The organism is Roseococcus thiosulfatophilus (genome assembly GCF_017311575.1).
Lineage (GTDB): Bacteria > Pseudomonadota > Alphaproteobacteria > Acetobacterales > Acetobacteraceae > Roseococcus > Roseococcus thiosulfatophilus.
Map to the genome: position 1 here is coordinate 1 of NZ_JAFFQY010000008.1, position 55,140 is coordinate 55,140.

Genomic DNA, 55,140 nt, shown 5'->3' on the forward strand with positions numbered 1-55,140 from the left:
CAGCCACGTCATGTTCCAATGCTCGGGCAGCGAGGCCAATGACGCGGCCATCAAGGTCATCTGGTATTACAACAACCTGCGCGGCAAGCCGCAGAAGAAGAAGCTGATCGGACGCATCCGGGGCTATCACGGCAACACCGTTGCCACCGCATCGCTGTCCGGCCAGCCGCACATGCAGGCGGATTTCGACCTGCCGTATGGGGACAGGTTCCTGCACGTCTCCAACCCGCACTACTACCGCTTCCATGAGGCGGGCGAGACGGAGCGCGAGTTCTCGGCCCGCATGGCGGCGGAACTGGAAGCCCTGATCGAGCGCGAGGGCGCCGACACCATCGCCGCCTTCTTCGCCGAGCCGGTGCAGGGCGGTGGCGGCGCCATCACCCCGCCCGAGGGGTATTTCGACCTCATCCAGCCCATCCTGAAGAAGCATGACATCCTCTTCGTGGCCGATGAGGTGATCTGCGGCTTCGGCCGCACCGGCAACCTCTGGGGCTGCGAGACCTATGGCATCACGCCGGACATCCTGACCTGCGCGAAGCAGCTCACGGCCGCCTACCAGCCGCTTTCCGCCACGCTCATCAGCCGGCCCATCCAGGAGGCGCTGGTCGCGGGCTCCAAGAAGCATGGCAGCTTCGGCCATGGCTTCACCTATGGCGGGCACCCCGTGGCCTGCGCGGTGGGGCTGGAGACGCTGGCCATCTATGAGGAGCGCGACATGGTCGGCCATGTGCGCGCCGTCTCGCCCGCCTTCCTCGACGGGCTCGCCGCCTTCCGCGACCACCCGCTGGTGGGCGATGTCCGTGGCGTGGGGCTGATCGCCGGCGTGGAGCTCATGGCCGACAAGGCCACGCGCGCGCCCTTCGCCCCCTCGCGCAAGGTCGGCGTGCTGGTGCAGAACAAGTGCCATGAGGCCGGACTGATCGTCCGCGCCATCGGCGACCGCATCGCCTTCACGCCCCCGCTCATCATCACCAAGGCCGAGATCCAGGACATGTGCCGCCGCTTCGGCGAGGGCCTGGACGCCGCCTGGGCCGAGCTGGGACCAGAAGCCAGGGCCGCCGCGGAGTGATTCCACCAGAGGTTACAAGCCTCTGGCGCAGAGCAGCCCCGCGCGTTCAGGTATGCCTCGCAAAGCGGGACGATGGCCGCTAATATAGGCGCCATGGCCCCCACGAAGCCACTTCTTGAGACGCGGCGGAAGGCCGGGGCTCCTGCCCCGCGCCGCTCCACACGCCTCTACCCGACCGTGGCGGCCATCGTGATCCTGTGCCTGCTGGGCGTCTGGGGCATCGTCACCTACCGCGGCCACACCGAGGCGCAGCGCGAGGCGGAGCGCCTGACCGAGGCCGTCGCCGTCGCCCTGTCGGACCAGCTCACCCGCGCCATCCAGACCGTGGACCTCATGCTGCTGGACGTGGCCGAGCGCCCGCGGGAACGCGTGGCGGCGGCGCTGGCCGGCGAACGCTCCAGCCTGCTGGGAGACCTCACCCAGCTTCGCGCGCTGGGTGTCACGGACACGGGCGGCGTGGTCCTCCATGCCACGGCGGACCCGCTGGTGGGCGTGGACCTCGCAAACCGCGACTGGTTCCGCCTGCTGCGCTTCGGCGGGCAGCAACTGCGCCTGGGCCCGCCCGAGGCCGGGCGCTTCCTCTCCGGCACCAACCCGCGCGCCATCGCGGAGAGCGGGCTGTGGTCCATTCCCCTCGCCCGCGCCATCCGCACCCCCACGGGCGAGTTCGACGGCGCGGTCGTGGCGCTGCTGAACCCCGACTACCTGATCTCCATCTCGCAGCAATACGCCAGCGCCTTCGGCGTGACGGTGCGGCTGCACGCCTTCAACGGCGCGCTGCTGGTGCGCTCGGACGGGGCGCGCGAGGGCATCGGGACCATCCATCCGGGCGCCTGGCCCTTCCGCAACTTCCTCCCCCGGCGCGAAAGCGGCACCTTCACCGGCCCCGACCAGGATGGCCTCGACATCATCGGCAGCTTCGCCGTAACGCGGCAGGGTCTGTTCGTGGTGGAGGTGGTGCGCCGCCAGGACGACGCCTTCGACGGCACACGGGCGTTGAGCCTGCTGCTGCTGGTGGGTATCGGCGTGGCGGGGCTGGCCATCCTCGGCGCGCTGGCGCTGGTCATCCGCCAGGCGCAGGCGCTGGAGGCCCAGGGCCGCCGCCTCAAGGAAAGCGAACGCCAGGCCCGCGCCGCCTCCCGCGCCAAGGAGGATTTCCTGGCCAGCATGAGCCACGAGATCCGCACGCCCATGAATGGCGTGATCGGCATGACCGGCCTGCTGCTGGACACGCGCCTGGACCCCCTGCAGCGCCGCTATGGCGAGACCATCCAGAACTCGGCCGAGCACCTGCTGATGGTGCTGAACGACATTCTGGACCTGTCCAAGCTCGAGGCCGGCGCGGTGGAGCTGGAACGCGTGCCCTTCGACCTGGAGCGCGAAATCGGCACCATCGTCGAACTCTTCGCCCCCCGCGCCGCCACCAAGGATGTGGAGCTGGTGGTGGCACTGGACCCCTCCATGCCCGCCCAGGTGGTGGGCGACCCCGGGCGCTTCCGCCAGGTGCTGTTCAACCTGGTCGGCAATGCGGTGAAGTTCACCGAGCATGGCTGGATCGAGTTGGAGATCAGCGCCGAACGCCTGCGCGGCAAGCGCGAGTGGCTGCTGCGCTGCCACGTGCTGGACACCGGCATCGGGCTCGAGGCCCACCAGATCCCGCATCTGTTCGAACGCTTCACCCAGGCCGATGCCTCGATCAACCGCAAATATGGCGGCACGGGGCTGGGGCTCGCCATCTGCAAGCGCCTGGCGGAGGAGATGGGCGGCAACATCGAGGCCGCCCCGCGCGATGCGACCCTGCCGCGCGGTGGCGGCAGCCGCTTCACCTTCACGCTCCGCACCGGCGTCTCCGCCACGCCGACCGAGCCACCGCGCACCGATGGCCTCGTCGGGCTGCGCGTGCTGGTGGTGGATGACCTCGAGATCAACCGCGAGATCCTGGTGCGGCAGCTGACGGCCATGGGCGCGCTGGCCATCGCCGTGCCCGACGCGACGAGCGCCATGCAGACCATCCTCGCGGCGGCCGAGGCCAACCAGTCCGTACAGGCCATGGTGCTGGACGGGCAGCTGGGCGAGACCAACGGCCTCGACCTCGCGCGCCGCGTCCGCGCCACGCAGGGCATCCCGCGCATGGCCATCCTGCTGTGCAGTTCCGGCGCGGACCTCGCGCGCGAACAGCCGCATGAGGGGCTGGTGGACGCCATGCTGCTGAAGCCCACCCTGCCCGCCCGGCTGCGCGACGCCCTGCTGCACGCCACGCGCGCACCCGGCACGGCCGCGCCGGCCCCCGCCCCCGCGCCCGAACCCGCCGCCGAGATGCCGCGCCGCCATGTGCTGCTGGTCGAGGACAACCCGACCAACCAGATGGTCATGCGCGCGCTGCTCGGCAAAATGAACTGCGAGGTGGTGGTGGCGGGCGATGGCGACGAGGGCGTCACCATCGCCGAGGCCCATGCCTTCGACCTCGTCCTCATGGACCTGCAGATGCCGGTGGTGGACGGGCTGGAGGCGACCCGCCGCATCCGCGCCGGCGACGGGCCGAACAAGCGGGCCCCCATCATCGGCCTGACGGCGGCGGTGGGGCTGGTCTATGAACGGCAATGCCGCGCGGCCGGCATGGATGACTACCTGCCCAAACCCGTGCAGCGGGCCGCGCTGCTCGAACGCATCGCCGCCGCGCCGCATGGCGCCCTGGCTCCGGTGGGCTGATCAACCCTCCCAGACCACCTCGCAAGGCAGACCCGCGCGCAGCCAGAGCGTGGCGGGGCCTGGCCCCCGCGCGGCGGGCGCATGCGGCAGGCCCCAGCGCAGCGCGGCGCGCGGCAGGGGGCCGCGCAGGGCGCGCAGGCGCGGTTCCGTCAGCGCCTCCAGATGGGGCAGCGTGACCCAGGCGGCCTCGCCCGCCGCCAGGCGCAGCACCGGCCGCGCGCCGTCCGCCCCCAGCGCCACCACCGCGCCATGGCCCAGGATGCGCGCGGCCTGCCAGTGAGGCTCCGGCGGCGCGTCCCAGGCGCGCAGGGCGGGACGGCCGTGCTGGTCCAGCGAGAGGGCGATGGGCGCGCCCTCCGCCCGCAGCGCCACGAGGCCGGAGGCGGCGCATTCCACCCAGCCCGCGCGCAGCAGCGCCCCCGGCAGGCGGGCGGCGCCCACCCTCAGCACCGAAAGGGGCGCCGGGCGCGGCAAATGCAGCGCCAGCGTGCCAGCCTCCGGCGCCTCCAGGCGGAAGGGCGCCTCGCCCAGCCAGAACCGGGCGGGGCCGGGCGGGCGGTCCAGGATCAGGCGGCGCATCTGGCGGCCTCGGCCTCGATCAGGCGGGCGGTGAGGGCGATCATGCTTGCCTCGTCACAGGCCTCCGCCACCGCGCGCGCCGCGGCCACGCGGGCGGCGGTGCCCGCGCGGTCGGCCAGCAGGGCACGGAAGGCGGCGGCGATGGCCTCGGCCTCGCGCGGGATGATGCGCGCCACCGCCTCGGGCGCCGGCCAGGCTTCCAGCGCGGCGCGGGTGGCGAGGATGGGGCAGCCGGCCCGCGCCGCCTCCAGCAGCACCAGCGGCGCGCCCTCATGCCGCGAGGGCAGCACCAGGGCGTCGGCCGAGGCAAGCAGCGCCGGCACATCCGCCACCTGGCCCAGCAGCCGCACCCCGGCGGCGGCGAGGGCGGGGGCGAAGGGCCCCTCCCCCGCCAGGGCCAGCAGGCCGGGCGCCACCGCCCAGGAGAGGGCGGGGGCTAGGTGCGCGCCCTTGCGGTCATCGAGGCGCCCCACCTGCACCAGCAGCGGAACGCCCGAGGGCAGGTTGAAGCGGGCACGGTCCGCCACGGGGGCGGGCGCGGGTGGCAGCCCGTTGGGCACCACCGCCACCTGGCCATGCGGCAGGTCGAACAGCGCCTCCAGCCGCCGCGCGGCGGGTGCGGAGACGGCGGCCCAGCCCACGCGCAGCCCGGCCACCAGCGCGGCCTCGGCCTGGGTGGAGTTCCAGTCCACGCGGACCAGATGCGCCACGGCCAGGGTGGGAAGCGCGGCCTCCGACAGCGCCCGCAGCGCGCCCAGCGCGGCATTGGGCAGGGGGCAGCAGACCAGCGCGGCGTCCGCTCCGCGCAGGAAGGGGCGCAAAGCCTCGCCTTGCCGCGCCAGGGCGACGGCCAGCGGCGCGTCAGGATCCATGTGCAGCGCGGCGGGATGGGTGGCGCAGCCGGAAAGGGCCGCGCCCGCGGCGGCCAGCGTGGCGGGTTCGGCCACCACCAGCACCTCGACCCCCATGCGCGCCAGGCCGCGTGCCACCTGCAGGGTCTGCGCCTCCGCGCCGCCGAAGCCGGGCGAGGGCACCACGACCAGCAGGCGGCGCAGCGCGATCATCCGCCCAGGACCAGCAGCCGCGCCTTGCCATGGGCGCGTTCGGCCAGCACCGGGAAGCGGGTTTCGGGCGCCTCGTCCTTGGGGCCGAGCTCGGTGCAGATGATGGCCCCGGGCGCGAACCAGCCGGCCGCGTCCAGCGCGTCCAAGGCGGGCTTCAGCAGACCGGCGCCATAGGGCGGGTCGAGGAAGGCGAGCGTGCAGGGCGTGGCCGCGCGCGGCGGCTTCGTCGCATCCACCGCCAGCACCCGCGCCTTCGCCCCCGCGCAGGCCGCGATGTTGGCGCGCAGCGCGGACAGGGCCGCGCGGTCCTTCTCCAGGAAGGTGGCCTCCGCCGCCCCGCGCGACAGCGCCTCCAGCCCATAGGCCCCGGTGCCGGCGAAGGCGTCCAGCACCACGGCCCCCTCCACGAGTTCCCGCCCCGCCCAGGGGGCATGCCAGAGCATGTCGAACAGCGCCTGGCGCGCGCGGATGGCGGTGGGACGGGTGCCGAGGCCTTCGGGGGCCAGCAGCCGCCTGCCCTTCCAGGCGCCGGCAATGATCCGCATCAGCGCTTGCGGACCGGCGCCGCCAGCCCAAGCTGCTCGCGCACCACCTTCGGGTTCACCTCCTCCACCGCGCCACGCTCCATGGTGCCGAGCTGGAAGGGGCCATAGGCCACGCGGATGAGGCGCGAGACCTCGAGGCCCAGATAGGCCATGACGCGGCGGATCTCGCGGTTCTTGCCCTCATGCAGGGCCACGGTCAGCCAGGCGTTGTCGCCCTTCTTGGAATCGAGCCCCGCCTCGATGGGCGCGTAGCGGATGCCCTCGATGGTCACGCCCTGGGCCAGGGCCTCCAGCGCCTTCTCGTTCACCAGGCCGAAGACGCGCACGCGGTAGCGCCGCACCCAGCCATTGGAGGGCAGCTCCAGCCGCCGCGCCAAGGCGCCGTCATTGGTGAGCAGCAGCAGCCCCTCGCTGTTGTAGTCGAGCCGGCCGATGGAGATAAGGCGCGGCAAATCCTCCGGCAGCTTCTCGAAGACGGTGGGGCGGCCTTCCGGGTCCTTGTGGGTGGTCATCAGCCCGGCGGGCTTGTGGTAGCGGAAGAGGCGCGTGCGCTCCGGCTCGTTCACCGCCTTGCCGTCCACGGTGACGATGTCGCCGGGCTGGACGAAGGTGGCGGGCTGGGTGACCGGCTTGCCCTCCAGCGTCACGCGGCCCTCGGCGATGATCTTTTCCGCGTCGCGGCGTGAGGCGACGCCGGCGCGGGCCAGCCATTTGGCGATGCGTTCGCCGGCCGGGTTGGCGGATGTCTCCTCCGGCCGATTCAGCCCTCCGGGCTTCGTCCTCCGGCCATCGGACGGCGCTTCGCCCGGCGGACGGGGCTCTGGCTTGCGGCCGCGGGGAGCTGGCTTCTTTGCGTCAACCACGGCACGCCTCCACGAAGGCCTTGAGGATCAACGGGTCGGCCGGGTCCACCGCATATTCGGGGTGCCACTGCACGCCGAGCGCGAAGCGGTGCGCGGGGGCCTCGATGCCCTCGATCAGCCCATCCGGCGCGCGGGCGTTGACCACCAGCCCCTCGCCCACGCTCCGCACCGCCTGGTGGTGCGCGGAGTTCACCGCCATGCGCGCGCGGCCCGTGATGCGCGCCAGCAGCGTGCCGGGTGCCACCTCCACCTCATGCCCCGGCTCGGTGCGGGGGTTGGGTTGTTCATGGGCGATGTCGGAGGGCGCCTCGTCCGGGATGTGCTGGTGCAGGGTGGCGCCGAGCGCCACCGCCAGAAGCTGCTGCCCGCCGCAGATGCCCAGCACCGGCATGTCGCGCGCCAGGGCGGCGCGGGTCGCGGCCAGTTCGAAATCGGTCCGGCCGGGCTTCAGCACCACCTTGGGGTGGGGTTCGCCGCCGCCCCAAAGTGCGGGGTCCACGTCGAAGGCGCCGCCCGTCACCAGCAGCCCGTCCAGCGCGGCCAGGTAGTCCAGCGCCAGTTCGGGCGCATGGGGCAAGGCCACCGGCAGCCCGCCGGCCGCGATGACGGCGGAAAAATAGTTCTGGCGCAGCGCATACCAGGGCAGCTTCGACCAGCCGCCGGCCGCCTCGCTGTCCAGGGTCAGGCCGATGAGGGGGCGTTTCTCCATGCGCCCTTGTGACGCGGGGGCGGCGCCCGCCGCAAGTGGCGCGGCCGCGACTTCTGCGGCACAAGCGCCCCATGTCGCCCATGGAGATCGCGCTGGAAGAGGCCCGCGCCGCCGCCCTGCGGGGCGAGGTGCCGGTGGGCGCCGTCATCACCGACGCCAGCGGCGCGGTGCTGGCCCGCGCGGGCAATGAGGTGGAGGCGCGGCACGACCCCTCCGCCCATGCCGAAATCCTGGCCATGCGCGCCGCCGCGGCCCTGCGCGCCGACAAGCACCTGGAGGACGCGACGCTCTGGGTCACGCTGGAGCCCTGCGCCATGTGCGCCCAGGCGGCCAGCCTGTTCCGGGTGCGGCGCGTGGTCTTCGGCGCCTATGATCCGAAATCGGGCGGGGTGGAGCATGGCGCCCGCGTCTTCGTCCACCGCCAATGCCACCACGCGCCGGAGGTGGTGGGCGGCGTGCGCGAGGCCGAGGCGGCGGCGCTGTTGCGCGACTTCTTCGCGGCCCGGCGCTGACCCGCGCCGCCGCTCCGCCCGCGCTACGCCTCGTGGATGGCCACCACCGGCGCCGCCCCGGACCGCGCCACACCGCGATACATGCCCGCCGTGTTGAAGGGAAGCGCCGCGTTCCCCGCCGCATCCACCGCGATCAGCCCGCCCCGCCCGCCCGCCGCCGGCACATCGGTGCCGATCACCCGCGCGCAGGCCTGTTCCAGCGTCTCGCCCAGATGGCGCATGCGGGCGCTGATCTCATGCGCGGCGGCGGCGCGGATGAAGGCCTCGCCCGTGCCGGTGCAGGAAATGGCGACGGTGCCATCCGCCCAGGTGCCGGCGCCGAAGACCGGGCAATCGCCCACCCGCCCCGGCCGCTTGTTGGTCATGCCGCCCGTGGAGGTCGCGGCCGCCAGCCGCCCGGCGGCATCGCGCGCCACGGCGCCCACGGTCCCTGTCCGCGCGGGCACGTCGTGGTCCAGCGCCACCTGGTCCTGCGCGCGAGCGGCCTGGAGCTGCGCCAGGCGGTGGTCGGTGCGGAAATAGTCCGCGGGCGCCGCCTCCAGCCCGGCCGCCGCGGCGAAGGCATCGGCCGCCGTACCGGCCAGCAGCACATGCCGCCCCGTCTCCAGCACCGCCCGCGCCGCGCGGATGGGGTTGCGGGGGCGCGTCACGCCCGTCACGGCGCCGGCCTTGCCCTCGCCCAGCATCAGCGCCGCGTCCATCTCGATGGTGCCGTCCGAGGTGAAGGTGCTGCCGCGCCCGGCGTTGAACAGCGGGCAATCCTCCAGGGCGCGGACGGCCTCCACCACCGCATCCCCCGCCGTGCCGCCGGCGCGCAGCACGGCCGCACCCGCCTCCAGCGCCGCCATCAGCCCGGCGCGATACTCCGCCTCCTTGCCGCCGGTCAGCGCGGCGCGCGGAATGGTGCCCGCGCCCCCGTGAATGGCGAGCGTCCAGCCCGCCGCCTGCGTGTCCATCATCATATCCTCCTGCACGGCCAGCATTCGCCGCGCACGCCCGCGCCGCAAGCCGCTTGCCCAAGCCGCTTGCGGGGCGCCCCGGTTCCGCCTATCCGCGAAAACACCCGAGGGAAGGAAACCGCACATGAACCGCCGCGCCCTGCTGGCCGCAATCCCGGCCACCGCCGTCGCCTCCGCCGCGTCCGGCCAGACCTGGCCTGCCCAACCCGTCCGCGCCATCGTCCCCTTCGCCGCCGGCAGCGCCACCGACATCCTGGGCCGCCTTTTCGCGGAGCGCATGCGCGACAACCTCGGCCAGCCCGTGGTGGTGGAGAACCGCGCCGGCGCCTCGGGCATGATCGGCGCCGAGGCCGTGGCCCGCGCCGCCCCCGATGGCTACACGGTGCTGTTCGGCACCAACTCCACCCAGGCCGCCGCCAACGCCCTGTTCCGCCGCGTGCCCTATGACCAGGAGCGTGACTTCGCGCCGGTCTCGACGCTCGCTTCCATCCCGCTGCTGGTGGCGGTCGCCGCCAACTCGCCCTACCGCACGCTGCAGGACCTGATCACCGCCGCGCGCGAGCGGCCGGAGAGCATCAGCTTCGCCTCCGCCTCCTCCTCGCAGCAGGTGGCGGCCGAGATGCTGGCCGCCATGGCCGGCGTGAAGATGCTGAACGTGCCCTACCGCTCCTCGCCCAACGCGGTGCAGGATTTGATCGCGGGGCGGGTGAACCTGTTCGTCGCCGACCAGGCCGTGATCCTGCCTGGCGTGCAGGGCGGGCAGCTGCGGGTGCTGGGCATCACGACGCGCACCCGTTCCGCCCAGTTGCCGGACGTGGCGCCGGTGGCCGAGCAGGGCCTGCCGGACTACGAGCTCTTCGCCTGGTTCGCGCTGATGGTGCCCGCGGCCACCCCCGCCCCCGTCATCCAGCGGCTGAACGTGGCGGTGCGCCATGCGATGTCGGACAGCACCTTGCAGGAGCGCCTCAGCACCGGCTTCGGCATGGCGCTGCTGCCCTCGACGCCGGCCGAGGCCGCGGCCTTCATCCGCGCCGAAACCACCAAATGGACCAACGCCATCCGCGCCGCGGGGATCGAGCCGCAATAAACCGCGCCTCCGCCGGAGCCTTCGGGAAGCCGCGCGCCTGGCATGGGCGCGCGGCTTTTTCGTTGACTCGGGCGTGCCCTGCCGGATTGTATACAAATTCCGGCAGCAGGAGGCTCCCATGCCCGAACTGATGAACCCCGACGAGTTCCGCACGGCGCTCGAGAACGCCATCAAGGGCAAGGCGGCCACCGCCTCGCCCTTCTCCAAGGCCTGGGCCGAGGGGTCGCTGACCCGCGAGCACATGGCCCGCTGGGCCGAGAACCACTACAAATATGTCGGCCCCTTCGCGGACTACCTGGGCTATGTCTATGCCCGCATGCCCGAGCAGTACCGCGAGGCGAAGGACTTCCTGCTCGCCAACATGTACGAGGAGGAGATCGGCGGCGACCGCCACACCGACCTGCTGATCCGCTTCGCCGAATCCTGCGGCACCACGCGCGAGCGCGTGCTGGACCCCGATCTGTGCAGCCCCACCACCCGCGCGCTCCAGGCCTGGTGCTACTGCGTGGCGATGCGCGAGGACCCGATCGTGGCCGTGGCCGGGCTGGTGGTGGGCCTGGAATCCCAGGTGCCCAGCATCTACCGCCGCCAGACGCCCACCCTGCGCGAGAAGTATGGCTTCTCGGACCATGAGGTGGAGTTCTTCGACCTGCACATCGTCAGCGACGAGATCCATGGCGAGCGCGGCTACCAGATCGTGCTGGAACACGCGAACACGGTCGAACTCCAGCAGAAATGCCTGCGCATCTGCGAGATCGGCGCGGAGATGCGGCTGCTCTACACCAACGCGCTCTACCGCGACTATGTGGAGCCGACGCTGGGCGGCGGCATGGCGCGCGCGGCCTGAGTGCCCCAGGTCATCTTCGTCGCGGCCGGGGTGGCGCATGAGGGCGAGATTCCCGAGGACGGGAACCTCGTCGTCCGCGCCGGCATCCGGAAATTCCCCTGGCCGCACCTGAAGTACAAATGCGGCATGGGCAAGTGCGGCACCTGCGCCGCCCGCGTGCTGGCGGGCGGCGAGGCGCTGGGCGAGCCCAGCTGGAAAGAGCGTGAGCGGCTGGGAGAGCGGCTCGCGCAGGGGTGGCGGCTGATGTGCCAGGTCTGGCCCAAGGGTCCGCTCACCATCACGCAAGACCAAGACAGCGCCGGGCCGCCCGCCCGGACGGGCACGGAGTGACGCGCATGGCCTATGTGATCCTGACCACCAAGCCCGGGCAGTTCCGCACCGAGCCCGGCCCGGGCCTGACGCCCGTCGAGGCCTGGGACTACCTGTTCTGCGGCCGCAAGCGCGCCGGTTTCGTGATCGCGGAGCTGCAATCGCCCAGCCGCGTGCGGATCATTGACGAGACGGGGCCGGTGAACTCCGTCCCCACCAAGTTCCTGGAAGCCTTCGACAGCGTGGACGAGGCCCGGGCGGAACTTCGCACCCTCACCGCCTATCGCAACATGCCGGCCGAGCTGCGCCCGGCATGAGCGAGGCTGAGGAACCGCGCATCACGATCACCTTTGCGACCTCGGGTGTGACAGCCACCGCGCCCGCGGGGTCAAGCCTGCTGCGGACCTCCATCCGCGAAAAGGGCGGCATTCCCTGGAAATGCGGGGGCGGCATTTGCGGCACCTGCCGCTGCCGCATCGAGGCGGGGCTCGAACACACCGACGCGGTGAAGCCCAAGGAGCGCAAGCACCTGACCGAGGACGACTTCGCCGCGGGCTACCGCATGGCCTGCCAGACCTTCGTGAAGGGCGACGTCACCATCTCCTGGGCCGAGCGCCGCACGCGGCCCGACGGGACGCTGCTGCCCGCTACTTCTTGATGTCCGCCGCCACCAGCACCTGAAGCCCCTGCGGCGCCAGCAGCTCCGCCAGGGCCTGGAGGGCGGCCAGGCCGCATGCGGTGTCCTGCTCGCCATTGCCGCCGGAGAGGCCGACGCCGCCCACCACCTCGCCCTCCACCACCACGGGGAAACCGCCCACGAAGACGGCGAAGCGCCCCTCGAAGCTGTGCTGGATGCCGAAGGCCTCATTGCCCGGCAAAGCGGGCCCGTTGGGCGGGGTATTGAACAGATGCGTGCTGCGCTTGTGCCCGGCCGCGGTGAAGGCCTTGTTCCAGGCGATCTGCGGCCCCGTGACGCGCGCGCCGTCCATGCGCTCCAGCGCGATGGGAAAGCCGCCGGCATCGGTCACGCAGCAGGTCTGGGGAACGCCCAGTTCGGCGGCCTTGTCGAGGGCCGCGGCCACCATGGCCCGGGCCTCGGCGCGTTCGATCTGCCAGATGCGCTTCATCGCTATTCCTGCTTTTCCCGGGAGGGATTAGGAAGGGCCGCGCCATGGACGCGCAAGCCCCCAACACCCCGCCTGGCGTGAAGCCCCCTCTCGGCGCGCAAGTGCGCGCGCGGCTGGAGGGCGACATCCTGGCGGGCCACCTCAAGCCCGGCGAGCGGCTGATCGAGGAGGAACTGGCCCGGCGCTATGGCGTCTCCCGCTCGCCCATCCGCGAGGCGGTGCGGGGCCTGGCCAGCGAGGGGCTGATCGAGCTTTCCGCCCGGCGCGGCGCCGTGGTGGCGGCGCTGACGCCGCAGGAAGCCCGGGAATTCGTCGAGGTCCGCGCCCTGCTTGAGGGCTACACGGCCCGCCTCGCCGCGCGCTACCGCCGCCCCGCCGTGCTGGAGCGCGCGGAGGCCATCCTGCGCGCGGGGGCGAGCGGCCAGGGCGACCTGGCCGCACTCAACGCCGCGTTCCACGACACCCTGGCCGAGGCCGGCGGCAATGCCACGGTCCGCGCGCTGACCGAAAGCATCCGCAAGCGCAGCGCCCGCGTCTTTCACGCCGAGGGCGAGGCCGCCCAGCGCCGCACCTGGGAAGAACACCGTGGGATATTGGAAGCCATCCTGGCCGGTGACGAGGCGTTGGCCGCCAGCCGCGCCGAGGCCCATGTCCGCAGCGCCGGCGCCCCGCTGCTGGCGGGGGACTGACCTGCCGCGCGTGGACTTGCGCGCGGCCCACGGGTAATCAGGTAAGGACGGCCCACCCCTCGCGCGCCCCTCGGAGCCACGCCGCCTTGAGCCACTCTGTCTCGGACATCGACGCCCGCCTCTCCGGCAGCCTCGACGACAACCTGGCCGGGCGCCTGCCCGACGCGGCGACGGTCGCCGCCGCCGATGCCCGCGCCCGCCACTGGCACAGCCCCGAGCCTGGCCGGCTCCGCCCCGGCTCGCCCGAGCACAAGCGCGCCGTCTGCCGGATGTTCGAGGAGACCTTCAACCCCTACAAGCCGAGCGTCATTCCCTGGCCCAAGCTCGATGCGGAGGCGCTGAACCGCATCACCTCGCTCCCCATCTGGGACATCGCGGTGCAGACCGAGGGCAAGGCCCGGCTGCGCATGGCCGCCTATGCCGCCACCATCCAGGACCCCGAGATGCGCGAGACCATCGCGCGCAATGGCTGGGAAGAGAACCGCCACAAGGAGGTGCTGTCGCGCCTGGTGGCCGCCTATGACATCAAGCTGGCGCCGGAGCCGGAATACGTGCACCCGCGCGACGCGGAATGGGCCTATCTCGTCACCGGCTTCAGCGAATGCGTGGACAGTTTCTTCGCCTTCGGCCTGTTCGAGATGGCGCGGCGTTCCGGCTTCTTCCCCACCGAGCTGACGGACACCTTCGAGCCGGTGATCCAGGAGGAGTGCCGCCACATCCTGCTCTTCGCCAATTGGCTGGCCTGGCACCGGGCCAACATGCCGCTCTGGCGCCGCCCCTGGTTCGAGCTGCGGGTCTGGGCCGTCTGGGCCTTCCTGGGCTGGGAGCGGATCGGGCTGGCCAAGACCGTGGATGGCTCCGGGAAGGAGCAGAAGCAGGACAACAACTTCACCGTGACCGGCGCCAAGTCGGTCTCCGCCGAGGACTATACCCTGGCCGACATCATTGACCTCTGCCTTGCGGAGAATGACCGCCGCTTCGCGGGCTACGATGCCCGCCTGCTGCGCCCGACCACCATGCCAGCCCTGGCCCGCTTCGCGCGCTTCTTCCTGCGCGCGCCCAACCGCATGGCGCCCCCCGCCACGCCGGCGGCGGGCTGAGCGATGACGGAGGGTTGGTTCCTCTACGCGCTGGCCATGCTCGCGCGCAGCGCGGCACTCGGCAGCGCCGCCTTCCTGCTGGTCGCGGCCCCGCCCGCGGTGCGGCCGCTGGCGCGCTATGTCACCACCGTGGCCGCCGTGCTGGCGGTGCTGGTGGCGTTGCTGGTCCTGCCCTCCACCGCGGGTTGGGGCGGCTGGATCGGCGCGCTGATGGCCCTCGGCGGCGGCGCGGCGACGGCCGCGCTGGCCTGGAAGGACGGCCCGCCGGCGCCCATCGTGGGGGCCGCCACCGTGCTGCTTCTGGGCGGCATCCTGCAGGGCGGCGCCCATGCCGGCGCCCTGCCCGTGCTGGCCACCTTCCTGCGCGAATCGGGCGCGGCCATCTGGATGGGCAGCCTGCCGCTGCTCTGGTTCGCCCTGCGCGGCACCGGCGCCATGCGCAGCGCGCGCAACCACCGCACGCTGGCGCTGGGCGGCATGGCGCTGGCCCTGCCGGGCGTGCTGCTGCTCTGGGGGCAGGCGGGGGCAGGCTTCACCGCCCAGGGGGGGATGATCCTCGCCACGGCGGTGTTGATCCTGGGGCTGGTGAAGCTGACGCTGTGGCAGGCCTGGCTACTGCGCGGCGAGGTGCCGCCCGACCGGCTGCTGGCCCTGACCGAGGCCGCCATCCTCATCGCCACCGCCCTTTGCGGCCCCATCGCCGCGCTGTTCATGGGGGTGCCGGTGCCGGGGCTCTGGGCCGTGCTGCCGGTCTTCCTGGTGGCGGCGGCGCTGGCGCTGAGCGTGTGGTTCACCTCGCTGCCGGGCGGGATCCTCGCCCTGCTGCTGGTGGCGGCCGGCACCGTGGCGCTGGGCGCGGGTGCGGCGCTGGTCGGCCTGCTGGCCGTCATGGCGGGCTGCCTGCGCTGGCTCGCCCGGCGCCAGCCCGAGACCTGTGAGGGCAGCACCAGCCAGGCATTCTGGCCTGGCGTGGCGCTGGCGGCCCTGGTGGCGGCGCTGCTGGTGCATGCGGTTTAGGCCATGAATGCCCCCCCGCAGCCTTCCCCCCCGGGGGCGCTGCTGGGGCGGCTGGTGGTCGCGCTGGTGGGGCGCTCGGTGCGCTGGCCCATCGCCACCCTGCTGCTCTGCGCGGTGGTCACGGTCTTTGCCGCCTGGCTGACGGTCACGCGCTTCACCCTCGATTCCGACGTTTCCAAGCTGTTCCCCGATGACCTCGGCTGGCGGGTGTCCGAGCGCACCCTGGCCGAGGCCTTTCCCCAGCGCACCGACCTCGTCGTGGCCGTGCTCGACGGGCCCGATGCCGGGCGCCTCGACCGCGCGGCGGAGGCGCTGGCCGAAAGGCTGCGCGCCCAGCCCCAGCTCTTCCGCTCCGTCCAACGCCCCGATGCGGGGGAGTTCTGGGACCGCCACGGCCTCCTCTTCCTGACGGAGGCCGAGGTCGCGGCCGTCGCCGAACGCCTGATCGAGGGCCAGGCGCTGCTGGGCACCATCGCGGCCGACCCCTCGCTGCGGGGCCTGGCCGAGATCAGCCGCCTCATGGCCGAGGGGCTGGCACGCGGCGAGGCGGAGCCCGACCGCGTGGCCGGCCCCCTCCACGCGCTGGCCGCCGCCGCCGAGGCCGCCACGCGCGAGGCCATCGCGCCCCCCGACTGGCGCGCGCTGATGACGGGCCAGGCCGCGCGCCCCGCCGAGTTGCGGCGCTTCATCATGATCCAGCCCACGCTGGACTACGCGCAGCTTTCCGCCGGCGCCGCGGCGTCGGAGGTGATCCGCGCCGAGGCCCGCGCGCTGGGCCTCGCGGAACAGGGCGTGCGCCTGCGCCTGACCGGCCCCGTCCCCATGGGCGACGAGGAATTCGCCACCGTGGCCGACGGCGCGGTGCTGACGGGCGTGCTCTCCTTCGTGCTCGTGGGTATCCTGCTCTGGATGGCCTTGCGCTCCTGGCGGCTGATCTGGCCGCTGCTGGCGCTGACCATCGTGGGCATCTTCTGGACGGCCGCCTTCGGCATATTGGCGGTGGGCAGCTTCAACCCGCTCTCCATCGCCTTCGCGGTGATGTTCATCGGGCTGGGTAATGATTTCGGCACGCAATACGCCGTGCAGTTCCGCGCCGAGAGCGCCCGGCTGGGCCTGGTGCGGCCGGCGCTGATCGAGGCCGCGCGGGTGGCCGGGCCGGGCATGACGCTGGCCACGCTCGCCATCGGCCTCAGCTTCTTCGCCTTCATGCCGACCGACTATCGCGGCGTCGCGGAACTGGGTCTGATCGCCGGGGCCGGCATGTTCATCGGCTGGCTGCTGGCCATGACCATGCTGCCCGCGCTGATGCTGCTGGCCCGCCCGGGGCGCGAGATGCGGGAGGTGGGCTACCCCGCCCTGCGCCCGGTGGACCAATGGCTCTCCCGCCATGCGCGGCTGGCCGGCACGCTGGCGCTGCTGGTGGCGCTGTTCTGCGCGGGTGCCTCCTACTGGCTGCGCTTCGACACCAACCCCATCAACCTGCGCGACCCCCAGGCGGAATCGGTGGCCACCTGGCGCGATCTGGCGCAGGACCCGGACACCGACCCCAACACGCTGGAAATCCTCGCGCCGAACCTCGAGGCCGCCCAGGCCCTGGCCGCGCGGCTGGAGGCCCTGCCGGAGGTGGCCCGCGCCACCACCCTGGCCGACTTCATCCCGGAGGGGCAGGAGGCCAAGCTCTTCCTCATCGAGGACGCGGCCATGCTGCTGGGGCCGGCGCTGGCCCCCATCCCGCGCGAACCGCCCACCGAGGCCGAGACCATCGCGGCCCTGCGCGAGGCCGCGCTGGCGCTGGCCGCCTTGCGCGGCGCGGGGCCGGTCGCGGCCGATGCCCGGGCGCTCGCCATCGCCTACAATCGCCTGGCCGACGGGCTGCCCGCGGGCCGCGAGGCCCTGGCCGAGGCCACCCTGCCCGGCCTGACCGACACGCTGCGCCGGGTGCGCCTGCTGCTCTCCGCCGGCCCCGTGACGCTGGAGGCCCTGCCCGAGGCGCTGCGGCGCGACTGGATCACCGCCACGGGACAGGCGCGCATCGAGATCGCCCCTTCCCCTGGCGAGGGCGACGAGACCACCCAGCTGCGCCGCTTCGCCCGCGCCGTGCAGGCGGTGGCGCCGGATGCGACGGGGCTGGCCATCTCGGCCGTCGAATCTTCCGCCACCATCCAGGGGGCCTTCATCCTCTCCGGCGTCATCGCCATGACGGTGGTGGTGCTGCTGCTCTGGGTGGCGCTGCGCTCGCTGAAGCTGTCCGTGCTGGCGGTGGCGCCGCTGGCGCTGGCGGGGCTGCTGACCATGGCGCATTGCGCCCTGCTGGGGCCGGACCTCAACCTCGCCAACATCATCGCCCTGCCGCTGCTGTTCGGGATGGGGGTGGCCTATGACATCTACTTCGTCGCCGCCTGGCAGCAGGGGCGGCGCGATCTGCTGGCCAGCCCGCTCAACCGCGCCGTGGTCTATTCCGCCGTGACCAATGCGGCGGCCTTCGGGGCGCTGATGGTCTCGCCGCACCCGGGCACGGCCAGCATGGGGGTCGTGCTGTCCATCAGCCTTGTCTATTCGCTGGCCTGCGTGATGCTGGTGCTGCCGCCGCTGCTGAAACTCTTCGCCACGCCCACGGAACGCCCATGAAGCTTGCCATCTTCGACCTCGACGGAACCCTGGTGGACAGCGCGCCGGACATCGCCGCCGTGCTGAACCGCGCCCTGGCCCGGCAGAAGCTGGCGCCCTTCACCGTGCCCGAGGTGGCCGCCATGGTGGGCGACGGCGCCCACGCCCTGCTGGTGAAAGCCTTCACCGCCCGCGGCGCCACCCTGACCGACGACGTGATCCCGCCCTTCCTGGCCGACCTGGAGGCCAACAGCGCCAACCTCACCCAGCCCTATGAGGGGATCGAGGCCGCGCTGGCCACCATGGGCATGGCCGGCTGGCGCGCCGCCGTCTGCACCAACAAGCCCGTGGCGGCCGCCCAGGCCCTGCTGCGGGCGCTGGGCATGCTGCGCTTCTTCGAACTGGTGGTGGGCGGCGATACGCTGCCCGTCCGCAAGCCCGACCCCGGCCATGTGCGCGGCGTGCTGGAGGCCATGCACATGTCCCCCGCGCAATCCGTCATGATCGGTGACCACCAGAACGACATCCGTGCCGCCAAGGGCGCCGGCGTGCGGACGGTCTTCGCCGCCTGGGGCTATGGCAGCGGCGAGGGCGCGGACCTGGTGGTGAAACGCCCGCAGGACCTGCCCTTCCTGCTGGGCAGCTAGGGCGGGATGCATGGAGGGGGAAGCACCGAAAGCGGTGAATCCCGCTCTCAAAAAAGGCTGGAGCAGGCTGCGTGAACACAGGTGAACGCAGCATGCCCCAAGTTCAGTTGGTGGCCGGCGCCTCACGCCGCAGTTCCATCAGCGTCGCCTCGATGGTCCCCCACCAGCGGCTGCCGAGTTCCACGCGCTCCGGCACGGCGGGGTGGCCGGGGGCGCGGGGGCCGAATTCGGCCAGGATGCGAAGGGGTTCGCGCGCCTCGGCCGCGTCACGGTCCAGGGCATAGCCGGCCAGCGTCCGCGCCTCGATCACGCAGCGCAGGCGGGGGCCTTCCGCCGGTGCGGGGTCACGCGCCACGGCGAATTGCGTGAGGCGCCGCCCGTCGAAGCCGCGCGCCCCCGTCTCACAGGTCGAGGTTTCGCGCACATGGCGCGCCAGCCCCGCCAGGGCGGAAAGCCCGTCCATGGTGCCCGGAATGGCCGAGGCCGGCACGGGGCTGCGCGGCATGTCCTGGGCGGGTGTCAGCACCGCCACGCGGGGCGCGCCGTCCGGCCCGTACTCCAGGCGGGTGCGGCGCATGACGCCGCGCCAATTGCCCTCGCTGACATACACGCGGGGTTGGGGCAGCCCCTCCGCCCAGCGGCCTTCGGAGCGCGAAACCTGCTCACCCCGCAGGAAGAGCCGCGCGACGCCGAGCGAACGCGCGCGCGTCTCCACGCTGTAGCCGGGGCCGTCCAGGGCGAAGCGCAGCTCCACCTGCGCGATGGGGAGGCCGGCGGCGTTGATGAAATAGGTGGCGCGCCAGGGCTCGGCCGCGGCCGGTGTGGCGAGGAGCAGCAGCAGGGGGAACACGCGCAGGGCCATGCTGCGGCATATGCGCCTTGCCGGCGCGCATGCAACCGGTCCGACGCGCTTGACAGATGTCCGCCTTCGCCGCAAATCGTCGTCGCAGGATGGGCGCGTAGCTCAGCGGGAGAGCACTGCCTTCACACGGCAGGGGTCACAGGTTCAATCCCTGTCGCGCCCACCATCCTACCTCCCCCCTTCAGCGATCAGCCGCTCCTTCGCCAGAGTCACCAGCTGCAGCAGCGCGGCGCCCAGCGCCAGGCCGTCCAGCCCGGAATCATCCTGCATGTCCGCATGGCGGCGCATCTCGCCGGCGAACTGGTCCAGCATGCCCGCGGGGTCGGGGTGCTGGCGGGCCTGGGCCAGCAGCAGCCGCGCCACCACCGCCTCCAGCGCGGCCAGGCGGATTTCGGGGTCGAGAGCGGGCATCGGTGTCTCCATGATCCGGTCGGCCCATGGTGGGCCGGGTCATGGCGCGGGGGCAATCACCCCTCGCCGCGGGCCGGCCGCCGCAACCCCAGCAGGTCGCGCAGGGTCGTGCCCTCGTAATGCGTGCGGAACAGGCCACGGCGCTGGAGGATGGGCACCACCAGTTCGACGAAATCCTCCATGCCGCCCGGGAAGTGCGAGGGCATGACGTTGAAGCCGTCCGCCGCGCCATTCTCGAACCAGTGCTGGAGCGTGTCCGCCACCTGCTCGGCCGCGCCGCACAGCACCCAGTGGCCGCGGGCCGCGCCCAGCAGGTTGTAGATGTCGCGCAGCGTCAGGTTGTCGCGCTTGGCCTTGTTCAGCAGCGCGCGCGCGAAGCCGTGCCCGCCGTCGAAGAGCGGCATCTCGCCCAGCGGCGCGTCCATGTCCCGCCCCGCCAGGTCCACGCCCAGACGGTCCTGGAGCAGTTGCCGCGCATTGGTCGGGCTGATGAAGGCTTGCAGCTGCGCGAGCTTGTCCAGCGCCTCACGCTCCGTGCGGCCCACGATGGGCATGACGCCGGGCAGCACCGCCACCTCCCCCGGCCGGCGGCCCTGGGCGGGCAGGCGGGATTTCAGCGCGGCGTATTGCGCGCGCGCCTCCTCGAAATCCTGCACCACGGCGAAGGCGACATCGGCCGTGCGCGCCGCGAGGTCGAGCCCGGCATCGGACCCACCCGCCTGGAGAATCACGGGCCGCCCCTGCGGCGAACGGCCGATGTTGAGCGGCCCCTGCACCGAGAAATGCGCGCCCTCGTGGTTCAGCTTGTGCAGCTTGGCGGGGTCCACATAGAGGCCGGTCGCGCGGTCCGCCACCAGCGCATCCTCCTCCCAGCAATCCCAGAGCCCGCGCACCACATCCACGAACTCGGCCGCGATGACGTAGCGTTCGGCGTGGTTGGGATGGAGCCGTCCGAAATTGGGCCCCGCCTGCGCGGAGGACCCCGTCACCGCGTTCCACGCCGCCCGCCCGCCGCTGATGTGGTCGAGCGAGGCGAAGGCGCGGGCCACGCTCCAGGGGTCGCTGTAGGTGGTGGCGACGGTGGCGCCCAGGCCGATATGCTTCGTGACCATGGCGAGCGCGGCCAGCATGGTCAGCGGCTCCAGCCGCACCGTGTAGGAGGGGTGGGCGCCCGGGTCGGCGTAAAGGTTGTCGCCCATGAAGATCAGGTCGAAGCAGCCGCGCTCGGCCTGGGCGGCCATGGCCTGGATGGCGCGGATGTCCTGGAAGCTGGTCACCGCGCCCGGCATGCGCCAGCCCGCCACATGGCTGCCGGTGCCGAGCAGGAACAGGCCGAGATGCATCTGCCGCATGAAACGCCTACCGCCAGAAGATGAAGCGCCGCTCCAGCGCGCCCACCGCGCCGAAGAAGGCGAGGCTGAGCGCGGAGGCCACCAGGATCGCCGCCCAGACCTGCACGAAATCGATCAGCGTGACCGACTGGTAGATGATCCAGCCCAGCCCCCCATAGGCGCCCAGCATCTCGGTCACGATGGCCACGATCAGGCTGCGGACGGTGGCCACGCGAAGCCCGGCGGCGATCAGCGGCAGGGCGGCGGGCAGGCGCAGCCGCCAGAAGATGCCCAGGCGCCCCGCGCCGAAGCTGCGCATCAGGTCCACGCTGCGCCGGTCCACCCGGTCGAAGCCCGCCAGCGCGCTGAGGAAGATGGTGAAGCCCACCGCCAGCGCCACCATCACGATCTTGGAGGAGACGCCCACCCCGAACCACAGCAGCACCAGCGGCGACCAGGCCACCACCGGCACGGAGTTGATGGCCAGCAGCAGCGGCAGCACGCCTGCCCGCAGCGGCCGCGCCAACACCAGCAGCGTGGCCATGGAGATGCCGGCGAGCGCGCCAATGGCATAGCCCGTCACCGCCTCGAAGCCCGTGACCAACGCCGCCGCCTGCAAGGCCGCCCGATGCTCCCACACCGCGGCCAGGATCTGCGTCACGGCCGGCAGGGTGTAGGCGGGCAGGTCGAAGCCGCGCGCCGTGGCCTCCCACAGCGCCAGGATCAGCACGGCGCCGAAGACGCCGCGCGCGGCGGAGGTGCCGTTCATTGCTCGGCGCCCCAGAAGACGATGCGCCGCTCCGCCCAGGCCACCAGCGCGTAGAAGCCGGTGCCCAGCAGCGCCGCGCAGAGGATGGCGGCCCAGAGCGCCACGACGCTTTCATTGTACATGGCCTGGAGCAGCAGCACGCCGATGCCGGTGTTGTCGCCGAACCATTCGCCCACGATTGCGCCGACCAGGCTGAGCGAGGCGCCGAGGCGCAAGGCCACGAAGATCTGCGGCAGGGCCATGGGCAGTTGCAGCCGGAACAGGATCTGCATGGGCGTGGCGCCGAAGCTGCGCAGCAGCGCCGCCTGGCGCGGGTCCACGCTGTTCAGCCCGAGCAGCGTGTTCACGGTCACGGGAAAGAAGGTGAGGTAGAAGGCGATGACGGCCTTGGCCATCAGCGTATTGCCGAACCACATCACCACCAGCGCGCCGAAGGCGATGACGGGAATGGTCTGCGACACGACGAAGACCGGCAGCAGCATGTCGCGCAGCAGGGGCGCGCGAAAGAACACCAGCCCATTGATGATGCCCACCGCCGTGCCGGCGGCGAAGCCGATCAGCGTCTCGGCGGCGCTGCGTTGCAGCCCGGCCCAATAGGCGCCGGGCGTCAGGGCGATGGCGGCGAAGATGTCCGACAGGCGCGGCAACAGATGCGGGCGGATGCCGAAGCCCACCACCGCCGCCTCCCACACCAGCCCGGCCAGGATCACCCCGCCCAGCAGGCGGAGTGCCGCCATCGCCGTCGGCTTCATGCCATGCGGTCCGCGAGCGGGATCGCCTCCAGGAAGCTGGAATTGTAGGCGGCGGCGAGGTCGAGCGGCGTCTTGATCACCTCGTGCCGCAGGAAGAAGTCATGCGCGGCCTGGATCACGGGGCGATCAATCCAGAACAGCCCGTTCTGCGCGGCGCCGCCGGCCACCATCAGCTTGCCGGCCTCCTCCATCATGAATTCCTGGTGGGGGCGGTTCAGCGTGGGGGCGACGGACATGACGGCATCCACGCCGGCCTTGCCGTCGCGCAGCGCCTCGCGCCAGCCGCGGATGGTGGCGCGGAGGAAGGCGGTGACCATCTGCGGCCGGTCGCGCGCCGTCTGCTCGCTGACGATGACGGTGTCGCGCGGGAAGGTGATGCCGTGGTCGTCGGGCACGAAGGTGCGGAGGTTGTCGCGGCCCACCCGCTGCATCAGCGTGAAGAACTCGTTGTAGCGGGTGGCCGTCACCACATCCACCTGTCGGTCCACGAAGGGCTGCACGCTGACCTGCTGCGGCTGCATGGTGAAGTCGGAACGGCTCAGCCCCGCCTGCGCCAGCATGCCCAGCAGCACGAAGTTCGCACCCGTGAACCAGGTGGTGATGGTCTTGCCGCGGAAATCGGCCAGCGTGCGGATGGGGCCATCGGCGCGCGTCACGAAGACGAAGGGCGTCTGCTGGTGCATGACGCCGGCGCAGACGATGGGCAGGTTGCGTTCGCGCGCCGCGAAGACGCTGTCCGTCCCGCCCGAGAGGCCGAAGGTGTCGGCGCCCGAGGCCACCAGGTTCTCCGTCAGCAGGTTCGGCCCGCCGGGGTTGATGGTGAGGTCAATGCCCGCCTCGCGGTAATAGCCCTTCTGCAGCGCCACGTAGAAGCCCGCGAACTGCGCCTGGGTCAGCCATTTCAGGCGCAGCGAGGCACGCACCAGGTTCTGCGCCCCGGCGGGGCGGATGAAGGGGGTGACGGCGGCCGCGCCGGTCGCGGCCAGAAGGTGGCGCCTGTTCATCGTGCTTTCTCCTGCGGGGGTTGGGTCAGTCACGGAAGCCTGGCTCCTCGCGGTCGAGCAGGCGGAGGAAGGCGGGCCATTCGCGCTCGCCGGGGCCCAGGATGTCGCCCTGCTGCTGCCAGAACTGGTTGGCGGCGCGGGCGCAGACCTCGGGCGAAGGTTCGATGATGGGCTGGCCGGAGGATTGCATCATCAGCTGGATGCGGGCCGCGCGCTCGAAATAGTAGAGCAGCATGAAGGCGGCCCCCGGCGTGCGCCCCACGGTCAGCGTGCCGTGGTTGCGCATGATCATGACGGGGTGGGTCCCGAAGTCGCGCACCAGGCGTTCCTGCTCGTCCAGGTCAATGGCCACGCCCTCATAGTCGTGGAAGGCCTGGCGTTCGTGGAACCACATGGCGAACTGGCTGAGCGGGCGCAGGCCGCCCGGCTGCGCCGAGACCGCCACCGCCGCATCCGAATGCGCGTGCAGCACGCAGGCCGCGTCGTGCCGCGCCTTGTGGATGGCGGCATGGATGACGAAGGCGGCCACATTCGCCTCATGCGGGCTGGGCGCGAGCTTGCGGCCCTCCGTGTCGATCTTCACGAGGGAGGAGGCCGTGATCTCGCTGAACAGCATGCCGTAAGGGTTCAGCAGGAAGGCATCCTCCTCCCCCGGCACGCGCAGCGAGATGTGGTTGTAGATGACGTCATCCAGCCCCAGCCGCGCCACCATCCGGTAGCAGGCGGCGAGCGAGATGCGCGCCTCGCGTTCCGCATCGGTCATGGCGCGGCCGCCGTGCCGGTCAGGAAGGATTTCATGGCTTCCTCCTCGATGGCGTCGAGCACCTCGCGCTTGATGGCGGTGAATTCCGGTGAGGTGAGCAATTCCGGCGCGCGCGGGCGGGGCAGGTTCACCTCACGCATCAGCTTCACGGCCCCTGGCCGCGCGGTCATCACCACCACGCGGTCGCCCAGGAAGATGGCCTCGTCCACGTCATGCGTGATGAAGAGGATGGTGCGGCGGTGGCGCTGCCACACATCCAGCAGCCAGCGCTGCATCATGCTGCGCGTCAGCGCGTCCAGCGCGCCGAAGGGCTCGTCCAGCAGCATGAGCTCGCGTTCGAAGAGGAAGGTCCGCATCAGCGCCACGCGCTGGCGCATGCCGCCGGAGAGCTGGTGCGGATACTGGTTCTCGAAGCCCGTCAGGCCGAATTCCGGCAGCATGGAGAGCGCCTTGGCGCGGGCCTGGCTGCGGTTGGCGCCCTCGATCTCATTGGCGAGGATGGCGTTGTCCACCACGTTGCGCCAAGGCAGCAGCAGGTCGCGCTGCGGCATGAAGGAAACCTGGCCCAGCAATTCCCGCGCATGGCAGCCGCGGCCCTTGAAGCGCAGCACGCCGCCGTCGTCAGGTTCGTCGAGGCCGGCGATGATGTTGAACAGCGTGCTCTTTCCGCAGCCCGAGGGGCCGACGACGGTCACGAACTCGCCTGGCTGCACGTCCAGGCCGAAGCCCTCCAGGGCCTGCACCGCGCCGAAGCGCTTGGAGAGGCCACGCAGTTCGAGAAGAGGGGCGCTGTTCAATCCGTGACCTGCCTTCTGCGCCCCGGGATGAGGCTCTAAAACATCTTCACGACAGGGCCGCCGGTTTGGAATACAAAGACGGGCGTCTCTGCACACATGAATGAGGCTTCCGCACACATATGCGCGCAAAACAGGCATTGCCTGAGGCAGATTGGGCAGGTTCGGGGCGCAAGCCCGACGCCGCTCCCGGCCATGGCACGCTGGCCAACACCCTCTACCGCCGCCTGCGCGACGACATCGCGGGCGGGCGGCTGGACCCCGGCGCGCGGCTGGACGAGCAGGAGATCGCCGACCGCCACGGCTGTTCCCGCACCCCCGTGCGCGAGGCCTTCCGCCTGCTGGCGAGCGAGCGTCTGGTCGAGCTGCGCGGCCGGCAGGGTGCGGTGGTCCGCAGCATCTCCGCCCAGACGCTGATCGAGATGTTCCAGGTGATGGGGGAGCTGGAGGGGCTCTGCGCCCGCCTGGCCGCCCGGCGCAGCACACCGGCCCAGAACGCGGGTTTGCAGGCCATCCACGCGCGGCTGGAGGCCGCCGCCGACGACACGGCGGACGTCTTCTACGACATCAACGAGGAATTTCACGAGGCCATCTACGAGGCCGCGCACAACGCCTTCCTGGCCGAGGAAACCCGCCGCCTGCGCAACCGCGTGGCCGCCTATCGCCGCCGCGTGACGCATATGCCGACCCGCGTGGAGGACACGCTGCGCGAGCATGCCGAGATCATGGCCGCCATCCTGGCGCGCGACCCCGAGGCGGCGCACCGCGCCATGCGCGCCCACCTGACGCTGCTGGGAGAGAACCTGCTGGACCTGATCGCGGGCCTCGACTGACGCTTCCGCCCGTGTTGGTATGCATATTGCTGGTGCATGCATACAACACGGACGAACGGAGTGCCCCTTGCAGCTTGATCTCGCGGGAAAGACCGCCCTCATCACCGGGGCCTCGAAGGGCATCGGTCTGGCCTGCGCCGAGGTGCTGGCCGAGGAGGGCTGCCACCTCCACCTCGCCGCCCGCAACGGCCCGGCCATGGAGGAGGCGGCGGCCAAGCTGCGCGCCGCCCATGGCGTGCGCGTCACAACCCATGCGATGGACCTGTCCACCACCGCGGCCATGGAACAACTGGCCGCCGCCGCGCAGGACGCCACCATCCTGATCAACAACGCCGGCGACATCCCGGCGGGGCCGCTCGATGCCGTGAGCGATGCCGCGCTGCGCCAGGGCTTCGACCTGAAGGTCTTCGGCTACATCACCCTCACGCGCCTCTTCTATCCGCGGATGAAGGGGCGCGACGGCGTCATCGTGAACGTCATCGGCAATTCCGGCGAGAACTGGGATGCGAGCTATTTCGCGGGTTCCACCGGCAATGCGGCGCTGATGTCCTTCACCAAGGCCATCGGCGGCCGCAGCCTGGATGACGGCATCCGCGTGGTGGGCATCAACCCCGGCCCCGTCGCCACCGACCGCATGCTCAAGATCATGAAGGTGAAGGCGCGCGAGATGCTGGGCGATGAGGCGCGCTGGGAAGAACTCTTCGCGAAGTACCCCGGCAAGCGCCCCGCCACGGCGCGTGAGACGGCCGATCTCTGCGCCTTCATGGCCTCGCCGCGCGCGGGCTACATCACGGGCACGGTCGTGACCATTGATGGCGGCATCTCGGCGCGCGGCTCGGTCATCTGATGGCCGGCGCCCTCACCCGCAACCGCTATTTCGACGAACTCAGCGCCACGCCGGGCCTGGCCTGGATGGGCCAGAACACCAACCACATCCCGGCCCACCCTTCCGTGCTGGCGGCGATGCACGCGGCGGTGGACGGGCTGGAATTCAACGCCTACGCGCCGCCGCTCGGCTTCGAGGCGCTGCGCGAAGCCATCCTGGCCGACCTCGGCGTGCGCGGTGCGGAGGCCCTGGTGACGGAGGGCGGCGTGAACGCGCTGGCGCTCGTCTGTCGCGCGCGCTGCCGGCCTGGCACCACCTTCGTCACCACCGACCCGACGTGGAAATGGCCCTGCCTCTTCGCGCGCCAGGCGGGGGCGGAGGTGATCGAGATCCCGATCTACGACGCGGCGTGCAACTACCGCCTCACGCCCGAGGCGCTGCGCGCGGCGGTGGATGCGCGCACCAGCGTCATCTACATCGTGGACCCCAACAACCCGCTTGGCATCTGCTACACGCGGGAGGAAATTGCGGCCTTCGCCGCCATCGCGGGTGAGGTCGGCGCGCTGCTGGTGCATGACTGCACCTATCGTGACTTCGCCGATGGCCACCACCCGGCGCTACTGGAGGCGCCGGACCATGCCGTCGTCTCGCTGTCCTTCTCCAAATGGCTGGGCCTCGCGGGGCTTCGCATCGGCGCGCTGGTGGCGCCGGCCGGGCTGCTGGAGGAATTCGCGGACCAGGCCACGGGCGTGCTCGGCGCCAGCGTCATCGCGCAGCGCGCGGCGCTGGCGGGCCTCGCCGTGAAGCCCGAATGGATGGCGGGGGTGCGCGCCACCACGCGCGCCAACAACGCCCTGATCCGTGACGCGGCGCTTCGCATCCCGGGCTTCTCCGTGCCCGTCTGGCCGAGCCACGGCAACTTCCTGGTGGTGGAGACCGAGGCCGCGGGCATCCGCCCCGAGGCCCTGGTGGAGGCGGCGCGGCGCGAGGGCATCATGATCCGCCAGGGCAGCTATCACACCGCGCGCTTCGGGCACCGCTTCGTGAAGATCAGCACCTCCGTCCCCGGCGAATGGGCGGAGAAGCTGGCCGATCGCCTGTCCGCCTTGGTCGCGACGGCGCGCACGCTGAACGACCTCACGCCGCAATTCTGAGAGGGACACCCATGCCGCGCATCACCACGCCGGACGGCATCAGCCTGCACTATGAGGAAGCGGGCACCGGCACGCCCATCCTCTTCATCCACGAATTCGGCGGCAACCATGACAGCTGGGAGCCGCAGATGCGCCATTTCGCGCGGCGGCACCGCTGCATCACCTATGCCGCGCGCGGCTACCCGCCCTCCGACGTGCCGACGGATGTCGAGCAATATTCCCAGGCCATCGCGGTGGCCGATGCGGTGGCGGTGCTGGACGGGCTGGGCATCGCCCGCGCGCATATCGTGGGCCTCTCCATGGGCGGCTTCGCCACCGTGCATTTCGGGCTGCGCGCGCCGGAACGCGCCCTGTCGCTCACCGTCGCCGGCGCCGGCTATGGCTGCGAGAAGGAGCATGAAGAATACTTCCGCGGCGTCTCCCTGGAAGTGGCCCGCCGCTTCGCCACCGACGGCGCCCGCGCCTTCGCGCCCATCTACGCGGAAGGCGCGAGCCGCGTGCAGTTCCAGAACAAGGACCCGCGCGGCTGGCGCGAATTCGCGGACCGGCTGGCGACGCATTCGGATGTCGGCGCCTCGCTCACCATGCGGGGCGTGCAGGCGCGGCGTCCCTCCTTCTGGGATCTGGAGGAGGAGCTGCGCGCCATGCCCATCCCCACCCTCGTCATCGTGGGCGATGAGGACGATCATTGCCTGCAGCCCGGCATCTTCCTCAAGAAGACGCTGCCCGCCTGCGGCCTCTCGGTCTTTCCCAAGACCGGCCACACGCTGAACCTGGAGGAACCCGCCTGGTTCAACATGCACCTGGCGGAGTTCATCGCGCAGGTGGAGGCCGGGCGCTGGGAGGCACGCGACCCCCGCGCCCTGCCCGGCCAGATCATGCGGACGGATTGAGCATGTCGCGCCTCTGGGACCGGCTGATGCGCCTCGCCGAGATCGGCGCACGGGGCGATGGCGGGGTGAACCGCCAGGCGCTGACGCCGGGCGAGGTCGAGGCCTGGCGCCTCATGCTGGAATGGGCGGCCGGGGCGGGGTTGGAAGCCGCCACCGATGATGCTGGGAACCTGTTCCTCACCCGCGCCGGCCGCGACCGCACCCTCCCGCCCGCGGTCATCGGCAGCCACCTGGACACCCAGCCGAACGGTGGGAAATTCGACGGCGCCTGGGGCGTGCTGGCCGCGCTGGAGGCCGTGGCGGACACTGGCTTCATCCCCGCCCGCGACATCAGCGTCGTCGCCTGGAGCAATGAGGAAGGCAGCCGCTTCGCCCCGGGCATGACGGGCAGCGAAGCCTTCGCGGGGGTGCGGCCCCTCACCGCCATCCGCGCCCTGCGCGATGCCGAGGGCACCACCCTGGGCGATGCGCTGGACACGCTGCACGCCGCCTTCCCTGCCCTACCTCGCCTGCCCCTGAAGCGCGAATTCGCCTTCTGCATCGAGCCGCATATCGAGCAGGCGACGTTGTTGGAGGAGGCCGGTATCCCCATCGGCATCGTCACCGGCATCCAGGGCAAGATCACCTTCGAAGTCGTGCTGGAGGGCGAGGAAGGCCATGCCGGCACGCGCGACATGGCGCTGCGGCGCGATGCGGTGATGGCTTTCGCCCGCATCGCCGAGCGCATGCAGCGCGAGGTGGGCGAGGCGGACCCCATCGTGAAGTTCACCATCGGGCGCGTGCAGGTGGTGCCCAACGCACCCTCCGTCATCGCGGGGCGCGTGGTGTTCCGCATTGATCTTCGCCACCCGGACAATGCCGCGCTGGAACGTGCTGGCGCGCGGCTGGAGGTCATCGCGTCGGAAGAAGCCGCGCCCTGCGGCGTCACCATCACGCGGCTGGTCCACGCACCCTCCAACAGCTTTGACGAGGGGCTGCGCGCGCGCCTGGCCGCCACGGCCACGCGGCTCGGCCTGCCGCACATGGCTTTGCTCTCGGCGGCCGGGCATGACGCGCGCCACATGGCGCCGCGCTGCCCCACGGCCATGATCTTCATCCCCTGCCGCGGCGGCGTCAGCCACTCGCCGCGGGAATGGGCCGAGCCCGCGCATGTGGAGGCCGGCGCCGCCGTCCTTGCTGAGACCGTGAAGGAGTTGTGCGCATGATGGACATGGCCGCGCTGCCTGTGCAGCGCCCCGAACGCCCCGCGAATGCCGCCGCGGCAAGGGCGCGCTTCTTCAATTCGGGCAACGCCTTCAACGTGAAGCTGGCGCCGGTGCCGGCCGCGGATTTCGGCGCGGTCGTGGCCGCAGCCTTCGCGCCGGAGGCCGCCACGGGCGTGCATCTCTGCGACCAATCCGCCGCCTTCGGCTGCCCCTTCCCCGCCACCACGCCGCTGATGCTGGCGCGCTATGCCGTGATCCGCGCGGGCGAGACGCTGGCCTTCGACAGCGACGCCACGGGCCTCATCGGCTGCGTGCTGCGCGGCGCGGGTGCCGCGGACAGCTTCACCTGGGGCGAGGGCGATGTCTTCCTGCTGCCGGGTGGACAGGTGTCGCTCACCGCCTCGTCCCATGCGGTGCTCTGGCTGGTGGGGAACGAACCACTGCTGGCCTTCGAGGGGCTGCGCCCCGGCCCCGCCACCATGGCGCCCGTGCACTTCCCGTCGGCCGAGATCGAACGCCAGCTCGCCCTCATCGGCGCCTGCACCAGCAATGACAGCACGACGGGGCTGGCGCTGATCTTCAGCTCGGACGGGCTCGAGGCCTGGCGGAACCTGACGGCGAGCATGACGCTCTCCCTCAACACCCTGCCCCCGCGCGAAAACCAGCGCGCCCATCGCCACAACGCCGCCGCCATCACGCTCGTGCTGCAGGGCGAGGATTGCCATTCGCGCATTTCAGGTGAAATGCGGCCCTGGAGCCTGCACAACACCCTCGTCACCCCGCCGGGTGAGCCGCACTCGCACCACAATGGCGGCGATGTGCAGGCCCGCTTCCTGATCGTCCAGGATGGCGGGCTGCACTACCACGCGCGCACGATGGGGTTCGCCTTCCTGGAGTGAGCTAGAACGCCCCCAGGAAGGTCGCGGCCAGGATCGCCACCACCAGTGCCAGCAGCGGGAACACCACGGCCACCATGGCGAGGTCGCCATAGGATTGCCGGTGCGTCAGCCCGCAAATGGCCAGCAGCGTCACCACCGCACCATTGTGCGGCAGGCTGTCGAGCCCGCCTGTCGCGATGGCGGTGATGCGGTGCAGCGCCTCGGGCGCGATACCCGCCGCGGCACCCATCTGCACATAGGTTTCGCCGAGCGTGGAGAGCGCGATGCTCATGCCGCCCGAGGCCGAGCCCGTGATGCCCGCCAGCACATTCACCGCGATAGCGAGGGAGACCAGCGGGTTCTCGCCGCCGATGCCCAGCACGCCCTGCCGCACCAGGTCGAAGGCCGGAAGCGCGGCGATGACCGCGCCGAACCCCACCAGCGAGGCCGTGTTGAAGATGGGCAGCACCGAGGCATTGGCGCCCGCGTCCAGTGAGGTCTTCACCGAAGCAAGCCGCCGCCAATTCGTCGCCACCAGCACCAGGATGGCGGCGCTCAGCGCCAGGATGATGGACCAGACGCCCAGCACGGAAGAGAGCCCCACGCCGCCGAAGCGCGGCTCGGCCAGGAAGGCCGTGTCCCAGGCGGGGATGACGAAGCTGGAGAAGATCAGGTTCGCCAGGATCACCACCACCACCGGCAGCACGGCCAGCAGGAAGGGCGGCTGGGCGGGGGCGGGCGCGGGTTCGATCTCGGCCACGTCGAAGCCCTCGCCCGCCGCGCGCTCACGCATGTCGCGGTTGGGCGCCGGGGCGTGGTCGGGGTGGTCGCCATAGCCCTCGCCACGTGCGCGCGCCGAGGCGGCACGGCGCATCAGCCACCACTGCCCCGCGCCGAACATCACCACCGCCGCCAGGATGCCCAGGCCCGGGGCCGCGAAGGGCGTGGTGCCGAAGAAGGGCATGGGGATGGCGTTCTGGATGGCGGGCGTGCCCGGCAGCGCCGTCATGGTGAAGGTGAAGGCGCCGAGCGCGATGGTGGCCGGGATCAGCCGCTTCGGGATGTCCGCCTCGCGGAACAGGCTGGCCGCGATGGGATAGATGGCGAAGGCCACAACGAAAAGCGAGACGCCGCCATAGGTCAGGATGGCGCAGGCCAGCACCACGGCCAGGATGGCCTGACCCCCGCCCAGTCGCGCCACCAGCCCCTGCGCGATGGCGCGCGCCGCCCCGCTGTCATCCATCAGCCGCCCGAAGATGGCGCCCAGCAGGAACAGCGGGAAGAAGGAGATGACGAAGCCGCCGGCCGAGGTCATGAAGACCTGGGTGTAGAGGCCCAGCAGCGGTGCGCCCGCGAAGACCGCCGCCAGCAGCGCCATGGCCGGTGCCAGCAGCAGCACCGAGATGCCGCGATAGGCCAGGAAGATCAGCAGCCCCAGCGCCAGCAGGACGCCCGCGAGGCCCATCATTTCGTGCGCTCCTTGGGCGCCTGGCCCGGCTCGCGCAGCGTGCCCAGGAACAGCGTCTCGGGGTCGAAGGTGGAACGCTGGCCGATATCGTCGCGGTGGCGCGCCAGCCAGGCATCGGCCGCGGCCCGACCATGGTCGCGCAGATGCGTCAGGAAATCCCACTCCGCATTGAGCTTGGAGGAGGCGGAGAGATGCTCCAGCCCCTGCCCGCCGATGCGGTGCAGCCGCATGTCGCGGTAGCGTTCGTTCTCCAGCCCCTCCGCCTTGATGAGGCGGCGCAACAGCGTGATGGCGCGCAATTCCTTGATGAGCGCCGCGTTGAAGGTGATCTCGTTCAGCCGGTTCTGGATCTCGGCCGCCGTGGTGGGCAGTTCCTCGCTGCGGATGGGGTTGATCTGCACGATCATCAGGTCGCGGCAGTCGCTCTCATCCACCAGCGGGTAGAGGGCGGGGTTGCCCATGTAGCCGCCATCCCAATAGGGCTCGCCGTCAATCTCCACCGCCTTGTAGAGGGTGGGCAGGCAGGCGGAGGCCATCACCGCATCCACCGTCAGCTCGCCGCGGCGGAAGGTGCGCGGCAGGCCGGTGCGGACATTGGTGGCGGTGACGAACAGCTTCACCGACTGGCACGCATTGACGTTGTCGAAATCCACCGCGGCTTCGAGCACGTCGCGCAGCGGGTTCAGGTCGAAGAGGTTCAGCTCATAGGGCGAGGCCAGGCGCGACAGCAGGTCCATGGCGATGTAGCCGGGCGAGGTGTCCAGGCTCCATCGCCCCATCAGCCGGTCGATCGGGCTGCGCTGGATGGGGCTGAAGCGCGCGGCGTCGCTCACCGCGCGCCAGAATTTTTCCAATGCCTCGCGCGCGCCTTCGCGCCCGCCGCGCACCAGCCCATCGGCCAGCACCACGGCGTTCATGGCGCCGGCGCTGGTGCCGCTGATGGCCTCGATGTCGAGCTGGCCATCTTCCAGCAGGCGGTCAAGCACACCCCAGCTATAGGCGCCATGGGCGCCCCCGCCCTGCAGGGCCAGTTCGATCTTCTTGTCGCCGTTCACGCGCGCCTCCTGCCAGTGTCGCCCCCGGTGTTGCCACCGGAGGCGTCCAGACCTGTTCAGCGCATGAGTTTACCAGACGATGCTGCGGTGCAGCAAATTTTCTGACGGCGGGTTAATCTGTCACGCCCGAGGCCGGCTAATCCACAGTCGCGCCGGAGGCCTGCACGATGGGCCGCCAGCGCTCCAGCTCGGTCGCCACGAATTGCGTGAACTGCTCGGGCGTCATGTCGCCCGGGTCGCCGCCCAGCTCCGCGAAGCGGGCGCGCATGGCCGGCGCGGTGATGATGGCCATGGTCTCGCGGTGCAGGCGTTCCGTGATGGCGGGCGGCATGCCGGCGGGGCCGGAGAGCGAGAACCAGGTCGTGCTCACCAGGTCCACATCCTGCTCGCGGAAGGTGGGCACGTTGGGGAAGGAGGGGTGGCGCTGCGCGCTGGACATCGCGATGGGCCGCACCACGTCGCTGCGGATATGCGCGGCGGCCGAGGGCAGGCTGTCCGACATCATCGGCACCTGCCCCGCGATGACCGCCGCCATGGCCGGCCCCGCGCCACGGAACGGCACATGGGTGTATTCGATGCCCATCAGCCGCGCGAACTGCACGATCATCAGGTGGTTGGACGAACCCGCGCCGGAACTGGCCATGTTCATCCCGCCCGGCTGCGCGCGGGCGAGCCGCACGATGTCGGCCAGGTTCTGGATGGGCGTGTTCTTGTTCACCACCCAGACCGAGGGGTTGGTGATGACCATGGCGATGTGCGTGAAGCTCCGCACCGCGTCATAGCGCAGGTTGCGGTAGAGCGACGGGCCGATCGCGTGGCTCGCGATGTTGCTCATCAGCAGCGTCTGGCCATCGGGTGCGGCATCGGCCACGAGCTGGCTGCCCGTGGTGGCGGTGGCGCCGGCCCGGTTCTCGATGACGAAGGGGGTGTTGAGGCGGATGGCCAGCTGGTCCGCCACCAGGCGCGCCACCAGGTCGGTCGTGCCACCAGGGGCAAAGGGCACCACGAGGCGGATGGGGCCGGAGGGCCAGTTCTGCGCCTGGACGATGGCCGGGCTGGCGATCAGGCCGGCACCGCCCAGCAACAACGGGCGGCGCGTGATATTCTTGAGCATATGTCTCCCCTCCCACGACATCGGAACTGCGTCGTTGGGAGAGGGAGATGCCATGCCGCGCGGGGACGCGGCAAGTCAGGTGGCTCGGAGGGCCGTTAACCGCTCCGGCCTCAGCCGACCGGGTCACCCTTCACGGTCATGCCATCGGCGCGGCGCTGGGCGCGCTTGCGCTCATGCGGGTCGAGGTAGCGCTTGCGAAGACGCACCGCGCTCGGCGTCACCTCCACCAGCTCGTCATCCTCGATATAGGCGATGGCCTGCTCCAGGCTCATGCGCCGGGGCGGGATCAGCAGCAGCGCGTCATCCTTGCCGGCGGCGCGGATGTTCGTCAGCTTCTTCTCCTTGACCGGGTTCACCTCCAGGTCGTCATCGCGCGAATTCTCGCCGATGATCATGCCGACATAGACCTTGGCGCCGGCGCCCAGGAACAGCGCGCCACGCTCCTGCAGGGCGAAGAGCGCGTATTGCGTCGTCTCGCCATCCACGTTGGAGATCAGGCTGCCGTTGCGCCGCCCCTCGATCACGCCCGCCCATTCCTGGTAGCCCAGGAAGAGGCGGTTCATGATGCCGGTGCCGCGCGTGTCCGTCAGGAATTCCGAGTGGTAGCCGATCAGCCCGCGCGAGGGCATGTGGAAGGTCAGCCGCGTCTTGCCGCCGCCCGAGGGCCGCATGTCCTGCATCTGCCCCTTGCGGAGGGAGAGCTTCTCGACGACGACGCCCGAATAGGCCTCGTCCACATCCACCAGCACTTCCTCGTAGGGCTCCTCGCGGACGCCCGTCTCGGCATTCTCGCGCGTCAGCACGCGGGGGCGGCCGATGGTCAGCTCGAAGCCCTCGCGGCGCATCTGCTCGATCAGCACGCCGAGCTGGAGTTCGCCGCGGCCGGCCACCTCGAAGGCGTCCGTCTCCTCGCTGTCGCGGATCTGGATGGCGACGTTGCCCTCGGCCTCGCGGAAGAGGCGGTCGCGGATCTGGCGCGAGGTCACCTTCTTGCCCTCGCGGCCGCCCAGCGGGCCGTCATTGACGCGGAAGGTCATGGCGAGCGTCGGCGGGTCCACCGGCACGGAAGGCAGCGCCACGCTCTGCTCGGGCGCGCAGATGGTGTCGGGGATGGTGGTGTCCGACAGGCCGGCGATGGCGATGATGTCGCCCGCCTGCGCCTCGTCCACCGGCACGCGCTCCAGCCCGCGGAAGGTCAGCAGCTTGGTGAGCCGCCCGGTCTCGACCTGGGTGCCGTCCGCGCGCAGCACCTTCACGGGCATGTTCAGCCGGGCCACGCCCTGCTCGATGCGGCCGGTCAGGATGCGGCCCAGGAAGTTGTCGTATTCCAGGATGGAGGCGTTCATGGCGAAGGGCGCGGCGGGGTCCACCTTGGGCTCCGGCACATGGCGCACCACCAGGTTGAACAGCGCGTCCAGGTTCTCGCGCGGGCCCTCCATGCTCTCATCGGCCCAGCCCTGGCGGCCGGAGGCGAAGAGCATGGGGAAGTCCAGCTGCTCGTCCGAGGCGCCGAGATTGGCGAAGAGGTCGAACACCTCGTCATGCACCTCGTGCGGGCGGGCGTCCTGCCGGTCCACCTTGTTCACCACCACGATGGGGCGGATGCCGCGGGCCAGCGCCTTGCCGAGCACGAACTTGGTCTGGGGCAGCACGCCCTCGGCCGCGTCCACCAGCAGGATGGCGCCGTCCACCATGGAGAGGATGCGCTCCACCTCGCCGCCGAAATCGGCGTGGCCGGGGGTGTCCACGATGTTGAGCTTGGTGCCCTCCCATTCCACGGCCGTGCACTTGGCCAGGATGGTGATGCCGCGTTCCTTTTCGAGATCGTTCCGGTCCATGGCCCGTTCGGCCACCTGCTGGTTTTCCCGGAAGGTGCCGGCCTGCTTCAGCAGTTGATCCACCAGCGTGGTCTTGCCGTGGTCGACGTGCGCGATGATGGCGAGGTTGCGCATCGGCATGGGGCAGGCTCCGGACATGGGCAGGCCCGGGCGAGAATGGCCCAGGCGGCGGGAAGAGGGATTTTGGGCTTGTGGCGCGGTATCTAGGGGGTCCGGCGAGAAATAGCCAGTGGAAGTCGCACCTTTTGCCGCGTTCAAATGTTATGGCAGAGCCCCGCCACCGGAATTGCGCGAGGCATAGGCCGCAGATCAACCGGGGTGCAGGTGGTTTTGCCCAGACGGAACGCCGCCCCGGCGCTGCAACCATAGCCGGGAAGCGAATGCGATGAAGCGAGTTCTTGCCCCCACCCTCCGCCTGCTGGGTCTGTGCGGCCTGGCCAGTCTTTGGCTGGCGCAGCCCGTCCAGGCCCAGAACCAGCCCCAAACGCAGAACCAGCCCCAGGCCCGGACCCAGACCACCCCCCTCGGCCGCTACGGCGCCTGGTCCGTCTATTCCATGGTGACGCCGGCCGGCCGCAACGTGTGCGGCATGGTGGCCCAGGGCAGCGAGGGGCGCCGGCTGCACGTCCAGCATGTGCGCGGCAGCAACTTCATTCTGTTCCAGGCTTTCAAGGCCAGTTGGCGCATCCCGCAGGGCACCCGCATGGCCATCAGCATGCGGATCGACGAGGGGGCGGCCTGGGCCGCGCCCCAGGCGACAGGCCAGCGCAACTCGATGCAATGGACGATGAGAAGCGGCATTCCGCGCTTCGAGCGGGAGTTCCGCAACGGGAGCCGCCTCATTCTCACCTTCCCGGACGGCAGCGAGCCCGACTGGGCCGTCAGCCTCAACGGCTCCTCCGAGGCGATGGGCCGCCTCGTGACCTGCATGCGCTCCCATGGCGCGGAACCGTCACAGCCCTTCGGCGGCACCCCGCCCGCCCAGCCGAGCCAGCCCAACCAGCCCACACAGCCCTTCTCCGCCCCCGGGCCGTCCGCACCGGCCCCCGGCGCCCCCTCGGGCAAGGGCGCGCCCGGCCCCCAGGCGCCGCCGGTACGGGGCCAGCCGATCAGTTACTGAGGCCGCCCCGTCACTCCGGCACCAGCCGCGTCAGCCGCGAGGGCGTCATCTCGGCCAGCAGCACGCTGCCATCGGGGTGCAGCGCCATGCCATGCGCCCCGTTCAGCACCGCCCGCGCCTTGGAGATCAGCACCCCCTGGCGCGAGAAGACCGAGAGGCTCGGCACCTGGTCGGTCACCCACCAGTTGCCCTCGGCATCGGCCGTCACGGCCATGGGCTTGTGCAGAAGGTAGAGCGAGCGGAGGAAGCGGCCCTCCAGGGTGAAGACCTGCACGCGGTTGTTCTCGCGGTCGGCCACCGCCACCTCGCCCTCCACGCCCACCCGGACGGAATGGGGGGTGGAGAATTCGCCCGCCCGCTGCCCCGGCGTGCCCCAGCCCTCACGCGGGGTGCCATCGGGGGCGAAGACATGCACGCGGGAGGCCGCATAGCCATCGGCCACATAGGCCGTGCCGTCGGGGGCGAAGCCGATGTCGCAGGGGGAGTTGAAGGGCTTGCAGGCCTGGTGCCGCGTGCCGAGCCGCCGGCGGACCACGCCTTCACGGTCGAAGGCGATGATCTCATGCGCGTCGCGGTCCACGACATGGATCAGCCCGTCCGGGGCCACGTCCAGCATGTGCAGATCCGCCACCTCCTCGCCGAAGGCGCCGATGCGCGCGCCCGCGGCGTCCAGCACGATCACGGTGGGGCCGGGGGCGGAGGTGTAGGAATCCCGCCGCAGGCCGACATAGATGCGGCCATCGGCGTCGGTCGCGACATCGGTCACGCCGCCCATGTCGGTGGGTAGGTCGCCCCAGGGGCGTTCGATGCGGTAGCGCCGGGCGCCAAGCGTCACGTAGAGCATGACGCCATGTTGCCATGCCCAGGGCGCCACGGCCACGCTGAACCCATGCGGGAATCGGATGCGCGCCATCAAAGGGCCGAGGGCGAGGCGCGGCTGGAGGTCGGGCCGGGGGGGATCACGCGCCTCTACCAGAAGGCGCCGCTGCGCCTGCTCTTCCCCACGCCCGAGCCCGGCGAACCCTTGCAGGCCGCGCTGGTGAACACGGCGGGCGGGCTGGCGGGGGGCGATGCGGTGCGGGCGGAGCTGGTGCTGTCGCACGGCGCCCAGGCCCTGGTGACGACCCCGGCGGCGGAGAAGCTCTACGCCAGCCTGGGCCCCGTGGCGTCGCTGCGGACTCGGATGGAGGTGGGTGAGGGCGCCGCACTGGAATACCTGCCGCAAGAGGCCATCCTGTTCGACGGCGCCCGGCTGGACCGCCGCACCGAAGCCCATGTGGCGCCCGGCGGCGCGCTGCTGGCGACCGAATCCCTGGTGCTGGGCCGCATCGCGCGCGGTGAGGCCTGGCGGCGCGGCACGGCGCGCGAGGCCTGGCGCCTGCACTTGGACGGGCGCCTGGCCTGGGCCGATGCCATCGCACTCGACGAGGCCGCGCGGGACGCCCCCCACGCGCTGGATGGCGCCGAGGCGCTGGGGCTGATGCTGCTGGCGCACCCCGAGGCCGCTCGCCACCGGGAGTTGGCCCGCGACCTGACGGGCGGCCAGGCCAGCCTGCCCCGGCCGGGCCTGCTGCTGCTGCGCTTCCTGGGGCGCGCGGTAGAGGTGCGGGCGGGCATCATGGCCGCCATCCCGGCCCTGCGGTCAGCCGCCCTCGGCCGCCCCGCCACCCTGCCGAGACTGTGGACGTGCTGACACCGAACGTTCCATGATGCTGCGATGCAACTGACGCCCCGCGAGAAAGACAAGCTGCTCATCGCCATGGCCGCCCAGGTGGCCCGAAAGCGGCTGGAACGCGGCGTGAAGCTCAACCACCCCGAGGCCATCGCCCTCATCACCGATTTCGTGGTGGAGGGCGCGCGGGATGGCCGCTCCGTGGCCGACCTCATGGCGGCCGGCGGCGAGGTGCTGCGGCGCGACCAATGCATGGAGGGTGTCGCGGAGATGATCCACGACATCCAGGTGGAAGCGACCTTCCCCGACGGCACCAAGCTCGTCACCGTCCACAACCCCATCCGCTGAGGGCCAGGCGCATGATTCCAGGCGAAGTGATCTGCGCCCCCGGCGAGATCGAGCTGAATGCGGGCCAGCCCGTGACGGAACTCGATGTGGCCAACACCGGCGACCGCCCCATCCAGGTCGGCAGCCACTACCACTTCTTCGAGACGAACCCGGCGCTGGACTTCGACCGCGCCGCCGCGCGGGGCCAGCGCCTGGACATCCCGGCCGGAACGGCGGTGCGCTTCGAGCCCGGCCAGAGCCGCCGCGTGAGGCTGGTGCCCCTGCACGGCGACCGCGTGGTGCACGGTTTCCGCGGCGATGTGGAGGGCGCGCTGTGAGCCGGCTTTCGCGCAGCGCCTATGCTGGCATGTATGGCCCCACGGTGGGCGACCGCGTGCGGCTGGCCGACACGGAATTGTTCATCGAAGTCGAGCGCGACCTCACCACTTACGGCGAGGAGGTGAAGTTCGGCGGCGGCAAGGTGATCCGCGACGGCATGGGCCAGTCCCAGCGCACGCGCGAACAGGGGGCGGCGGACACCGTCATCACCAACGCCCTCATCCTCGACCATTGGGGCGTGGTGAAGGCCGATGTGGCTTTGCGCGACGGGCGCATCAGCGCCATCGGCAAGGCGGGCAATCCGGACACGCAGCCCGGCGTGGACATCGTCATCGGCCCGGGCACCGAGATCATCGCGGGCGAGGGCAAGATCCTGACCGCGGGCGGGATGGACGCCCATATCCATTTCATCTGCCCGCAGCAGATCGAGGAGGCGCTGGCCTCCGGCGTCACCACCATGTTCGGTGGCGGCACCGGGCCCGCGCATGGCACGCTGGCCACCACCGTGACGCCGGGCCCCTGGCATATCGGGCGCATGTTGCAGGCGGCGGAGGCCTTCCCGATGAACCTCGGCTTCCTTGGCAAGGGCAATGCCGCCTTGCCGGCGGGGCTGGAGGAACAGGTCCGCGCCGGGGCCGCCGGCTTCAAGCTGCACGAGGATTGGGGCACCACCCCCCAGACCATCCGCAACTGCCTGAGTGTCGCGGACCGCTTCGACGTGCAGGTCGCCATCCACACCGACACGCTGAACGAGAGCGGCTTCGTGGATGACACCATCGCCGCCTTCGAGGGCCGCACCATCCACGCCTTCCACACCGAGGGCGCAGGCGGCGGCCATGCGCCGGACATATTGCGCCTGGTGGGCGAGGCCAATGTGCTGCCCAGCAGCACCAACCCCACCATGCCCTACACGGTGAACACGGTGGATGAGCATCTGGACATGCTCATGGTCTGCCATCACCTCGATGCGCGCATCCCGGAGGATGTGGCCTTCGCCGAATCCCGCATCCGGCGCGAGACGATCGCGGCCGAGGACATCCTGCACGACATCGGCGCCATCTCCATGATGTCCTCCGACAGCCAGGCGATGGGACGCGTGGGCGAGGTCATCATCCGCACCTGGCAGACCGCCCACAAGATGAAGGTGCAGCGCGGCCGCCTGCCGGAGGAAACCGGCGAGAACGACAATTTCCGCGCCCGCCGCTACATCGCGAAATACACCATCAACCCGGCACTCGCGCAGGGCATCGCGCAGCATGTGGGCAGCGTGGAGGTGGGCAAGCTCGCGGACCTCGTGCTCTGGTCGCCCGCCTTCTTCGGCGTGAAGCCGGACATGGTGATCAAGGGCGGCAGCATCGCCATGGCGCCGATGGGCGACCCCAACGCCTCCATCCCCACGCCACAGCCCGTGCATTACCGGCCCATGTTCGGCAGCTTCGGCCGGGCGATGACGCTGGGTTCGATCACCTTCGTCTCGGGCGCCGCGCTGGACGCCGATGTGGGCCGCGCGCTCGGCCTGCAACGGCCGCTGCTGGCGGTGGGCAACACGCGCGGCGGCATCTCCAAGCGCGACATGGTGCTGAATGGCGCCACACCCCGCATGGAGGTGAACCCCGAGACCTATGAGGTCCGCGCCGATGGCGAATTGCTGATCTGCGAACCCGCGAAGGTGCTGCCCATGGCGCAGCGCTATTTCCTGTTCTGACGAAGGACACGCCATGCACGACATGCTCCCGCGCGCCCGCGGCGTGAAGCCCGCCGGCAGCTTCCCCCCCGATGGCGAGGTGCGCCTCGACTTCGACGACCGCTTCCGCCGCCGCAAGCGCTATGAGACGGCGGGCGGCATCGCCTTCGTCCTGGACCTCCCGGAAGCCCAGGTGCTGCGCGACGGCGATGGGCTGGAGCTGGAGGATGGCCGCGTCATCCTGGTCCGCGCCGCCGACGAACCGCTGGTGGAGGTGCGCGCCGGCACCTCCATGCCGCTGATGCGCATCGCCTGGCATCTCGGCAACCGGCACCTTCCCGCCGAACTGCACCAGGACCGCATCCTGATCCGCGAGGACCATGTCATCGAGGACATGCTGCGCGGCATGGGCGCCGTCATCGCCCGCGTGCGCGCGCCCTTCAACCCGGAGGGCGGCGCCTATGGCGAGCACAACCGCAGCGCCCATCAGCACCACCATGGGCATGGCGACCACCACCACCACCATGGCGACGGCCACCACCATCACCACCACGACTGACCGCATGGAACTGCAAGAGGGCGATTTCTTCCGCCTCCTCGCCTGGACCTCGCCCGCCTATCCAGTGGGCGGGTTCAGCTACAGCCATGGCATCGAGATGGCGGTGGAGGAGGGACGCCTCCCCAACGCCCCGGCGCTGACCGCTTACATCACCACCGTGCTGATGCGCGGCGCCGGGCATGTGGACGGGGTGATGCTGTGCGCCGCCCATGACGCGGCCGGCGATGACGCGGCGCTGGACGAGGTGGCGGAAGAGGCCTTCGCCTGGCGCGGCACAGCCGAGCACGCGCTGGAGGCCACGCAGCAGGGCGGCAGCTTCGCCTCCGTCACCGCCACCACCTGGCCTGATGCGCGCTTCGCCGCCTTCGCCGCGCGGCATCGCGGCCGTCTGACGCACGCTGTCGCCTTCGGCGCGGCGGCGGGCTTCGCGGGGCTGGCGCGGCGCCCTGCCCTGCTGGCCTATCTGCACGGCTTCGCGGCGAATCTGGTCAGCGCGGGCGTGCGCCTGGTGCCGCTCGGCCAGACCGATGGGCAGCGCGTCACGGCCGCGCTCGGCCCCGTCATCGCCGCCGCCGCGGACAGCGCACAAGCCACCGGCCGCGAGGCGCTGGCCACCTCCGCGCCGCTGCTCGACATTCTCTCCATGCGCCACGAAACCCAATACACGAGGCTCTTCCGCTCATGACCCAAGGAACCACGAATGGCCCGCTGCGCGTGGGCGTGGGCGGCCCGGTGGGCTCCGGCAAGACCGCGCTGGTGGAACGCCTCTGCCGCCTGCTGTCGAAGACACACGACATCGCGGCCATCACCAACGACATCTACACCAAGGAGGATGCGGAGTTCCTGACGCGCGCAGGCGCCCTGGCACCCGAACGCATCATGGGCGTCGAGACCGGCGGCTGCCCGCACACCGCCATCCGCGAGGACGCCTCCATCAACCTCGCGGCGGTGGACGACATGAACGCGCGCTTCCCGCTGCTGGAAGTCCTGTTCATCGAGAGCGGCGGCGACAATCTCGCCGCCACCTTCAGCCCGGAACTCGCGGACCTCACCATCTACGTGATCGACGTCAGCGCCGGCGACAAGATTCCCCGCAAGGGCGGGCCGGGCATCACGCGCTCGGACCTGCTGGTGATCAACAAGATCGACCTCGCCCCGCTGGTGGGCGCCGACCTCTCGGTGATGGACCGCGACGCGCGCAAGATGCGCGGCGCGCGGCCCTTCATCTTCACCAACCTCAAGGTGGATCACGGCGTGGCCGAGATCGCGGATTTCATCCTGGAACAGGGCGGCCTCAGGCCGCGCTGATCCGAACCATCTGCTCCATCCCCGGGCTGTAGGGGAAGGTGCGGCGCCAATGCTCCGCGATCTCGATGCGCCGCGCCACCCACACGCCCTCATGGCCACGGATGTAGTCCAGGAAGCGCGCCAACCCCACCGCCCGCGCGGGGTGGCCGATCAGCCGCAGGTGCAGCCCGCAGGACATCATCTTCGGCTGCGTGGCGCCCTCGGCGTAGAGCATGTCGAACTGGTCGCGCAGGAAGGTGAAGTAGTCATCCGCCGTGCTGAACGGCCCGCGGCCGAACTTCGCGTCGTTCGTCACCAGCGAATACGGCACGACCAGCACGGGCTTGCCGTCCTGCAGCACCCAGTAGGGCAGTTCGTCATTGTAGGCATCGCTGTCGTAGAGGAAGCCCCCCTCCTCGGCCAGCAGCGCGCGGGTGTTCACGCTGGGTCCATAGCGGCAATACCAGCCGAGCGGACGGTTGCCGGTGCTGCGCGCGAGGCTCTCCACCGCCAGGCGGATATGCTCGCGCTCCTCCTCCCGCGTCAGCTTGAAATGCTCGATCCAGCGCCAGCCATGGCAGCAGATGTCGTGCCCCGCCTGGCGGATGGCGGCGGCGGCGGGCGGGTGGCGTTCCAGGGCCAGGGCGCAGGCGAAGATGGTCATGGGCAGGCCGCGCTCGGCGAAGAGGCGCATCACGCGCCAGAACCCCACGCGCACGCCGTATTCGAACATGCCCTCGGCCGCCAGGTCGCGCTGGCCCGCCGGCACGGGCGAGGCCGCCATCTCCGTCAGCCCCACCTCCGACCGGCCATCATTGTCCATGAAGGAAGGTTCGGAACCCTCCTCGTAGTTCATCACGAAGTTGACCGCGATGCGCGCGCCCCCCGGCCAGCGAGGGTGCGGCGGATGCGCCCCGTAGCCGATGAGGTCCCGCGCGAAGGCGGGATTGCCGGTCATGCTCATGCCGCCATCCTTAACCGCTCATGCATCTTGCATCCCATACCGGGGCATCGCCTATGGTTGACATTGTAACTCTGTGGGTCAACTCGCGTCGCCCAGTCGCATCTTGTGGCGCACCCCGCGACGCATCATGACGACGGCGACCATTCCGGTGGGAGAGGTCATGCAGGAGCGTGCCAAGCGTCAGGGACGGCCCCCGCCCCATGCGCCATGCGTCACGCCCGAACTCCTGCGCGGCGCGACCGAGGCGCTGCGCCTGCCCGTCGTGGTGCTTCAGGGCGGCGCGGGCGCCAGCATCCTCTTCGCCAACACGGCCTTCGGCGCGCTGAGCGGCTTCGCCCCGGCCGAGCTGGAGGGCCGCGCGCTCTGCGGCCTGCTGGGCCGCAAGGGCGATACCAGCCTGGAGGAAGGGCTGACGCTGGCCGATACCGGCATGCCCGGCGGCCCCGCGGAATACTGCTTCCGCCGCAAGGACGGGACCACCTTCTGGGCCGCCCTGTCCATCACCTCCGTGCCCGGCACGGAGGGCGGGCCTGGCCACCGGGTGCTGGCCATGCACGACATCACGCCGCAGCACCAGGAGGTGGACCGGATGCGCCTGCTGCTGGTGGAGATGAACCACCGCACGCAGAACATGTTCTCCGCCGTGCTGGAAATGATCCGCCACAGCCTGCGCGGCAAGGCACCCACCGCGTTGGTGGAGACGCTGACGGGGCGTGTCCTCGCCTTCTCCCGCGCCCAGGCGATGCTGCGCGACGAGATGGACGGCCACATCACCCTGCGGCAGGTGCTGGGCGTGGCGCTCCAGCCGCCCACCATCCCGCGCGAACTGGCGGCGCGGCTGGAGATGGAAGGCGAGGATGTGCGCCTGCCCACCAACGTCGCGCTGACCACCGCCATGGCCCTGCACGAACTTGCGGTCAACGCGATGCGCCACGGGGCGTTATCGGGGGATGATGGCGTTGTCCGCATCCATTGGTCGGTCCGCTCGCCGCCGCGCGGCGGGCTGCTGGCCCTGCGCTGGCAGGAGGCCGGAGGCCCCCGCATGAAGCCCCTCTACGACAAGGGCTTCGGCATGCGGCTGATCGAAGGGAGCGTGCGGCACGGGTTGGGCGGCACCGCGACGCTCAGCCTGGAGGCCACGGGCCTGGTCTGCGACATCACCCTGCCCCTCCGGGCGGATGGGAGGACTTCATGACCGAGCGCCTCGCGGGGCAACGCATCCTCATCGTCGAGGACGAGGTCATCCTGGCCTGGGCATTGCAGGACATGCTGACCTCCTATGGCTGCGTGGTGGTGGGCCCGGCGGCGGGCGTGGCCGAGGCGCTGGACCTCATCGGCCGCGAGGGAATTGACGCCGCGGTGCTGGACGTGAACCTCAACCGCGAGAAGTGCTACCCGGTGGCCGACGCACTGGTGCGGCGCGGCCTGCCCTTCGTCTTCTCCACCGCCTACAGCGCCGACAGCATCGAGGAAGGCTACCGCCACCACCCTTCCGTGCAGAAGCCGCACTCGGCGCCCGAACTGGCCGAGGCGCTCTCGGCGCTGCTGCCCATGCCGGCCAGCCTCCCCTTCCCGACAGAGGCGGCGCTGGCGGCCGCGGGCATCGGCCTCTGGAGCTTCCACCGCAAGCGCGACGCGCTGCGCCTCGATGCCGGGGCGCAGGCCCTGCTGGGCATGCCGGAGGGCCCGACCTCCCTCGCCACCCTGCTGGCCCGCGTGCATGAGGAGGACCAGGCCGGGCTGCGCGCGGGGCTGCGCGCCGCCTGCGCGGAGACGGCCGCGCGCGAGGTGCGCTTCCGCCTCGTCACGCCCGAGGGGCCGCGCGCCCTGATGATGCGCGGCGCGGCTGGCGCGGAGGGGAATGGCGCGACGGGCGCCATCTTCGCCCTGCCGGAGGTTTGAGCTTCCCTTTCGCCGGCAACTCCCCATTTCCCAATGTGCCGGGCCGAAAGATACTGTACGCAAGCCAGCCAACGGGGATGTGGCCAGCATGACGTCAGGCTATTCGTCGATGCCTCTATGATGCGCACGCCGACTCGCCTTCCGCCCGGTGCGGCCGCGCCGCCGGCCGAGCCACCTTCCACGCGCCTGCATGTCGGCATCGGCACCTGGCTGCTGGGCCTCGTCCTGGCGGCGGTGCTGCCCGTCGTGATGCTGACGGTGGCCGCGGCATGGATCGCCGCCGAAGGGGTCCGCGCGGGCCTCGATGAGCGCGTCACCCGCGTCGCCCACACCTTCGCCCTGGCGGTGGAGCAGGACGTGGCGCTGACCCGCACGGCGCTGGAAGGGCTCGCGATGGCGCCCGCCCTTTCCCCGCCTCCAGACGCCGCCCTCTCGGCCCAGGACCTCGCCGGGCTTGCCGGGCAGGCGGAGCGGGTGGCCGCGGCGCTGGACGCGGTCATCGCCATCACCGACCTCACCGGGCAGGAATGGCTGCGCACCACGGCCGCGCCCGGCGAGGCCTCGCCGCAGGAGGCCGCGCTTGCGGCCGCGGAGCGCGCCCTCGCGACCAATGCGCCCACGGTGAGCAACCTGCTTCTGCAGGACAGGACGGGGCAGCCTCGGCTCGCCTTCTTCCTGCCGCTGCGGGGCGAAGGGGGCCAACCCTCGGCCCTGCTCGGCGCCACCCTGCGACCCGCGCGCCTGCGCGAGAGGATGGCCACGCATCTGGTCCCGCCCGGGGCGGTGATCATCGTGTCCGACGCGGCGGGCTGGCCCGTGGTCGAGGCCGGCGAACCGTCCGGCACCCTCCCTCCCATCGTACCCTGGCGCGAGGGCGAGCCGCTCGCCTTCTCCGCCGAGGCCGCCAATGGCGCGCCCTGGCTTCTGGGCTTCGCCGCCATCCCCGGCCTGCCCGGATGGAGCCTGACCCTCGCCATCCCCCTCGACGCCCACCTGGCCATGCTGCGCGCGCCGGCGCAATGGCTGCTGCTGGGCGGGTTGGTCGCGGCCGCGCTCACCGGGCTGCTGGCCTGGCTGCTGGGGGGACAATTGCTGGCCCCGGCGCGGGCGCTGGCCGCCCATGCCCGCGCCATCGCGCGCGAGTCCCTGGCGCAGGGGCCGGAAGGGCCGCGCCCGGCCCCCCCGGCGCTGCTCCCCACCCCCATCCGGGAACTGGAGGAGCTGCGCCTGGGCTTCGCCGGGGCGGAGGCCGCGCTGCGCCGGTGCGCGGAGGACGCCGCCGCCCTGCTGCACGTCCGCCAGCAGAGCGAGGAGAGGCTGCGCCAGGTGCTGGAGCAAGTGCCCGTGGGCATCAGCATCGCCGAGGCGCCCACGGGCCGGCTGCTGTTCCACAACGCCCGCGCCGAGCGCATCCTGGGCCATGAGCTGGCGGAAACGCCGGAACTGGAGGCCTATCGGCAATACCCGGCCGCCCATCCCGACGGCACGCCCTACCGGCCGGAGGATTTCCCCATCATCCGCGCGCTGCTCTTCGGCGAGTGTGTGGATGGCCAGCACATGCGCTACGAGCGCGGCAATGGCGAGGCGACCTGGCTTGAGGTCAGTGCCGCGCCGATCCGCGACGCCTCGGGTGAGATCGCCTTCGCGGTCTGCGCCTTCACCGATGTGGGCGCGGCCCGAGCTGCGGCGGAGGCACTGGCCTCGGCCGAGGCACGCTCGCGCGCGCTGTTCCAGTCGGCGCCCGTGGCCGCCTACCTGGCGGACGCCGTGACGCGCCGCATCCTCGACTGCAACGCCACCGCGACGGCCATGCTGGGCCACTCGCCGGAGGCGCTGCGGGGCATGTTCCTCACCGACCTCGACGCCGGGCCGCGCCACGGCGCGCCCCGCCCGCGCGGCCCCGGTGGCCCGCGCGAGACGCGCCACCGGCACCGCGACGGCAGCATGCGCGACGTGCTGGTGACGACGGTGCCGCTGGAGCTGGACGGGCGGCCGCTGCTCTACGCCATCGCGCTGGACGTGACCGAGCAGCGCAAGACCGAAGCCGCGCTCGCGACCAGCGAGGCCCGGCTGCGCACGGCGATGGAGGTCGCGGGGCTCGGCAGCTGGGAGGTGGATCTGCGCACCGGCACCATGTCGCGCGAGGGCCGCGTGATCCCGCCCCGGCCCGGCCTGTCGCTCTCAGGCTACACGCTGGAGGAGTTCCTTGCCCGCGTCGTCCACCCCGAGGACGTGAACCGGGTGCGCGAGACCTACAACCTTCTGGCCAGCGGGCAGACCACCCGCTTTCGCATGGAGTACCGCGTGCGGACGCCCGAGGACACCGGCTGGCTTCATATGGAGAGCTACGGCGTGCTGGTCGAGACCGACCCCGAGACCGGCGCGCCCTTGCGCGCGGCCGGCACCTCCCGCGACGTGACCGCGCGGCGCGAGGCGGAGGAGGCGCTGCGCGCCAGCGAGGAGCGCTTCCGCTTCGCCCTGCAGGCGGCCGGCGGCATCGGTACCTGGGACTGGGACGTGCCCAATGGCACCATGATCGCCGATACGGGCTTCGCCCGGCTGTTCGGCGTGGCCCCCGCGCGCGCCGCCGAAGGGGTGCCGGTGGAGGAGTTCCTGGCCGGCATCCATCCTGACGACCAGGCGCGCGTCCATGCGCTGCTGGACGAGGCCATCCGCCCGAACTCCCATGGCGACTACGCGGCCGAACACCGGGTGGTGGACGATCAGGGGCGCATCCGCTGGGTGGTGGCGCGCGGCCGCTGCTACCATGACCTCACGGGCAAGCCGGCCCGCTTCCCCGGCGTGGTGATCGACATCACCGCCCGCAAGGAGGGCGAGGAACGCCAGGCGCTGCTGGCGCATGAGGTGGACCACCGCGCCAAGAACGCGCTGGCCGTCGCGCAATCCGTCGTGGCGCTGACCCGCGCGGAGGACCCCGCGGCCTTCCGCGCCGCGGTGTCCGGCCGCATCACGGCGCTGGCCCGCGCCCATACCCTGCTGGCGCGCGAAAGCTGGAAGGGTGCCTCCCTCTCCGCCGTGCTGGAGGCGGAGCTGGCACCCTACCAGGACGAGGCGGCGGGCGACCTGCGCGGGCGCATCCATGTGGCGGGGCCGGAGGTCGAGCTGGCGCCCGCCGCCGTGCAGCCGCTGGCCATGACGCTGCACGAGCTGACCACCAACGCGGCCAAGCACGGCGCGCTCTCGGTGCCCGGGGGCGAGGTGGATGTGGAATGGCGGCGCAGCCCCTCGGGGGGGCTGCTGCTGTCCTGGCGTGAGCGCAGCGGGCCGCCCCTGGCCGGGCCGCCCACGCGCCGCGGCTTCGGCGCCACGCTGATCGAGGCCACCATGCGCCGGCAGCTGGGCGGCGAGATGCTGCTGGACTGGCGGCCGGAAGGGCTGCGGGCGGAGATGGAGCTGCCCGCCGCGCATCTGCGCTGGCCCGGGGGCTCGGTCGCCTGAGGCGGCCCGCCATGCCATAAGCGGCCCGCCATTGCCGGAGCCGCGCGCCACAACATGATCCGCCTCGACAACATCAGCAAGCAGAACGGACGGCAGCTGCTGTTCATCGAGACCTCCGCCGCCCTGCAACGCGGCGAGAAGATCGGCCTGGTCGGCCCCAATGGCGCGGGCAAGACCACGCTGTTCCGCATGATCACCGGCGAGGAGCCGCCCGATGAGGGGCTGGTGCTGGTGGACCGCGGCGTCACCATCGGCTTCTTCAGCCAGGATGTGGGCGAGATGTCGGGCCGCAGCGCGGTGGCCGAGGTGATGGAGGGCGCGGGCGATGTCAGCGCCGTGGCGGCCGAGCTGCGCGGGCTGGAAGCCGCCCTCGCCGACCCCGACCAGACGGATTTCGACGCCGTGCTGGAACGCTTCGGCGAGGTGCAGGCCCGCTTCGAGGAGCTGGGCGGCTACGCGCTGGAGGGTCGCGCGCGCGAGGTGCTGGACGGGCTCGGTTTCAGCCAGGAGATGATGGAGGGCGATGTCGGCAAGCTCTCCGGCGGATGGAAGATGCGCGTGGCGCTCGCCCGCATCCTGCTGATGCGGCCCGACGTGATGCTGCTGGACGAACCCTCCAACCACCTGGACCTGGAAAGCCTGATCTGGCTGGAGAACTTCCTGGGCGGCTATGACGGCGCCCTGCTGATGACCTCGCACGACCGCGAGTTCATGAACCGCGTGGTCAACAAGATCATCGAGATCGATGGCGGCAGCCTGACCAGCTATTCCGGCGACTACGAATTCTACGAAGCCCAGCGCGCCATGGCCGAGCGCCAGCAGCAGGCGCAGTTCGAGCGCCAGCAGGCCATGCTGGCCAAGGAGATCAGGTTCATCGAGCGCTTCAAGGCCCGCGCCTCCCACGCCGCCCAGGTGCAGAGCCGGGTGAAGAAGCTCGACAAGATCGAGCGCGTGGAGCCGCCGCGCCGGCGCCAGGCCATCAGCTTCGAATTCCAGCCCGCGCCGCGCTCGGGCGATGATGTCGTGAACCTCAAGGGCGTGCACAAGCGCTATGGCTCGCGCGTGATCTATGAGGGGCTCGACTTCCTGCTGCGCCGGCGCGAGCGCTGCGCGGTGCTGGGTACCAATGGCGCGGGCAAGTCCACGCTGCTGAAGCTGGCCACGGGGCATCTGGCGCCGGACACGGGCAGCGTGGCGCTCGGCGGCAGCGTGAAGATGGCCTATTTCGCGCAGCACGCCATGGAATTGCTGGATGGCGACCGCACCGTGCTGCAATCGCTGGAAGACGAATTCCCCCGCGCCAGCCAGGCGGCGCTGCGCGGCGTGGCCGGCGCCTTCGGCTTCCCGGGCGACGACGTGGAGAAGCGCTGCCGCGTGCTGTCAGGCGGCGAGAAGGCGCGCCTGGTGATGGCGCGCATGCTGTTCGACCCGCCCAACTTCATCGTGCTGGACGAGCCGACCAACCACCTCGACATGGCCACCAAGGAAATGCTCATCGCGGCGCTGGCGAATTACGAGGGCACCATGCTCTTCGTCTCGCACGACCGGCGCTTCCTGGCGGCCCTCTCCAACCGCGTGCTGGAGGTGACGCCCGAGGGCGTGCACGACTATGGCGGCGGCTACACGGAATACGTGGCGCGCACGGGGCAGGAGGCGCCGGGGCTGCGGAGCTAGCCCCGCGTCAGACGGGGTAGGCCCGCAAATGCTCCAATAGCAGCGCCGTCACGCGCTCGGGCATCTGGTCCGGCGTGTAGTGGCCGCCGCCTGGCAGCACCTCGAAGCGATAGGGGGCCTCGACGAATTCCGCTGTGCCTTCGGCCGCCATGCGCCCCACCGTGTCATCCGCATCGCCCCACATGAAGAGCGTGGGCACGCGCACCTTCCCGATGTCGCGATAGACGCGTCCGCGCGCGCGATACCAGGCCAGCGCCGCCTCCAGCGTCTCGGTGTTGCCGATCACGGCCAGGTGCTTCTCCGTCGCCTCGGGCGGGATGCCCTGGGCGGCGTGGCGGGTGCGAAGCCAGGCGGCGTTGTCGGCCAGCAGCTTCGGCACCGCATCGGCCTCCTGGAAGGCCTTGTGGTGGCGCGAGCGGTGGGGCTGGTCCGGGTCCTCGCGCATGGCGCGGGCGAAGGCGCCCGGATGCGGCCGCGAGAGCATGGTCAGCGAGGCCAGCCGCTCCGGCACGCGTGTCGCGATGTCCCAGGCCAGGCTGCCGCCCCAGTCATGGCCCACCAGATGGAAGCGCCGGCCCGGCGCCAGCGTCTCCGCCATGGCGATGGCATCGCCCACCAGCTTCTCGATGTCGTAGTTCGCGTGCTGCGTGGTGTCGGGCCGCGCGCCCGGCGAATGGCCGCGCTGGCCCGGCGCCGCGGCGCGGTAGCCGGCCTCGGCCAGCGCGGGCAACTGCTTGTCGAACAGGTGCCGTGACACGGCGAAGCCGTGCAGCAGCAGCACCAGCGGCCCGTCCTCGGGGCCGGCCAGGAACACGTCGAAGACGAGCCCCGGGGCGAGCGTGATCTGGCGGTCCTCGATCATGGCCTTGTCCTTCCCTTGTCCTGTGCGACGCGCCGCGCCGCCATTTCGCCGATCATCACGCAGGTGAAGTGCAGGTTGGCGCGGCAATCGGTCGGCATGATGGAGGCGTCCGCCACGCGCAGCCCATCAACGCCCCTCACGCGCAGGTCCGGGTCCACCACGCCGCGCGGGTCCTCGTGCGCGGTCATGCGGCAGGTGCCGGCGGCGTGCTGGATGTCGCTCGCGTGTTCCAGCATCAGCGCGTCCAGCGCGTTATCGGGCAGGGCGGCGGCCTCGTCCATGGAAAGCGCCGTCTCGCTGAAGGTGATGCGCTCCGCCAGCCCCGCCAGCGCCGGTTGCGCGCACAACCGCGCGAGGCGCCTGATGCCGTCGCGCATCCGCAGCCGGTCGGCGGGGTGGTCGAGCATGTTCTCCTCCACCTCCGGCTGCGCCTCAGGCTCGGCCGAAACCAGCCGCACCTCCCCGCGCGAGAAGGCGTCGTAGAGCCCCACCGCCACGGCCCCCATCGGGCCGATGCCGGCGGGGTCCAGGCCGCGATGGTTGTAGGCCACCATGATCATGTCCCGCACACCGCCGCCGCCCAGATGGCTGGAATAGGTCAGGCAGGCATTGGTGTGCCGCGCGTCCAGTCCGCGCGCGCGGTGCTGCGGCTTCAGCGCCAGGTTCGCGCGCAGCACCGGGTGGTCCATGAAATGCCGGCCCACGGCGGCGTTGTCGCGCAGCACCGGAATACCCAGCGCACGCAGCGTCTCCGCGGGCCCGATGCCGCTGCGCATCAGCAGGCAGGGGCTGTGGATGGCGCCGGCGCACAGCACCACCTCGCGCCCCTCCACCTCCTCCCACGGGCCATCGCCGAAGCGCACCCGCACGCCGCGCGCGCGGTGGCCGTCGAAGAGCACGCGATCCACCATCGCCTCGCCCCGGATGGCGAGGTTCGGGCGGCCGCGCGCGGGCTCGATATAACCGTCATGGGTGGTGACGCGGCGGCCGTCGCGCAGGTTGATGGGGTTGCAGGCCACCCCCTCGCCCTCGGGCGCATTGAGGTTGGCCATCCAGGGGTAGCCCTCGGCCAGCGCGGCATCGCGGAAGCCCAGATCCACCGCGCCCCACTCGGCCTCCGGCATGCGGAAGACGGGCAAGGGGCCGCCCTGGCGGCCGAACTCCGCGTCATCCTCGATGTGGTCGAAGATCGGCAGAACGTCCCCCGCCGCCCAGCCCTCGCAGCCCGCCTCCGCCCAGGCGTCGAAGGCCGCCGCCACGCCGCGGATCGCGATCTGCGCGTTCACCGTGGAGGAACCGCCCATGGCCTTCCCCCGCCAGTAGTATTTCGGCGCCTGGGTGCGGGTCCGGCGCGTCATCAGCCCGGGCCATTGCCATTCCGCCTGGTGCGCGGGGTCGTGCATGAAGGGGATGATGTTGGCGCTGCGCAGCGCGGCCGGCGCCTCATCGGGCCGCCAGTCGCGCCCCGCCTCCAGCAGCAGCACGCGGCGGCCTGGGTCTTCCGACAGCCGTGCCGCCAGCGCCGCCCCGGCCGAGCCCGCGCCCACCACGATCACATCCCACATGCGCCATTCCCCACGCGAAAGCGGCGACGCTACCGCTACACCGCGCCGGCCGCAGCCCCCTCGGCGAAGGGGCGCAACCGGGCGGCGATGACCTCGCCCACCGCCTCCACCGCCGCCCGGCGCGGAAAGCCCGCCCGCCAGACGATGCGGATGCAGCGCCCCGCCCGCGCCGAGAGCGGCCGCAGCACCAGCCCCGCATCCTGCGCCGCCCCCGCCGCCAGCCCCGGGATCAGCGTGGTGCCATAGCCGGCCGCCACCATGTTCAGCAGCGTGGAGAGGCTGGCCGAGCGCAGCGTGCTGCCCAGCACCCCCGCCTGGCCGCAGGCCGCCAGCGCCTGGTCGCGCAGGCAATGCCCGTCCGCCAGCACCAGGATGTCCTGGGCGAGCTCGGCCTCCGCCACCACCTCGCGGCCGGCGAGACGGTGCTCGGGCGGCAGGGCGGCCAGGAAGGGTTCCTCGAACAGCGCCTCGCCGACCAGATCTGGCCCGTCCTCCTCGGTGGCCAGCAGGGCGGCGTCGAGCTGGTGGGTCCGCAGCCGTTCCAGCAGGGCCAGGGTCTGGTCCTCCCAGGGCTCGATCTCCAGCGCCGGCAGGGCGGCGCGCAGGGGCGCGAAGACCAGCGGCAGCAGATAGGGCGCCAGCGTCGGAATGATGCCCAGCCGGAACCGCCCCGCCAGCGGGTCGCGCAGGTCGCGCGCCACGGCCAGGATGGCATCCGCCTCGGCCACCGCGCCGCGCACATGGCCCAGCAGCCGGTCGCAGGCCTCGGTGGGGACCACGCTCTTGCCGCCGCGCTCGAACAGCGTGACGCCCAGCGCCTCCTCCAGCTTGCGCACCTGCACGGAAAGCGTGGGCTGGCTGATGCCGCAGGCCTCGGCCGCGCGGCTGAACTGCCCGTGCTCGGCGATGGCGAGGATGTAGCGGAGGTCGCGGAGGTTCATGGCTTCCCAAAGCGTGACGCATAGATACCGTCTATGGCGGCGGTTGAGATTAAGGTCTTCCTTTCATACTCGCGATGCCTCTAGCCTGTGGCAAGACCAACCGCCCGGGGGGAGCGAAGGGCCGCGAACGGCCCACCCGGGGCGGTGAGTGTCCCAGCGACGGATCAACCGCAGCAGCCAGGATCGGAAACGAAAGATGGACGGAAACACCGCGGGCAAGTGCCCGGTCATGCACGGGGCCACGCCCCGCCACACCACCTTCGCCGGCCGTTCGAACCGCGACTGGTGGCCCAATGCGCTCAACCTGCGCATCCTCAGCCAGCATTCCGCCAAGTCCAACCCGATGGGCGAGGCCTTCAACTACGCCGAGGAATTCAAGAAGCTCGACCTCGAGGA

56 protein-coding genes and 1 tRNA gene (1 of these 57 only partly in view) are annotated in these 55,140 nt (G+C 71.4%); 33 read left to right on the forward strand and 24 right to left on the reverse strand.

Features of this window, described 5'->3' with window-relative positions; all coding sequences use genetic code 11:
• Together JTN19_RS04720 and JTN19_RS20325 are read left to right on the forward strand one after the other, a co-directional pair.
• A partial coding sequence (locus tag JTN19_RS04720; RefSeq protein ID WP_206930760.1) for an aminotransferase class III-fold pyridoxal phosphate-dependent enzyme occupies positions 1–1,069 on the forward strand: 1,069 nt, incomplete at its 5' end.
• Between the two features lie 93 nt (positions 1,070–1,162).
• Positions 1,163–3,778 (forward strand): response regulator, encoded by a 2,616-nt coding sequence (locus tag JTN19_RS20325; protein ID WP_206930761.1) that lies wholly within the window; start codon positions 1,163–1,165, stop codon positions 3,776–3,778.
• Here JTN19_RS20325 and JTN19_RS04730 read toward each other — a convergent pair whose 3' ends face one another.
• From JTN19_RS04730 to JTN19_RS04750, 5 genes are all read right to left on the reverse strand, one after another.
• On the reverse strand, positions 3,779–4,357 hold the full coding sequence (locus tag JTN19_RS04730; RefSeq protein ID WP_206930762.1) for a hypothetical protein: 579 nt from the start codon (positions 4,355–4,357) through the stop codon (positions 3,779–3,781).
• Positions 4,345–5,421, reverse strand: coding sequence for a glycosyltransferase family 4 protein (locus JTN19_RS04735; protein WP_206930763.1), 1,077 nt, complete (start codon positions 5,419–5,421; stop codon positions 4,345–4,347). Before JTN19_RS04735 ends, JTN19_RS04730 begins: the two co-directional genes overlap by 13 nt.
• Positions 5,418–5,966, reverse strand: a complete 549-nt coding sequence (gene rsmD / locus JTN19_RS04740; RefSeq protein ID WP_206930764.1) for a 16S rRNA (guanine(966)-N(2))-methyltransferase RsmD — start codon at positions 5,964–5,966, stop codon at positions 5,418–5,420. The genes JTN19_RS04735 and rsmD overlap by 4 nt, the downstream gene beginning before the upstream one ends.
• On the reverse strand, positions 5,966–6,730 hold the full coding sequence (locus JTN19_RS04745) for a pseudouridine synthase (RefSeq protein WP_206930847.1): 765 nt from the start codon (positions 6,728–6,730) through the stop codon (positions 5,966–5,968). Before JTN19_RS04745 ends, rsmD begins: the two co-directional genes overlap by 1 nt.
• Before the next feature lie 91 nt (positions 6,731–6,821).
• Positions 6,822–7,538, reverse strand: a complete 717-nt coding sequence (locus JTN19_RS04750; RefSeq protein WP_206930765.1) for a gamma-glutamyl-gamma-aminobutyrate hydrolase family protein — start codon at positions 7,536–7,538, stop codon at positions 6,822–6,824.
• An 80-nt stretch (positions 7,539–7,618) separates the two neighbouring features.
• On the opposite strand from JTN19_RS04750, the gene JTN19_RS04755 reads away from it, so the two are divergent.
• Complete coding sequence (locus JTN19_RS04755) at positions 7,619–8,050, forward strand: nucleoside deaminase (RefSeq protein ID WP_206930848.1); 432 nt, start codon at positions 7,619–7,621, stop codon at positions 8,048–8,050.
• 23 nt (positions 8,051–8,073) lie between these two features.
• Here JTN19_RS04755 and JTN19_RS04760 read toward each other — a convergent pair whose 3' ends face one another.
• Positions 8,074–9,009 (reverse strand): isoaspartyl peptidase/L-asparaginase family protein, encoded by a 936-nt coding sequence (locus tag JTN19_RS04760; protein WP_242530872.1) that lies wholly within the window; start codon positions 9,007–9,009, stop codon positions 8,074–8,076.
• 124 nt (positions 9,010–9,133) lie between these two features.
• Between JTN19_RS04760 and JTN19_RS04765 the strand changes: the two genes are divergently transcribed.
• The 5 genes from JTN19_RS04765 to JTN19_RS04785 all read left to right on the forward strand — a co-directional run bounded on the left by JTN19_RS04765 (position 9,134) and on the right by JTN19_RS04785 (position 11,910).
• A complete protein-coding gene (locus tag JTN19_RS04765) occupies positions 9,134–10,096 on the forward strand; it encodes a Bug family tripartite tricarboxylate transporter substrate binding protein (protein WP_206930766.1) in 963 nt (320 codons plus the stop codon).
• A gap of 118 nt (positions 10,097–10,214) precedes the next feature.
• Positions 10,215–10,943, forward strand: a complete 729-nt coding sequence (locus tag JTN19_RS04770; RefSeq protein WP_206930767.1) for a TenA family transcriptional regulator — start codon at positions 10,215–10,217, stop codon at positions 10,941–10,943.
• Entirely contained in the window at positions 10,944–11,273 is a 330-nt protein-coding gene (locus JTN19_RS20020; RefSeq protein ID WP_206930768.1) for a 2Fe-2S iron-sulfur cluster-binding protein, read from the forward strand. It begins immediately after the preceding gene.
• A 5-nt stretch (positions 11,274–11,278) separates the two neighbouring features.
• Positions 11,279–11,569 carry a ferredoxin gene (locus JTN19_RS04780; protein ID WP_206930769.1) on the forward strand — a complete coding sequence of 97 codons (291 nt, stop codon included), beginning with the start codon at positions 11,279–11,281 and terminating at the stop codon, positions 11,567–11,569.
• A complete protein-coding gene (locus tag JTN19_RS04785; RefSeq protein WP_206930770.1) occupies positions 11,566–11,910 on the forward strand; it encodes a 2Fe-2S iron-sulfur cluster-binding protein in 345 nt (114 codons plus the stop codon). Before JTN19_RS04780 ends, JTN19_RS04785 begins: the two co-directional genes overlap by 4 nt.
• Here the strand turns inward: JTN19_RS04785 and JTN19_RS04790 are convergent.
• Complete coding sequence (locus tag JTN19_RS04790; RefSeq protein WP_206930771.1) at positions 11,900–12,379, reverse strand: GlcG/HbpS family heme-binding protein; 480 nt, start codon at positions 12,377–12,379, stop codon at positions 11,900–11,902. The genes JTN19_RS04785 and JTN19_RS04790 overlap by 11 nt on opposite strands.
• A gap of 44 nt (positions 12,380–12,423) precedes the next feature.
• On the opposite strand from JTN19_RS04790, the gene JTN19_RS04795 reads away from it, so the two are divergent.
• The 5 genes from JTN19_RS04795 (at position 12,424) to gph (ending at position 18,439) form a co-directional block, all read left to right on the forward strand.
• Complete coding sequence (locus JTN19_RS04795; RefSeq protein ID WP_206930772.1) at positions 12,424–13,068, forward strand: GntR family transcriptional regulator; 645 nt, start codon at positions 12,424–12,426, stop codon at positions 13,066–13,068.
• A gap of 86 nt (positions 13,069–13,154) precedes the next feature.
• Positions 13,155–14,168: a ferritin-like domain-containing protein gene (locus tag JTN19_RS04800; protein WP_408901851.1), complete on the forward strand. Its 1,014-nt coding sequence runs from the start codon at positions 13,155–13,157 to the stop codon at positions 14,166–14,168.
• Between the two features lie 3 nt (positions 14,169–14,171).
• A complete protein-coding gene (locus tag JTN19_RS04805) occupies positions 14,172–15,185 on the forward strand; it encodes a hypothetical protein (RefSeq protein ID WP_206930773.1) in 1,014 nt (337 codons plus the stop codon).
• A gap of 3 nt (positions 15,186–15,188) precedes the next feature.
• On the forward strand, positions 15,189–17,813 hold the full coding sequence (locus JTN19_RS04810; RefSeq protein WP_206930774.1) for an MMPL family transporter: 2,625 nt from the start codon (positions 15,189–15,191) through the stop codon (positions 17,811–17,813).
• A complete protein-coding gene (gph, locus tag JTN19_RS04815) occupies positions 17,810–18,439 on the forward strand; it encodes a phosphoglycolate phosphatase (protein ID WP_206930775.1) in 630 nt (209 codons plus the stop codon). Before JTN19_RS04810 ends, gph begins: the two co-directional genes overlap by 4 nt.
• A 103-nt stretch (positions 18,440–18,542) precedes the next feature.
• On the opposite strand, the gene JTN19_RS04820 is transcribed toward gph, so the two are convergent.
• Entirely contained in the window at positions 18,543–19,301 is a 759-nt protein-coding gene (locus tag JTN19_RS04820) for a DUF3108 domain-containing protein (protein ID WP_206930776.1), read from the reverse strand.
• 91 nt (positions 19,302–19,392) lie between these two features.
• Here JTN19_RS04820 and JTN19_RS04825 point away from each other — a divergent pair.
• A tRNA-Val gene (locus tag JTN19_RS04825) sits at positions 19,393–19,467 on the forward strand.
• A 2-nt stretch (positions 19,468–19,469) separates the two neighbouring features.
• On the opposite strand, the gene JTN19_RS04830 is transcribed toward JTN19_RS04825, so the two are convergent.
• Genes JTN19_RS04830 through JTN19_RS04860 form a run of 7 tightly spaced genes read right to left on the reverse strand, consistent with a single transcriptional unit; the run spans position 19,470 to position 25,128 of the window.
• Positions 19,470–19,712, reverse strand: a complete 243-nt coding sequence (locus JTN19_RS04830) for a hypothetical protein (RefSeq protein WP_206930777.1) — start codon at positions 19,710–19,712, stop codon at positions 19,470–19,472.
• A 56-nt stretch (positions 19,713–19,768) separates the two neighbouring features.
• Positions 19,769–21,064: an LLM class flavin-dependent oxidoreductase gene (locus JTN19_RS04835; RefSeq protein WP_206930778.1), complete on the reverse strand. Its 1,296-nt coding sequence runs from the start codon at positions 21,062–21,064 to the stop codon at positions 19,769–19,771.
• A 7-nt stretch (positions 21,065–21,071) separates the two neighbouring features.
• Positions 21,072–21,812 (reverse strand): ABC transporter permease, encoded by a 741-nt coding sequence (locus tag JTN19_RS04840; RefSeq protein WP_206930779.1) that lies wholly within the window; start codon positions 21,810–21,812, stop codon positions 21,072–21,074.
• Positions 21,809–22,564 (reverse strand): ABC transporter permease, encoded by a 756-nt coding sequence (locus JTN19_RS04845; RefSeq protein ID WP_206930780.1) that lies wholly within the window; start codon positions 22,562–22,564, stop codon positions 21,809–21,811. The genes JTN19_RS04840 and JTN19_RS04845 overlap by 4 nt, the downstream gene beginning before the upstream one ends.
• The gene (locus JTN19_RS04850; RefSeq protein WP_206930781.1) at positions 22,561–23,568 is read right to left on the reverse strand and encodes an ABC transporter substrate-binding protein; all 1,008 of its coding nucleotides are present in this window, start codon (positions 23,566–23,568) and stop codon (positions 22,561–22,563) included. The genes JTN19_RS04845 and JTN19_RS04850 overlap by 4 nt, the downstream gene beginning before the upstream one ends.
• A 25-nt stretch (positions 23,569–23,593) precedes the next feature.
• Positions 23,594–24,331: a class II aldolase/adducin family protein gene (locus JTN19_RS04855; RefSeq protein ID WP_206930782.1), complete on the reverse strand. Its 738-nt coding sequence runs from the start codon at positions 24,329–24,331 to the stop codon at positions 23,594–23,596.
• The gene (locus tag JTN19_RS04860) at positions 24,328–25,128 is read right to left on the reverse strand and encodes an ABC transporter ATP-binding protein (RefSeq protein WP_242530873.1); all 801 of its coding nucleotides are present in this window, start codon (positions 25,126–25,128) and stop codon (positions 24,328–24,330) included. Before JTN19_RS04860 ends, JTN19_RS04855 begins: the two co-directional genes overlap by 4 nt.
• A 137-nt stretch (positions 25,129–25,265) precedes the next feature.
• Between JTN19_RS04860 and JTN19_RS04865 the strand changes: the two genes are divergently transcribed.
• The 6 genes from JTN19_RS04865 to JTN19_RS04890 all read left to right on the forward strand — a co-directional run bounded on the left by JTN19_RS04865 (position 25,266) and on the right by JTN19_RS04890 (position 30,935).
• The gene (locus JTN19_RS04865; RefSeq protein ID WP_242530874.1) at positions 25,266–25,958 is read left to right on the forward strand and encodes a GntR family transcriptional regulator; all 693 of its coding nucleotides are present in this window, start codon (positions 25,266–25,268) and stop codon (positions 25,956–25,958) included.
• Between the two features lie 67 nt (positions 25,959–26,025).
• On the forward strand, positions 26,026–26,805 hold the full coding sequence (locus JTN19_RS04870) for an SDR family oxidoreductase (protein ID WP_206930785.1): 780 nt from the start codon (positions 26,026–26,028) through the stop codon (positions 26,803–26,805).
• Positions 26,805–27,938, forward strand: a complete 1,134-nt coding sequence (locus JTN19_RS04875) for a pyridoxal phosphate-dependent aminotransferase (RefSeq protein ID WP_206930786.1) — start codon at positions 26,805–26,807, stop codon at positions 27,936–27,938. The genes JTN19_RS04870 and JTN19_RS04875 overlap by 1 nt, the downstream gene beginning before the upstream one ends.
• A gap of 11 nt (positions 27,939–27,949) precedes the next feature.
• Complete coding sequence (locus JTN19_RS04880; protein ID WP_206930787.1) at positions 27,950–28,831, forward strand: alpha/beta fold hydrolase; 882 nt, start codon at positions 27,950–27,952, stop codon at positions 28,829–28,831.
• A 2-nt stretch (positions 28,832–28,833) separates the two neighbouring features.
• Complete coding sequence (locus JTN19_RS04885) at positions 28,834–30,036, forward strand: M20 family metallo-hydrolase (protein ID WP_206930788.1); 1,203 nt, start codon at positions 28,834–28,836, stop codon at positions 30,034–30,036.
• Positions 30,033–30,935 (forward strand): cupin domain-containing protein, encoded by a 903-nt coding sequence (locus tag JTN19_RS04890; RefSeq protein ID WP_206930789.1) that lies wholly within the window; start codon positions 30,033–30,035, stop codon positions 30,933–30,935. The genes JTN19_RS04885 and JTN19_RS04890 overlap by 4 nt, the downstream gene beginning before the upstream one ends.
• 1 nt (position 30,936) lies before the next feature.
• Here the strand turns inward: JTN19_RS04890 and JTN19_RS04895 are convergent, their stop codons facing one another.
• The 4 genes from JTN19_RS04895 to typA all read right to left on the reverse strand — a co-directional run bounded on the left by JTN19_RS04895 (position 30,937) and on the right by typA (position 36,509).
• Positions 30,937–32,382 (reverse strand): GntP family permease, encoded by a 1,446-nt coding sequence (locus JTN19_RS04895; RefSeq protein ID WP_206930790.1) that lies wholly within the window; start codon positions 32,380–32,382, stop codon positions 30,937–30,939.
• A complete protein-coding gene (locus tag JTN19_RS04900; RefSeq protein WP_340643277.1) occupies positions 32,379–33,437 on the reverse strand; it encodes a patatin-like phospholipase family protein in 1,059 nt (352 codons plus the stop codon). Before JTN19_RS04900 ends, JTN19_RS04895 begins: the two co-directional genes overlap by 4 nt.
• Before the next feature lie 136 nt (positions 33,438–33,573).
• Entirely contained in the window at positions 33,574–34,551 is a 978-nt protein-coding gene (locus tag JTN19_RS04905) for a Bug family tripartite tricarboxylate transporter substrate binding protein (protein WP_206930791.1), read from the reverse strand.
• A gap of 110 nt (positions 34,552–34,661) precedes the next feature.
• Positions 34,662–36,509, reverse strand: a complete 1,848-nt coding sequence (gene typA, locus JTN19_RS04910; protein WP_206930792.1) for a translational GTPase TypA — start codon at positions 36,507–36,509, stop codon at positions 34,662–34,664.
• Between the two features lie 265 nt (positions 36,510–36,774).
• Here typA and JTN19_RS04915 point away from each other — a divergent pair, with 265 nt between their 5' ends.
• Positions 36,775–37,509 carry a hypothetical protein gene (locus JTN19_RS04915; RefSeq protein WP_206930793.1) on the forward strand — a complete coding sequence of 245 codons (735 nt, stop codon included), beginning with the start codon at positions 36,775–36,777 and terminating at the stop codon, positions 37,507–37,509.
• Positions 37,510–37,519: 10 nt separating this feature from the next.
• Here JTN19_RS04915 and JTN19_RS04920 read toward each other — a convergent pair whose 3' ends face one another.
• Positions 37,520–38,353 carry an NHL repeat-containing protein gene (locus JTN19_RS04920; protein WP_206930794.1) on the reverse strand — a complete coding sequence of 278 codons (834 nt, stop codon included), beginning with the start codon at positions 38,351–38,353 and terminating at the stop codon, positions 37,520–37,522.
• 45 nt (positions 38,354–38,398) lie between these two features.
• Between JTN19_RS04920 and JTN19_RS04925 the strand changes: the two genes are divergently transcribed.
• From JTN19_RS04925 to ureG, 7 genes are read left to right on the forward strand one after another with little or no spacing between them, the layout of a single operon-like run.
• Positions 38,399–39,202 (forward strand): urease accessory protein UreD, encoded by an 804-nt coding sequence (locus tag JTN19_RS04925; protein WP_206930795.1) that lies wholly within the window; start codon positions 38,399–38,401, stop codon positions 39,200–39,202.
• Positions 39,203–39,226: 24 nt separating this feature from the next.
• A complete protein-coding gene (locus JTN19_RS04930; RefSeq protein WP_206930796.1) occupies positions 39,227–39,529 on the forward strand; it encodes an urease subunit gamma in 303 nt (100 codons plus the stop codon).
• Positions 39,530–39,540: 11 nt separating this feature from the next.
• Complete coding sequence (locus JTN19_RS04935) at positions 39,541–39,846, forward strand: urease subunit beta (RefSeq protein WP_206930797.1); 306 nt, start codon at positions 39,541–39,543, stop codon at positions 39,844–39,846.
• Entirely contained in the window at positions 39,843–41,552 is a 1,710-nt protein-coding gene (gene ureC / locus JTN19_RS04940) for an urease subunit alpha (RefSeq protein ID WP_206930798.1), read from the forward strand. Before JTN19_RS04935 ends, ureC begins: the two co-directional genes overlap by 4 nt.
• Before the next feature lie 13 nt (positions 41,553–41,565).
• Positions 41,566–42,090, forward strand: a complete 525-nt coding sequence (ureE, locus tag JTN19_RS04945; protein WP_206930799.1) for an urease accessory protein UreE — start codon at positions 41,566–41,568, stop codon at positions 42,088–42,090.
• The gene (locus tag JTN19_RS04950) at positions 42,035–42,775 is read left to right on the forward strand and encodes an urease accessory protein UreF (RefSeq protein ID WP_206930800.1); all 741 of its coding nucleotides are present in this window, start codon (positions 42,035–42,037) and stop codon (positions 42,773–42,775) included. The genes ureE and JTN19_RS04950 overlap by 56 nt, the downstream gene beginning before the upstream one ends.
• Positions 42,772–43,398 (forward strand): urease accessory protein UreG, encoded by a 627-nt coding sequence (gene ureG, locus JTN19_RS04955; protein WP_206930801.1) that lies wholly within the window; start codon positions 42,772–42,774, stop codon positions 43,396–43,398. The genes JTN19_RS04950 and ureG overlap by 4 nt, the downstream gene beginning before the upstream one ends.
• Here the strand turns inward: ureG and JTN19_RS04960 are convergent.
• A complete protein-coding gene (locus tag JTN19_RS04960; protein WP_340643278.1) occupies positions 43,385–44,341 on the reverse strand; it encodes an allantoinase PuuE in 957 nt (318 codons plus the stop codon). The genes ureG and JTN19_RS04960 overlap by 14 nt on opposite strands.
• A gap of 127 nt (positions 44,342–44,468) precedes the next feature.
• Here JTN19_RS04960 and JTN19_RS04965 point away from each other — a divergent pair, with 127 nt between their 5' ends.
• The 4 genes from JTN19_RS04965 to JTN19_RS04980 all read left to right on the forward strand — a co-directional run bounded on the left by JTN19_RS04965 (position 44,469) and on the right by JTN19_RS04980 (position 51,376).
• On the forward strand, positions 44,469–45,536 hold the full coding sequence (locus JTN19_RS04965; protein ID WP_206930802.1) for an HWE histidine kinase domain-containing protein: 1,068 nt from the start codon (positions 44,469–44,471) through the stop codon (positions 45,534–45,536).
• Positions 45,533–46,243, forward strand: a complete 711-nt coding sequence (locus tag JTN19_RS04970; protein WP_206930803.1) for a response regulator — start codon at positions 45,533–45,535, stop codon at positions 46,241–46,243. Before JTN19_RS04965 ends, JTN19_RS04970 begins: the two co-directional genes overlap by 4 nt.
• Positions 46,244–46,363: 120 nt before the next feature.
• Positions 46,364–49,702, forward strand: coding sequence for a PAS domain S-box protein (locus JTN19_RS04975; RefSeq protein ID WP_206930804.1), 3,339 nt, complete (start codon positions 46,364–46,366; stop codon positions 49,700–49,702).
• A 54-nt stretch (positions 49,703–49,756) separates the two neighbouring features.
• The gene (locus JTN19_RS04980) at positions 49,757–51,376 is read left to right on the forward strand and encodes an ABC-F family ATP-binding cassette domain-containing protein (protein WP_206930805.1); all 1,620 of its coding nucleotides are present in this window, start codon (positions 49,757–49,759) and stop codon (positions 51,374–51,376) included.
• Between the two features lie 7 nt (positions 51,377–51,383).
• Here JTN19_RS04980 and JTN19_RS04985 read toward each other — a convergent pair whose 3' ends face one another.
• The 3 genes from JTN19_RS04985 to JTN19_RS04995 are packed head-to-tail and all read right to left on the reverse strand — an operon-like array spanning position 51,384 to position 54,744.
• On the reverse strand, positions 51,384–52,238 hold the full coding sequence (locus tag JTN19_RS04985) for an alpha/beta fold hydrolase (protein WP_206930806.1): 855 nt from the start codon (positions 52,236–52,238) through the stop codon (positions 51,384–51,386).
• Positions 52,235–53,803: a GMC family oxidoreductase gene (locus JTN19_RS04990; protein WP_206930807.1), complete on the reverse strand. Its 1,569-nt coding sequence runs from the start codon at positions 53,801–53,803 to the stop codon at positions 52,235–52,237. Before JTN19_RS04990 ends, JTN19_RS04985 begins: the two co-directional genes overlap by 4 nt.
• Before the next feature lie 35 nt (positions 53,804–53,838).
• Positions 53,839–54,744, reverse strand: coding sequence for a LysR substrate-binding domain-containing protein (locus tag JTN19_RS04995; protein ID WP_206930808.1), 906 nt, complete (start codon positions 54,742–54,744; stop codon positions 53,839–53,841).
• 196 nt (positions 54,745–54,940) lie between these two features.
• Here JTN19_RS04995 and katG point away from each other — a divergent pair, with 196 nt between their 5' ends.
• Positions 54,941–55,140 carry the 5' end (the start) of a catalase/peroxidase HPI gene (gene katG / locus JTN19_RS05000; RefSeq protein WP_206930809.1) on the forward strand. The gene runs 2,005 nt beyond the window's last position, so only the first 200 of its 2,205 coding nucleotides appear in the window; it begins with the start codon at positions 54,941–54,943; its stop codon lies beyond the right edge, outside the window.

Coding starts and splice junctions, on each gene's coding strand:
- JTN19_RS20325 (WP_206930761.1), top strand. CDS start 1,163: ATGGCCCCCACGAAGCCACTTCTTGAGACGCGGCGGAAGGCCGGGGCT.
- JTN19_RS04730 (WP_206930762.1), bottom strand. CDS start 4,357: ATGCGCCGCCTGATCCTGGACCGCCCGCCCGGCCCCGCCCGGTTCTGG.
- JTN19_RS04735 (WP_206930763.1), bottom strand. CDS start 5,421: ATGATCGCGCTGCGCCGCCTGCTGGTCGTGGTGCCCTCGCCCGGCTTC.
- rsmD (WP_206930764.1), bottom strand. CDS start 5,966: ATGCGGATCATTGCCGGCGCCTGGAAGGGCAGGCGGCTGCTGGCCCCC.
- JTN19_RS04750 (WP_206930765.1), bottom strand. CDS start 7,538: ATGGAGAAACGCCCCCTCATCGGCCTGACCCTGGACAGCGAGGCGGCC.
- JTN19_RS04755 (WP_206930848.1), top strand. CDS start 7,619: ATGGAGATCGCGCTGGAAGAGGCCCGCGCCGCCGCCCTGCGGGGCGAG.
- JTN19_RS04760 (WP_242530872.1), bottom strand. CDS start 9,009: ATGATGGACACGCAGGCGGCGGGCTGGACGCTCGCCATTCACGGGGGC.
- JTN19_RS04765 (WP_206930766.1), top strand. CDS start 9,134: ATGAACCGCCGCGCCCTGCTGGCCGCAATCCCGGCCACCGCCGTCGCC.
- JTN19_RS04770 (WP_206930767.1), top strand. CDS start 10,215: ATGCCCGAACTGATGAACCCCGACGAGTTCCGCACGGCGCTCGAGAAC.
- JTN19_RS04780 (WP_206930769.1), top strand. CDS start 11,279: ATGGCCTATGTGATCCTGACCACCAAGCCCGGGCAGTTCCGCACCGAG.
- JTN19_RS04785 (WP_206930770.1), top strand. CDS start 11,566: ATGAGCGAGGCTGAGGAACCGCGCATCACGATCACCTTTGCGACCTCG.
- JTN19_RS04790 (WP_206930771.1), bottom strand. CDS start 12,379: ATGAAGCGCATCTGGCAGATCGAACGCGCCGAGGCCCGGGCCATGGTG.
- JTN19_RS04795 (WP_206930772.1), top strand. CDS start 12,424: ATGGACGCGCAAGCCCCCAACACCCCGCCTGGCGTGAAGCCCCCTCTC.
- JTN19_RS04805 (WP_206930773.1), top strand. CDS start 14,172: ATGACGGAGGGTTGGTTCCTCTACGCGCTGGCCATGCTCGCGCGCAGC.
- JTN19_RS04810 (WP_206930774.1), top strand. CDS start 15,189: ATGAATGCCCCCCCGCAGCCTTCCCCCCCGGGGGCGCTGCTGGGGCGG.
- gph (WP_206930775.1), top strand. CDS start 17,810: ATGAAGCTTGCCATCTTCGACCTCGACGGAACCCTGGTGGACAGCGCG.
- JTN19_RS04820 (WP_206930776.1), bottom strand. CDS start 19,301: ATGGCCCTGCGCGTGTTCCCCCTGCTGCTGCTCCTCGCCACACCGGCC.
- JTN19_RS04830 (WP_206930777.1), bottom strand. CDS start 19,712: ATGCCCGCTCTCGACCCCGAAATCCGCCTGGCCGCGCTGGAGGCGGTG.
- JTN19_RS04835 (WP_206930778.1), bottom strand. CDS start 21,064: ATGCGGCAGATGCATCTCGGCCTGTTCCTGCTCGGCACCGGCAGCCAT.
- JTN19_RS04840 (WP_206930779.1), bottom strand. CDS start 21,812: ATGAACGGCACCTCCGCCGCGCGCGGCGTCTTCGGCGCCGTGCTGATC.
- JTN19_RS04845 (WP_206930780.1), bottom strand. CDS start 22,564: ATGAAGCCGACGGCGATGGCGGCACTCCGCCTGCTGGGCGGGGTGATC.
- JTN19_RS04850 (WP_206930781.1), bottom strand. CDS start 23,568: ATGAACAGGCGCCACCTTCTGGCCGCGACCGGCGCGGCCGCCGTCACC.
- JTN19_RS04855 (WP_206930782.1), bottom strand. CDS start 24,331: ATGACCGATGCGGAACGCGAGGCGCGCATCTCGCTCGCCGCCTGCTAC.
- JTN19_RS04875 (WP_206930786.1), top strand. CDS start 26,805: ATGGCCGGCGCCCTCACCCGCAACCGCTATTTCGACGAACTCAGCGCC.
- JTN19_RS04880 (WP_206930787.1), top strand. CDS start 27,950: ATGCCGCGCATCACCACGCCGGACGGCATCAGCCTGCACTATGAGGAA.
- JTN19_RS04885 (WP_206930788.1), top strand. CDS start 28,834: ATGTCGCGCCTCTGGGACCGGCTGATGCGCCTCGCCGAGATCGGCGCA.
- JTN19_RS04890 (WP_206930789.1), top strand. CDS start 30,033: ATGATGGACATGGCCGCGCTGCCTGTGCAGCGCCCCGAACGCCCCGCG.
- JTN19_RS04895 (WP_206930790.1), bottom strand. CDS start 32,382: ATGATGGGCCTCGCGGGCGTCCTGCTGGCGCTGGGGCTGCTGATCTTC.
- JTN19_RS04905 (WP_206930791.1), bottom strand. CDS start 34,551: ATGCTCAAGAATATCACGCGCCGCCCGTTGTTGCTGGGCGGTGCCGGC.
- typA (WP_206930792.1), bottom strand. CDS start 36,509: ATGCCGATGCGCAACCTCGCCATCATCGCGCACGTCGACCACGGCAAG.
- JTN19_RS04915 (WP_206930793.1), top strand. CDS start 36,775: ATGAAGCGAGTTCTTGCCCCCACCCTCCGCCTGCTGGGTCTGTGCGGC.
- JTN19_RS04920 (WP_206930794.1), bottom strand. CDS start 38,353: ATGCTCTACGTGACGCTTGGCGCCCGGCGCTACCGCATCGAACGCCCC.
- JTN19_RS04925 (WP_206930795.1), top strand. CDS start 38,399: ATGCGGGAATCGGATGCGCGCCATCAAAGGGCCGAGGGCGAGGCGCGG.
- JTN19_RS04930 (WP_206930796.1), top strand. CDS start 39,227: ATGCAACTGACGCCCCGCGAGAAAGACAAGCTGCTCATCGCCATGGCC.
- JTN19_RS04935 (WP_206930797.1), top strand. CDS start 39,541: ATGATTCCAGGCGAAGTGATCTGCGCCCCCGGCGAGATCGAGCTGAAT.
- ureE (WP_206930799.1), top strand. CDS start 41,566: ATGCACGACATGCTCCCGCGCGCCCGCGGCGTGAAGCCCGCCGGCAGC.
- JTN19_RS04950 (WP_206930800.1), top strand. CDS start 42,035: ATGGCGACCACCACCACCACCATGGCGACGGCCACCACCATCACCACC.
- ureG (WP_206930801.1), top strand. CDS start 42,772: ATGACCCAAGGAACCACGAATGGCCCGCTGCGCGTGGGCGTGGGCGGC.
- JTN19_RS04960 (WP_340643278.1), bottom strand. CDS start 44,341: ATGAGCATGACCGGCAATCCCGCCTTCGCGCGGGACCTCATCGGCTAC.
- JTN19_RS04965 (WP_206930802.1), top strand. CDS start 44,469: ATGACGACGGCGACCATTCCGGTGGGAGAGGTCATGCAGGAGCGTGCC.
- JTN19_RS04970 (WP_206930803.1), top strand. CDS start 45,533: ATGACCGAGCGCCTCGCGGGGCAACGCATCCTCATCGTCGAGGACGAG.
- JTN19_RS04975 (WP_206930804.1), top strand. CDS start 46,364: ATGCGCACGCCGACTCGCCTTCCGCCCGGTGCGGCCGCGCCGCCGGCC.
- JTN19_RS04980 (WP_206930805.1), top strand. CDS start 49,757: ATGATCCGCCTCGACAACATCAGCAAGCAGAACGGACGGCAGCTGCTG.
- JTN19_RS04985 (WP_206930806.1), bottom strand. CDS start 52,238: ATGATCGAGGACCGCCAGATCACGCTCGCCCCGGGGCTCGTCTTCGAC.
- JTN19_RS04990 (WP_206930807.1), bottom strand. CDS start 53,803: ATGTGGGATGTGATCGTGGTGGGCGCGGGCTCGGCCGGGGCGGCGCTG.
- JTN19_RS04995 (WP_206930808.1), bottom strand. CDS start 54,744: ATGAACCTCCGCGACCTCCGCTACATCCTCGCCATCGCCGAGCACGGG.